Genomic DNA, 55906 nt, shown 5'->3' on the forward strand with positions numbered 1-55906 from the left:
CCCCGCCCGGCGACGCGGAGGGCGAGGTGCCGGACACCGCCGTCGCAGCCGGCGAGCCGGCACTCGCGCCCGGTCCCGGGAGCGGGTGAACGGCCCCGGGAGCAGGTGAGCCGGAAACCGCCGGGGTCGTCGCACGGCCGGAGGCGGCACGCGTCCGGTCGCCCCGGCCCTGTCCGCCGGCCCGGTCGATCGCCTCGCGGTAGCGGGACACCGTCCCCTCCGCGGCCCGGGCCCAGGTGAAGTGCCGCAGGACCCGTTCGCGTCCGGCCGCGCCGAGCCGTGCGCGCAGGTCCGGGTCGCCCAGCAGGCGGCCCAGCCCCGCGGCCAGGGCCTCGGAGTCGCCCGGGGGCACCGCCAGGCACGTCTCGCCGTCCCGCCCGGCGACCTCGGGGATCGCGCCCCCGGTCGTGGCGAGCAGCGGCGTCCCCGTCGCCATGGCCTCCGCGGCCGGCAGCGAGAAGCCCTCGTAGAGGGACGGCACGCACGCGACCTGCGCCGAGCGCACCAGGTCGACGAGTTCCGCGTCGGAGATGCCCTTGACGAACTCCACGGCGCCTGCCAGCCCGTAGCGCTCCACGGCCTGGGCGACCGGCCCCTCGGCCGGGCGCTTGCCGACCACGACGAGATGCGCCCCGGGGTGCTCCGCGCGCACCTTCGCCAGCGCCTCGACCAGATGGACCAGGCCCTTGAGCGGCACGTCCGCGCTGGACGTCGTCACGATCCGGCCGGGGACGACGGGCACGGACGGGTCCGGCGAGAACAGGTCGGTGTCGGCGCCGATGTGGACCACGTGGATCCGGTCCGGCCGGACGCCGAGGTGGTCGACGATCTCCTGGCGGGACGTGCCGGAGACGGTGAGCACGGACGGCAGCCGCCGCGCCACCCGCTTCTGCATGCGGGTGAAGGCGTACCACCGCCGCACCGAGCAGCGCCGCTGCCAGCCGTCCGCCGCGTCCAGCTCCAACTGGCGGTCCACGGTGATGGGGTGGTGGATCGTGGTCACCAGGGGCGCGCCGACGTCACCCAGCAGGCCGTAGCCGAGGGTCTGGTTGTCGTGGATCACGTCGAACTCGCCGCGCCGGGCGCGCAGATGGCGGCGGGCGCGCAGCGAGAAGGTCAGGGGCTCGGGGAAGCCGCCGGTCCACATCGTCGCGACTTCCAGCGCGTCGATCCAGTCGCGGTACTCGCCGCGCCCGGGCGTGCGGAAGGGGTCCGGCTGGCGGTACAGGTCGAGGCTGGGCAGCTCGGTGAGGCGCAGGCCGTCGTAGCCCTCGTCGAGCACCGGGTACGGCTGGGCGCCGATGACCTCGACCCGGTGGCCGAGGCGGGCCAGTTCACGGGAGAGGTGCCGGACGTAGACGCCCTGACCACCGCAGAACGGGTTCCCTTTATAGGTGAGGAGCGCGATGTCGAGCGGTCGCAAGCCGTCGGCAGCGGGGTCCTCCGGGGCCCCGGCCTCCCTGGCCTCAGCGGTCACTCTGGGCCCCCTTCTCCCTGCACTGTCCCGCGAGATTACGCCGGGACGCTAATCTAGAACAAGTTTCAGACTTGATCGTTCGGAGGCTCCGAATCTACCGGCAGGTAGGGGCGCTGTGACCAGTGGATCAGGTGATTCACGCCACGGCCGCCGCCGTGCCATGCTGTCTGATCACTCGTCCTCACGGACGGTCACGGAACGGGACCGAGCCATGCCCGCGGAAGCCCAGGTGAACGCCAAGGTGAACAAGGTGGCCAAGCCGGCCAAGGTGGAAGCCGGAGCCGCAGCCGCCCCTGCGCTGACCCAGCGGCAGCAGGCCCGTCGCCGCCGCATCCTGCACGCGAGCGCGCAACTGGCCGGCCGGGGCGGTTTCGACGCCGTGCAGATGCGTGAGGTCGCGGAAGTCTCCCAGGTGGCGCTCGGCACGCTGTACCGCTATTTCCCCTCCAAGATCCATCTGCTGGTCGCCACGATGCAGGACCAGCTGGAGCACATGCACGGCACGCTCCGGAAGAAGCCGCCGCAGGGCGCCGCGGCGGCCGAGCGGGTGGCCGAGACGCTGATGCGGGCCTTCCGCGCCCTGCAGCGCGAGCCGCAGCTGGCCGACGCGATGGTCCGCGCCCTCACCTTCGCCGACCGCAGCGTGAGCCCCGAGGTCGACCAGGTCTCCCGGCAGACCACGGCGATCATCCTGGACGCGATGGGCCAGCAGGACCCGACCCCGCAGCAGTTGTCGGCGGTCCGGGTCATCGAGCACACCTGGCACTCGGCCCTGATCACCTGGCTCTCGGGCCGCGCCTCCATCGCCCAGGTCAGGATCGACATCGAGACGGTCTGCCGCCTGATCGACCTGACGGCGCCGGACGCGCGGGGATGACCTGCTCCTCGGACCCCCTGGCACCGGATCCCCCACGGTCCGAGCGCCATCGCCGTCTCGCGGGCCGAGGACCGTCCGCGCCGCCTGGTGACACCGGGCCGCGCGGAAGCGGTACCGGCCGGTACGTGGCGGTGTAGGTCAGATCCGGTGAACTGTCCGCCATCACGAGGCACTTGATGGTGTGCTGCGCCCTCTAGGATGGTCCGACGCAACGCTCGCACCGGGAGATATGCCCATGGGCACCGAAGAGGCCGCATTCGTCACGACCGGCGGCGGGGCGCTGGACGCCCGGTCGGCCGGGCCCATGGTGCCGCGGCTGGTGCTGGGCGCCCGGCTGCGGCGGCTGCGCGAGGAGCGGGGCATCGGCCGCGCGGACGCCGGAGAGGTCATCCGCTCCTCCCCGTCGAAGATCAGCCGCATGGAGGCCGGGCGCCACGGCTTCAAACTGCGGGACGTCGCCGACCTGCTCACCCTCTACGGCGTCACCGACGAGGCCGAGCGCGCCACCCTGCTGGCCCTGGCCGAGCAGGCCAACACCCCGGCCTGGTGGCGCTACTACGGCGATGTCGTGCCCACCTGGATGCAGACGTACCTCGGGGCCGAGCAGGCGGCGAGCCTCGTCCGCTGCTACCAGGTGCAGCGCGTGCCCGGCCTGCTGCAGACGCCCGACTACGCCCGCGCCTCCCTCCGCGTCGCCCATCCCGACGCCGGCCCGGCGGAGATCGAGCGCCGGGTCGCGCTGCGGATGACCCGCCAGCGGATCCTGCACCGGCAGCCGCCGACCAGGCTGTGGGCCGTGCTGGACGAGGCGGCGCTGCGCCGTCCGGTGGGCGGGATCCGGGTGATGCGCGCCCAGCTCAGGCAGCTCATCGAGGCATGCCGGCTGCCGCAGGTCACGCTGCAGATCCTGCCGTTCACCTCCGGCGGGCACGCGGCCGAGGGCGGCCCGGTGACCATCCTGCGCCTGCCCGGCGGGCAACTGCCGGACATGGTCTACCTGGAGAAGCTCACCACCGCCCTGTACCCGGACAAGCCCGGGGAGATCGAGCGCTACTGGGACGCGATGAACCGGCTGGTGGTCGAAGCCGAGTCACCGGACGAGACTCCGACCATCCTGCACCGCGTGCTCCAGGAGACCTGACGGCCGACGGGACGCCCGACGGCCGGCAGGCCGCCTGACGGCCGCACGGGCGGTGCGCCGGCTCAGGCCTTGCGGGCCACTCCGCCGTACTGGTGCACCTCGGCGGGCAGGCCCAGGGCCGCCGCGTCGGGGCGCCAGCGGGAGCAGGACGTCACGCCCGGTTCGAGCAGTTCCAGTCCGTCGAAGTGGCGCGCGATCTGCTCCGGGCTGCGCAGGATGTAGGGGATCGAGCCGCCCTCGTTGTACTGGTCGATGGCCCGGACGTAGTCCTCGCTGGTGTCGGTGGAGTCGTAACTCACGAGGAAGCTGCCGGAGGGCAGGGCGTCCACCAGCTGCCGCACGATCGAGCGGGCCTCGTCGTGGTCCTCGATGTGGCCCAGGATGCCCATGAGCATCAGCGCGACGGGCCGGTCGAAGTCCAGGGTCTTGCCGGCTTCCCGGATGATCGTCTCCGGCCGGCGCAGGTCGGCGTCGACGTAGTTGGTGACGCCTTCCGGGGTGCTGGTGAGCAGCGCGCGGGCGTGGGCGAGGACCAGGGGGTCGTTGTCGACGTAGACGATCCGGCTCTCCGGGGCGACGCGCTGGGCGATCTGGTGGGTGTTGTCCACGTTGGGCAGGCCGGTGCCGACGTCCAGGAACTGCCGGATGCCCTCCTCGGCGGCGAGGTGGCGGACGGCGCGGGCGAGGAAGTAGCGGGCGGCGCGGGCCCCGGTCTCGATCCCGGGGAAGATCTCCCGGAACGCGTCACCGGCGACGCGGTCGACCTCGTAGTTGTCCTTGCCGCCCAGCCAGTAGTTCCAGATCCGGGCCGAGTGCGGCACCGAGGTGTCGATCTTGTCGAACGGCTCCTGCTCGGAGTTCTCCACCTGGTCGGTCATGGACGCTCCTGCGTGTGATCGGGACTCCCCACGTTAGCCGGTCCACACCCTGGTGAGGATCAACTCCTCGCGGCTTCCCACGAGTTCGGCCGCCGCCTCACTCATGCCCGGATGGGCGCCACGGCGGCGCGGCGCCCCGGTCGGGGCCGGCCGCGTGAGCGCGGACCCGGCCCCCTCGGGCGGTTCCCTACGGGCGGGTACAGTAAGCGGGTCGTCATCACACCGTACGGGGGGAAGCCGGTGCAATTCCGGCGCTGACCCGCAACCGTGAGCCGCCACCAGCACGGCGGTGAGCCGGATCGCCGCGTACGGTTCGTGACCGGCTCACGTGCCCGGCGGTCCGCCGGCGCACGGCACCGTCGAGGTATACGGAGCCGAGCCGCCGGGGTGTCCCGCGCTGCCCGGCTCCCCCACAGGGAGAGGCACCCGCCGATCATGAACGTCCGCCGCAGCGCCGCGGTCCTGGCCGCCGTCGCCGTGATCGGCGCCGCCGCCCCGGCCGCCGCCGACCCGTCCCCCTCGCCGTCCCAGGCGCTCCCCTCCGCCCTGTACGGCGACGCGGACCCGAAGTACGACGGCGTCTGGCGCCAGTCGCTGGCGCTGCTCGCGCAGGACACGGCCGGGGTGAAGCCGGCCGCGAAGTCCGTCCAGTGGCTGGTGCGCCAGCAGTGCGCGGACGGCGGGTTCGCCTCCTACCGCCCCGACCCCGCCACCGCCTGCGACGCCAGGACGCCGCTCGACACCAACGCCACGTCCGCCGCCGTACAGGCCCTGACCGCGCTCGGCGGGCACGACGACGTCACCGGAAAGGCCGTCGGCTGGCTGAAGTCCGTCCAGAACAAGGACGGCGGCTGGGGTTACGCGCCCGGCGGCGCCAGCGACACCAACTCCACGTCGGTCGTCATCGGCGCGCTCGCCGCCGCCGGCGAGGAGCCGGGCCGGGTGGAGAAGGGCGGCAAGTCTCCCTACGACGCGCTGCTGAAGCTCGCGCTTCCCTGCGACGGGGACGGCGCCGGGGCGTTCGCGTTCCAGCCGGACAAGAAGGGCGACCTGGCCGCCAACGCGGACGCCACGGCGGCCGGTGTGCTCGGCGCCCTGGGCCACGGCATGGTGGTGAAGCCCGGCAAGAAGGCCGGCAAGACGTCCGGCCCGGCCTGCGCCGAGCCGCGCACGCCGGAGCGGGCGGCGGCGAACGGGGCCGCGTACCTCACCTCCGCCCTCGGCAGGGACGACGACCACCTGATGTCGGCCCTGGCCGGTGCCGAGCCCCAGCCCGACTACGGCAACACCGCCGACGCGGTCGTCGCACTGGCCGCGCGGGGCGACAGCCAGCAGGCGCAGAGGTCCGTGCGGTGGCTGGCGAAGAACTCCGCGACCTGGGCCGCGCGGAGCGGGCCGGCCGCCTACGCGCAGCTGATCTTCGCCGCCCACGCGACGGGCACGGACCCGCGCGACTTCGGCGGCGCGGACCTGGTGAAGCAGCTGAACGCGACGGGCCCGGCCCCGCAGGCCGCCGCGAAGTCCGGCGAGAAGGCCGCCGAGGAGGACAAGGACTCCGACTCCGTGTTCGGCGTCTGGTGGTACGTCGGTGTCTGCCTCGTCGCGGGGATCGGCATCGGGTTCCTGTTCACCGGCCGCCGGAAGCGGCAGCCGTGATCCGCCGGGCCGTTCTCCTCCTCCTGGCCGCGATCCTGCCGGTCGTGGGCGCGGGCCAGGCGGCCCAGGCCGCCGGGTACCGCTACTGGTCGTTCTGGGAGCGCGAGGGCGACCGCTGGGTCTACGCCACCCAGGGCCCGTCCACGGCCCGCCCCTCGGACGGTGACGTCCAGGGCTTCCGCTTCGCGGTGAGCGAGGACTCCGCCGACGCGGCCCGGCCGCGCGGCCGGGCCGGTTTCGCGGCGATCTGCGCGAGGACGCCCGCCCGGGACGGCACGAAACGCGTCGCCCTGGTCCTGGACTTCGGCACCCGCGACGACGCCCCCGAGGGCGAGAGGCCGCCCGCCGCGCGCACGGCCTGCGCCCGGGTCTCCCCGGACGCGACGACCGCTCAGGCCCTGGCCGCGGTCGCCGAGCCGCTGCGCTACGACACCAACGCCCTGCTGTGCGCGATCTCGGGCTACCCGGAGCGGGGCTGCGGCGAGCAGGTCGCGCGGAAGGAGCGGGGCCCGGCGGCGGGGAAGAAGCAACAGCCGGACGACGGCCCGTCCCTCGGCCTGGTGGCGGGCATCGGCGTGGTGGTCCTCCTGGGCGGGGCGGCGATCTGGCAGGTACGCCGGCGTGGGTAGGTCGCTCCACCCCGGCGCCTGGTGGCTGTGGGCCCTGGCCCTCGGCACCGCGGCCACCCGTACCACCAACCCCCTCCTGCTCGCCCTCCTCGTCGCCGTCTCCGCGTACGTCGTGGCGACCCGTCGCCCCGACACCCCCTGGTCCCGCTCCTACGGCGCCTTCGTGAAGCTCGCCCTCGCCGTGCTGCTGATCCGCCTGCTGTTCGCGACGCTCCTCGGCTCCCCGATCCCCGGCACGCACACCCTGTTCACCCTCCCCGAAGTCGCCCTGCCCGCCTGGGCGCAGGGCATCCGCCTCGGTGGCGAGGTCACGGCGGAGGCCCTCACGTTCGCGCTGTACGACGGCCTGAAGCTGGCCACGCTGCTGATCTGCGTGGGCGCCGCGAACGCCCTGGCCAACCCCTCCCGGCTGCTGAAGTCCCTCCCGGGCGCGCTGTACGAGACGGGCGTCGCGGTGGTGGTGGCCCTCACCTTCGCCCCGAACCTCATCGCCGACGTCCAGCGCCTGCGCGCCGCCCGCCGTCTGCGCGGCCGCCCCGACAAGGGCGTCCGGGGCCTGCTGCAGGTGGGCCTGCCCGTACTGGAGGGCGCCCTGGAGCGCTCCGTCTCCCTCGCCGCGGCGATGGACGCCCGCGGTTACGGCCGTACGGCCCAGGTGCCCGCCGCGGTACGCCGGACCACCGCCGCCCTCACCCTCGGCGGCCTGCTCGGCGTCTGCGCCGGAACGTACGGGCTCCTCACGGCCGAGGGCGGCACCTACGGCGTGCCCGTGCTCCTGGCCGGTGTCACCGCCGCCCTCGCGGGCCTCAAGCTCGGCGGCCGCCGCTGTCTGCGCACCCGCTACCGCCCGGACCGCTGGGACGTGCGCGCCTGGCTGGTCGTCGCCTCGGGCGTGGCGGTGGCGGCCCTGGTCACCCTCGCCTCCGTGCGCGACCCCGCCGCCCTGCACCCGGGTGTGGTCCCGCTCGTCGCCCCGACTCTGCCCGTCTGGCCGGCGGCGGCCGTCCTGCTCGGCCTGCTGCCCGCGTTCGCCGCCCCCGATCCCGAGGAGCCGTCGTGATCCGCTTCGAGGACGTGTCCGTCACCTACGACGGGGCCGCCGGACCGACCGTCCAGGGCATCGACTTCGAGGTCCCCGAGGGCGAACTCGTCCTGCTGGCGGGCCCGTCCGGGGTCGGCAAGTCGACCGTCCTGGGCGCGGTCAGCGGTCTCGTCCCGCACTTCACCGGCGGCACGCTGCGCGGCCGGGTCACGGTCGCCGGCCGCGACACCCGCACCCACAAGCCGCGGGAACTGGCCGACGTGGTGGGCACGGTGGGCCAGGACCCGCTGGCCCACTTCGTCACCGACACCGTCGAGGACGAACTGGCCTACGGCATGGAGTCGCTGGGGCTCGCGCCGGACGTGATGCGCCGCCGCGTGGAGGAGACGCTCGACCTGCTCGGCCTCGCCGACCTGCGCCACCGGCCGATCGCCACGCTCTCCGGCGGCCAGCGGCAGCGGGTCGCGATCGGCTCGGTCCTCACCCCGCACCCGGGCGTCCTGGTCCTGGACGAGCCGACCTCCGCGCTCGACCCGGCGGCGGCCGAGGAGGTTTTGGCGGTCCTCCAGCGGCTGGTGCACGACCTGGGCACGACGGTGCTCATGGCCGAGCACCGCCTGGAGCGCGTCATCCAGTACGCCGACCGGGTCGTCCTGCTGCCGGCCCCGGGTGCCGCCCCCGTGCTCGGCCCGCCGGCCGAGGTGATGGCCGTCTCGCCGGTGTACCCCCCGGTGGTGGCCCTGGGCCGCCTGGCGGGCTGGAACCCCCTGCCGATGACGGTCCGCGACGCCAGGCGCAGGGCGGCAGACCTCAGACGCCGACTGGAGAACGACGCCCCTCAGGGGCGCGGGGAACTGCGCGACAAGCCACAGCCCACCCGCACCCGCGAACGCTCGGCAGCTCCCACCCCGGTAGGCGCACTCCACGCCCTCTCCGTCACCCGCGCCCGCGTCCGGGCCCTCCGCGACATCGACCTCACCATCACCCCCGGCGAGACGATCGCCCTCATGGGCCGCAACGGCGCCGGAAAGTCCACCCTGCTCAACTCCCTGGTCGGCCTGGTCACCCCCAGCTCGGGAACCGTCCGCCTCGGCGAAGCCGTTCCGCACCGCACCGCCCCGAAGGACCTCGTCCGCAGGGTCGGCCTGGTCCCGCAGGAGCCGCGCGACCTGCTCTACGCCGACACCGTCGCCGCCGAGTGCGCCGCGGCCGACAAGGACGCGGGCGCGGCCCCCGGCACCTGCCGGGCCCTGGTCACGGAACTGCTCCCGGGCGTCGCCGACGACACGCACCCGCGGGATTTGTCGGAGGGGCAGCGGCTCGCACTGGCCCTGGCCGTCGTGCTGACGGCCCGGCCGCCGCTGCTCCTGCTGGACGAGCCGACCCGGGGTCTGGACTACGCGGCGAAGGCCCGTCTGGTCGCGGTGCTGCGCGGCCTGGCCGCCGAGGGCCACGCCATCGTGCTGGCGACGCACGACGTGGAACTGGCGGCGGAGCTCGCCCACCGGGTGGTGCTGCTCGCCGAGGGCGAGGTGATCGCGGACGGCCCGACGGCGGAGGTCGTGGTCTCCTCCCCGTCCTTCGCGCCGCAGGTCACCAAGATCCTGGCCCCGCAGCAGTGGCTCACGGTCTCCCAGGTCCGCGCGGCCCTCGGTACCGGGGGCGCCTCGTGAGGACGCAGCGGCAGGCGCGGGCCGTCCGCCTCGGCCCCCGCTCCCTCGCCGCCCTGGTCCTGGTCAGCGCCGTCGGGGTGGCCGGCTTCGGCTGGCCCTTCCTCGCGCCGCCGGACTCGCGGATCAGTGCGCACGCGCAGGACGCGCCCTGGCTCTTCGCGGGTCTGCTGGTGCTGCTGGTGGCGGTCGTGGCCGCGGCGATCTCGGAGTCGGGGCTGGGCCCGAAGGCGGTGGCGATGCTCGGCGTGCTGGCCGCGGTGGGGGCGGCCCTGCGGCCGATCGGCGCCGGGACCGCCGGGATCGAGCCGATGTTCTTCCTGATGGTGCTGAGCGGCCGGGTGCTCGGCCCCGGTTTCGGTTTCGTCCTCGGCTCGGTGACGATGTTCGCGTCCGCGCTGCTCACGGGCGGGGTCGGACCCTGGCTGCCGTTCCAGATGCTGGCGATGGGCTGGTTCGCGATGGCGGCGGGCCTGCTGCCGGGCCCGGACCGGCTGCGCGGCCGGGCGGAGCTCGCGCTGCTCGCGGCGTACGGCTTCCTCGCGGCGTTCGTCTACGGCACGGTGATGAACCTGGCGGGCTGGCCCTTCATGAGCGCGCTCGCCTCGAACGTCGCCTTCGACCCGCACGCGCCGGTCCCCACGAACCTGGCCCGTTTCCTCGCCTACTGCCTGGCCACGTCGCTCGGCTGGGACCTGGGCCGGGCGGTCGTCACGGCCGTCCTGACCCTCACCCTCGGCCCGGCGGTCCTGCGGGCGCTGCGCCGGGCCACGCGGCGGGCGGCCTTCGAGACGCCCGTCACGTTCGACGCGCCCCCGGGGGAGCCCGGGAGTGAAGCCCCCCACATGACCCGCGTCACGTACGAGGCGGGGCCGTAGACACAACGCCCGGTCACATGGACCGGGCGCCCCGGCCATGCGGCCATCCCTAGTACAAGGGTTCATTGCGGGCATCGGGCGGGGCCTGTTTCTCTGGACGACCGCCCACCCGTGGCGCAGACCGAAGGCGGCGGCCCCCTGATCCCCGGGGCCGTCGCCTTCGATCATTCAGCGGTTGCGGCCGCCCAGTCGACGAAGCTGGTGAACACGGCGGGGTCGAGGGTGAGGACCGGTCCCGCTGGGTTCTTGGAGTCGCGTATCGCGACGGTGGTGTGGGGCGTTTCGGCGACTTCGAGGCACTGGCCGCCTTGGTCACCGCTGTAGGACGACCTACGCCACTGCATCTCCATAGCGTTCCTCCATTACGCGCCGGATGAGCTCCGCCGAGTCGTTGAGGGAAAGCGCGGCAGCCCGCAGGTGATCGTAACGGAGCGAACACTCCCTGGCGGTGTCCGGGTTCGCGGTCGGATACCCGCTGCCGTACCCCTCCGTGTAGACGATGGTGGGGTCGCTGGAAAACCGGTAGAGGTCGAACGAGCCTTGCAGCCCGGCGTGCGCACCCACCGAGAACGGCAACACCTGGACGTTGATCCGAGGATTGCCTTCGAACGACAACAGGTGGGCGAGTTGCTCCCGCATGACCTCCGGACCGCCGATCTCCAGGTGCAGAGCGGCTTCGCTGAGGACCGCCCAGAAGACAGGCGGCTCAGCCCTCTCGAAGACCCGCTGGCGAGCGAGCCGCACCGCCGTGCGGTCGTCGAGGTCGCTCCGGTCCAACGCGCCCAGCACGGCCCGCGCGTACCCCGGGGTCTGAAGCAACCCGAGGACCATGTGCGTCTGGAAGGAGCAGACCTCCGTGGCCCGCACTTCCAGCTCCGCCACCTGCTGGAACCAGGCCGGAAGCCGACTGCGCAGCACCAGGTCCACGAGCCGGGAGAACAGGCCGTCCGTGCCCAGCGCCGCATCCGCCCGTTCACTGAACTCCGGCGTGGGCACCTTGCGGGCCGTCTCGATCTGCCCAACGAGCGAGCCGGTGTAGTTGACGATGTCCCCCAACTGCCGCTGCGTCAGCCCGGCCGCCTCCCTGTGCCGGCGCAGCTCGTAGCCGTAGTAGTCGAGCGGGGAGGCCCCCGGGTCGAGCGCGTTGATGTTGGTCACGCAGAGCCCCTCTCACGCAACACCGCCCACCACGGGACGGGTTGTATCCGTTCCGTAGCCGAGGGTAGTCACCGCACGTCAGCCTCGTCCCGTGAACGAATACATTCCCGCCCAGTACACGATGCGCCTCATCGTCGGCTCGCACGCTCCCCGGCACATCCGCCGTATCGCCCGCTCGCTCCTGGCCGAGTGGGGCATGCCCGAGCTGTCCGACCCCGTGGAGCTGGGCGTGACCGAGCTGCTCGCCAACGTCGTACGGCACGTCCCGGACCGGCGCTGCGTGCTGCTGTTGCTGCGGCAGCGGACCGGCGTACGGGTGGAGGTCACGGACGGCAGTGACGAACTGCCGCGCACCCCGGCCGCTTCGGACGAGGAGTCGGAGGGCGGCCGGGGCCTGCTTCTGCTCGACGCCGTGGTCGGCAAGTGGGGCGTGTCGCTGGAGTCCGGCGGCGGAAAGACCGTCTGGTTCGAGTGCGGGGCGGACGCCCCCACCGTCCGCTCCAGCGAGCCGGGCGCTACGCCCCGGCGAACTGCGTGGTGAGCGTGTGGCGGTAGCGGCGGGCGACGAGTCGGTCGGCCTCCGGGGTGCGCTGGTAGTAGACCCGGCTGCCTTCCCGCACCCGGTTGAGCAGCCCCACCCGGTGCAGCCGCAGCAGGTGGTACGACACCGTCGACGCGCTCATCCGGTGCCGCTCGGCGAGTTCCGTGGTCGTGCGGGAGCTGCCCAGGTCGGACAGGAGGAGCAGCCGGGCCTCGCCGATCACCTTGCCCAGCTCGCCCTCCGCCGCGGGCCCCGCCGCCGGGGCGCCGTCGGACGCGCCGCTCGCGCCCACCGGGTAGACCAGGTGGGTCCCTCCGTCACCCCAGGGGTCGTCGCGCAGCAGCCAGGTGGAGGCGAGGGGCGAGGGGTGGAGCACCATCCTGCTCCCCTCGAACACCTTCCAGGAGCGATCGTCACGGATGTGCAGCACACCGGAGTCGTAGGAGACCGCCGGATGCAGCGAGTTGAGGGTGGCGCTCAGGCCGCGGCTCGCCATGGAGGCGCCCCGGTGCCGGATGTCCGCCTCCATCCGGCACCGCAGGACCTCCCACCGCTCCGCCATGAACCCGCGCCAGAAATGACCCAGTTCGGAGGCCACCCGCTGGACGAACGACTGCTCCCCGGCGTCCAGCGCGGCGGCGATCGTGGTGACGCCAGCGGACGGCTTCGCCTGCCCGGCCCGGGCGAGCGTGAGGACCCTGTCCACCTGTTGGGCCACCACGCCGTCGGGCGTCGTGGCCAGTTGGTGAAGTTCCCCGTCCAGCGCGCCGTGCGACTCGCACTGCGGGAGCAGGAACCCCGGCGCGTAGCCGCGGATCTCCCCGCGCAGCGCCGCCAGCAGGCGTAGATCCTTCCGGAAGAGGATCTCCCGCACCCCGGGTCGCTCCCGTGGCTGTTCCGTACCCGCAACCGTTCCGCCGAGGCCCAGAAGGAACACCATCTGCGCCAGCGGAGACAGCGCAAAGGTCGCATCCGTCAGCGCATCGGCACCCAAACGCACAGAAATCACTCGATCCCCCTGCTGTCGTTGGGCGGCAGCCGCCGGTCCGGTCACGATCGGCGGCATCCCCCCTCAGGACCGAGATATTCACAGATGCACCAGCCGAACCGCCAGATATTTTCCTTCACATTCGGGACATTTCATCAGCCTCGAAAGTTCGTTCCCGTGTCGCACAGTGTCCCGGCCGGGCGTACACGATGACCTGTGCGCCGCGTACCGCCGTGCGGGCGCAGACCTGGAAGGACCTGCGCAGGACCCGCCGTTTCACCACCTCCTGGGGTACGGCGTCGAGCGGCTGGCCCACCGGGTCGGCCAGGGCGATGACACGGTCGGCGGTGAGGAGACGGTGCCGGAGGACGCCGGCGGGGACCTCGGTGCCCTGGAGCGTGTTCGACGCGCCGGGCGACTCGGCCAGGGCCAGGTCGTGCAGGCGGGCGTAGACCCCGGGGAACGACAGCAGCCACTCGCGGCGCCGCGACGGCAGGAACAGGACCGCGTCCCCGGAGCGCGCCACCTGCTCGACGGCGTGCGCGACGGCGACCACGTCGTCCTTGCGGCTCTCCGGCGAGCGGAGCAGGAGCGACCAGGGCAGCAGCACGGCCAGGGCGGCGCCGGCGAGCAGTCCGGCTGTCAACACCCGGGCGGCGGGGGCGAGCCGATGCCTACGGGCCACCGCGCGGTCCAGCCCGGCCCCGGCCAGCAGGGCCAGACCGGTCATGCCGTACAGCACGTACCGTTCGACGTACCACGGCTCGACGAGCGAGATGGTCAGCAGCACTCCGGCGGGGACGGTCAGCATCGGCAGGGCGAGGGCCACCAGGCGCCGGTCCCCGTCCCGGACCGCGCCCCCGGAGCGGCGCAGCAGCCACGCCACCAGCGCCCCGGCCGCCGCGAGCGCCAGGAACTGCAGCCACATGCCCAGCCCGGGCCGTCCCAGCCAGCCCAGTTGCCGCTGCGACTGCCCCGCGCTGACCAGCGCCAGCGGCAGCACGCTCAACACCACCCCGGCCGCCGCCGCGCACCAGGGCCGCCGGACCGTGCGCGGCGCCCGCAGCAGCACCAGGGTGAGGCCGTGGGCGAGCAGGGCCAGTCCGGCGAACTCGTGCAGCCAGCAGGTCACCGCCAGCAGCAGCCCGTACGCGGTCCACCAGCGGGCCCCTCGCGCGTCGAGGGCGCGGAGGAAGGCGTAGGTCGCCCAGGTGACCCCGGCGCAGACCAGGGCGTAGGAACGGCCCTCCTGCGCGAACTCCTGCACCACCGGCAGCACGGCGAAAACGAGCCCCGCCGCGAGCCCCGCGCGCGGCCCGGCCAGCCGGCGGCCGACCGCCGAGACACCGGCGGCGGCCAGGGCCGTCGCCGCCACCGACGGCAGCCGTAGCGCGACCAGCCCGCCGTCCCACAGCGCGAACACCCCGTGCATCAGAAGGTAGTACAGGCCGTGCACGGCGTCGATGTGCTCCAGCAGCGCCCCCAGCTCGCCGAGCGGGCGATGCGCCACCTGGTAGGTGACCGACTCGTCCCGCCACATGCTGTTCTGCCGCTCGATCCCCCACAACCCCAGGGCCACGGCGACGAGCGCCGGGACCAGGACGGTGACGAAGGGGGCGACCGGCCGGGACCGGGCGGGCGGGCCCTCGCCGTGCCGGTTCGCGCAGTCCGCCGGGTCCCGCGTGGTCGCTGCGGCTTCCGCTTGCGAAGTGATGGTCGCCTCCTGGGAGTTGGGGACCTTCGGGTCGGGTCCGGTGCCGGGGCCGCACCGGTGCCGGGTGCTCAGCACCGGCTGCCGCGCTCGTAGACGACGATCCGGGCCACGCCCACCGTCCGTTCGCCACACGGGGTGAAGTGCGCGCGCAGCGTCGCCCTCTTCGTCCGCTCCCGCCCGTCGGCCTCCCGCCGGTCCCGCGCCGGATCGTGCACCACGACGATCCGTGAGACGCGCAGCATCCGTGTACGGATGCCCGGGGCGGGCAGTTCGGTGCCGTACAGCGTGTGCCCGGCGCGCGGCGAGGCCGCCAGCGCCAGGTCGACCGCACCGTACGAGGCGGGTTCCCGGGACAGGGCCCACACCCGTCGGCTGGCCGGCACGAAGAGCACCCCGTCCCCCGGCCGGGACACCTGCGCGACGGCCCGGCCGATGGCCCGGGTGTCGTCGGTGCGGCTGTGCGGGTCGCGCAGCTGCGTCCCCACGGGCCACAGCGCCGGCACCGCCGCGGCCACCAGCACCGGCGCGAGCAGCCTCCGCGCGCGGGCCGGCCGGGACAGGCGGTCCAGGGCGGCGCCCACCAGCAGGGCCAGGCCCGCCTGGGAGTAGAGCACGTAGCGGTCCACGTACAGGGGCCGGACCGCGGACGCCAGCAGCAGGAGCGCTGGGGGGACCAGGAGCAGCGGCAGGGCCCAGGTGTGCAACCGGGGGCCGGGTGCCGGGGCCATGGACCCGCGCCGGACGACTGCCGCCGCGGCCGCGCCGACAACGGCCAGAAGCAGGAACCCCGCGACGTCCCGGGCCAGTGACACGGAGATCCAGGCCACCTGCCCGCTCTGGCGCAGGCTCAGCAGAACCAGCGGCGTCACGGTGACCGCCGCGCCGCACGCCGCACGGGCCCATGCCCGGCCCACGGCCCGTGGCGCCCGGGAGGCCAGGAGCGCGATCCCGTGCGCGGGGAGCGCGAGCAGCGCGAACTCGTGCAACAGCCCCGACAGTGTGGTCAGCAGGGCGTAACCGGCCCACCGGACGCGGCGCCGCCGCCCGCCCGGCTCGGTGCAGGCCCGCAGCAGCAGCCACGTCTGCGCCACCACCAGCGCGGTCACCAGGGCGTAGGAGCGGCCTTCCTGCGCGTAGCGCTGGACCGCGGGCAGCAGCGGGAACAGCACACCGGCCGCCAGCCCGGCCCGGGGTCCGGCGAGCCCGCGCCCCAGGGCGGCGACGCCCGCCGCGGCGCCGGCCGTGGCCAGGACCGAGGGCAGCCGCAGCGCGACCGGACCGCCGTCCCACAGCGCGAACACCCCGTGCATGAGCAGGTAGTACAGCCCGTGGACGGCGTCGGCCCCGCCCAGGGTGGCCCACAGGCCGGGCAGCGCGCGGTGGGCCATCTCGTAGGTCACCGCCTCGTCCTGCCACAGGGCTCCGTCGCGGCGGATGCCCCACAGCCCGGTCGCCAGGGCGAGGAGCGGGGGCAGCAGCAGACCGAGGCGGTGGGCGGGGCCGGGCGCCGCCGGGGTCGGGGCTGCCGGGACGGTTCGGGGGCGGTCCGCCGCCGGGTGACTCAGCCGTGTCGTGTCGATGTCCGTACTCGCCTCTCGTGGTGGGTGGCCCGGTGGACGGTGCCGACTCCACCAGCGCGCGCGTTGATGGGCAGCCCCCGTCGGGGGCGCCTATCAATCCGGCGAGCGGTTAGCGTGACGTGCGCGTACGCCGCACCGGCTGTACGTGGTGCTGACGCGGGCGGCACTCGGCGAAGGGGAGGCACGTGGGACGCCGCGAGAAGGAACTGGATCCGGCCCAGGGGCCGGTGCAGCGCCTCGCGCACGAGTTGCGCCTGCTGCGTGAGGAGGCGGGTGGCCCGTCGTACCGCGAACTCGCCGTCACGGCGGGCTACTCGGCACCGACGCTCTCCGAGGCGGCGGCCGGCCGGCGGCTGCCCTCCCTGCCGGTCACCCTGGCGTACGTCCGCGCGTGCGGAGGGGACGAGAGCGACTGGGAGCGGCGCTGGCACGAGGCCGCGGCCGACACGGCCCGCGCGACGGCGCCTCCCGACGACGCACGGTCCCCCTACCGCGGCCTGGCCCGCTACGGGACCGCCGACCGGGAGCTGTTCTTCGGCCGGGGACCCGAGGTGGAGCGGCTGCTGAGACTGACGGCCGAGCACCGGTTCGCGGCCCTGGTCGGCGCCTCGGGCAGCGGGAAGTCGTCGCTGCTGCGCGCCGGACTCGTGCCCGCGCTGCGCGAGGGCGGCGTGGCGGGGGTACGGCCCGCCGCGGTGCGGATCTGCACCCCGGGCCCGGATCCGGCCCGGGAGCGGCGGGACGTGCTGGCACCGGCCGGGGACGCACCGGGCGACACAGTCGTCCTGGTCGACCAGTTCGAGGAGGCGTTCACGCTGTGCCGGGACCCGGGCCGGCGGCGGGAGTTCATCGAAATGCTGCTGGCGGCGCGCGAGCCGGACAGCCGGTTACGGGTGCTGATCGCCGTGCGGGCCGACTTCTTCGGGCACTGCGCGGATCACCGGGAGCTCGCGGCGGCCCTCGACGACGCGCACGTCCTGGTCCCGGGCATGTCCGTCGAGCGGCTGCGCGAGGCGATCGTGCGGCCGGCTGCGGCCGCCGGTCTGGTGGTGGAGCGCGCGGTGACGGACCGCATCCTCGCCGAGGTGGCCGACGAGCCGGGCGGTCTGCCGCTGATGTCCCACACGCTGCTGGAGCTCTGGCGGCGCAGCAGCGGCAAGCGGCTCACCCTGACCGCTTACGAGGCCGTCGGAGGCGTCCGGGGAGCGGTCGCCCACACGGCGGAGGAAGTGTTCGGCCGGTTCGGGGCGGCCGAGGCGGACGCGGCCCGGGCGCTGCTGCTGCGGCTGATCTCGCCCGGTGAGGGCGGCCCCGACACCCGGCGTCCCGTGCCGCTGTCCGAGCTGCGGGCCACCGGCGCCGCGGGCCAGGTTCTGGAACGGCTGGTCACCGCCCGGCTGCTGACCCTGGACGGGGACCGGGCGGAGCTGGCGCACGAGGCCCTGATCACCGCCTGGCCGCGGCTGCGCGGATGGGTGGAGGAGGAACGCGACCGGCTCCGGCTGCACCGGCGGCTGACGGAGGCGGCCCGGGTGTGGGAGAGCCTGGACCGGGATCCGGGGGCGCTGTACCGGGGAGTGCTGCTGCGCGCCGCGCGGGAGGAGTTCTGCACCGCCGAGGGGCTGCCGGTAACCCAACTGACCGCGTCGGAGAGCGCGTTCGTCGCCGCGAGCCTGGCGGAGGAGGAGCGGGTGGCGCGGGAGGCGGCGCGCTCGGAGCGGCGGGTGCGGCTGCTGACGCTGCTGCTGGTGGTGGTGGTCGCCAGTGCGCTGACCGCGTGGGTGGTGTGGTTCGTGAACCGGGAGCATCCATGAGGGTTTTCGGCCAACCATGAAACGGAGCGGCGAAATCCCCCTTTCGATGTCACTCCAAACCCTCACGTCCAGCACTCCGTGTCGAAGGGCGGCCGGGAGAAATACCTGATTTCCCGTTCCGGCCAGGCTGCGGAACCGCATTGACGGGGTCATGCCTGCCGCGTTGGAATTACAGCGTCACAGGCACCCCATCCACAGGAGAAAACAAATGCGTCGCAGCATTGCCGCCGCCGTCGGTTCCGTCGCGCTCCTCGGCGCGACCGCTTTCGGTTTCGCCCAGACGGCCACCGCCGCCGAAACGTCCAGCGCTGCCGGCACCGGCGTCCAGGCCACGTACTTCTGGCTTTTCCAGCACGACAACTACGGCGGCAGCAGCAAGAACTTCTCGGGTGACGACCGCGCCCTGAGCGACACCTACTGGAACGGCACGACCAGCCCGGTCAACGACGGCGCCAGTTCGATGAAGAACCAGACCGGCCGTGACGTGGCGCTGTACCAGAACGCCGGCTGCACGGGTGACAACTACCTCGCCCGGGCCAACTCCGTCGACAGCGACTTCAGCAACAACTCGTTCGACAACAAGGCCAGCTGCGTGGACTTCCGCTAGACACGTCGAGGGCGGTGCAGAGATGTTTCCCACCACGGCACACCCCCGCGCCGCCCTCGTCACGGCGCTCGCCGTACTGGCGACCGGCTGTGCGGCGAGCGCCGCTCCCCGGACCGACGGCGCCGCGCGACCGGTCGCGCCCACCGCCGAGGTACGGAGCCTGATCCTGCCGTTCGACGCCTACGAGCTCTCCCACCAGGAGTCGTTCGAGGTCGCCGAGGCGCGCGATCTGCTGATGCGGGCCTGCATGCGAAAGCGCGGCCACGACTGGCAGGTCCTCGATTACCCCGCACATGTCGACGACCTGAAGAACCGGCGCCGGTACGGGGTCATCGAAAAAGCAGTGGCCCGTGAATTTGGATACCACGCGAACGCGGGAGTACTGTCAGCGGGCACCGGAATAACCGAGCTGCGCAAAAAGCGCGACGAAAGCCTCGGCTCGGCCGGAGTACGCGCGGCCTACGACGAGCAGAACGGCTGCGGATACCAGGCGAACGACCGCCTCGAACGGGACGGCGCCCTGGCCGACTACGACCGGTTCAACCGCCTGAGCTCGGAGCTGCTGAAAAAGACGAAGAAACAGCCGGAGGCGGTCGCGGCGCTGAACCGCTGGGAGACGTGCATGCGCCGACGGGGTTTCGACTACCGCACGCCCGACGAGGCCGTCTCCGACGCGCGCTGGTGGTCCCGGGAATCCGCTCCGGCGTCGGACGAGGAGATCGCCACCGCCTCCGCGGACGTCCGGTGCAAGCAGCGGGCGCGGCTCGTCGGGGTCCTGCTCCGCGTCGAGTCCGCGTTGCAGCGGCAGGCCGTCGCCGACAACCGGGCCTACTTCTCCCGGCTCGCCGAGGCGAAGGCCCGTCACCTGGAGCACGCGCGGCAGGTCATCGGCCGGCACTGACCGAACGGCCGGTCTCCTCGGACACCGCCGCCCCGCCGCGGTCCGCCACGGCAGGCCGCGGCCCCGTCAGCAGGTACCCGAGCCCGAAGCCGACCCCCACCACCACCGCCCCGCCCACCGCGTCCAGCACCCAGTGGTTGCCCGTCACGACGATCGCGACGGCCGTGAGCAGCGGATGGACCGCGCCGAGGGCCTTCACCCACCGTCCGCGGGCCACCACCGCGATCACCACCCCGCACCACAGCGACCAGCCGAAGTGCAGGGACGGCATGGCCGCGTACTGGTTGGTGAGGGCCGTGAGCGTGCCGTAGTCCGGCTGGGAGAAGTCCTGGACGCCGTGGACCGTGTCGATGAAGCCGAGGGCCGGCATCAGGCGGGGCGGCGCCAGGGGGTAGAGCCAGAAGCCGGCCAGGGCGAGCAGGGTGGTGATGCCCAGGGCGGAGCGGGCCCAGCGGTAGTCGGCGGGGCGGCGCCAGTACAGCACCGCGAGGACGGCCAGCGGCACGGCGAAGTGGAAGGACGTGTAGTAGTAGTCGAAGAACTCGCGCAGCCAGTCGATCCCGGCGGCCGTGTGGTTGGCCCAGTGCTCGATGTCGATGCGCAGGGCCCGTTCCAGGGCGTGGATCTGCGCGCCGTGCTCCTCCGCCTCCGCCCGCCCGGCCGAGTTGCTGCCCCCGGTGGCCGCGAGGCGGACCTGGGAGTAGGCGGCGTAGGTGACCCGGATGAGGAGCAGTTCGAGCAGCAGGTTCGGCCGGGTGAGGACCCGCCGCAGGAACGGCAGCACAGGCACGTGCCGGAAGCGGGACGGGACGGCGGGCGCGTACTGCGCCGGCAGGGGCGAGCGGTAGTACGGCGAGGTGCGGGACAGGAACGGCACGGCGGTGGCGGCGGCGAGGGCGGCCAGCAGGACGACGTTGTCACGCAGCGGCGCGAGAGTCGTCATGTTCGGCAGGAGCATCTTCGCCGGGAGGGTCATGACCATCACGACCGTCGCCGGCCACACGTACCGGTCGGAGGCGCGCCGGCCGGCCCGGCCGACGACCGTGAGCAGCACCCACAGCAGCTGGTGCTGCCAGGCCGTGGGCGAGACGACGATCGCCGCGCAGCCGGTGACCGCGACGGCGAGGAGCAGCTGGCCGTCGCGGAAGTGGCGCACGGCCCGGCGCAGGGCCAGTACGGCGACGGCGGCGCCGAGCACGAGGAAGAGCGCGACCTCCGGCGGGCCGTTCAGGCCGAGCCGCAGCAGGGCGCCGTGCAGGGACTGGTTGCCGAGGTCGTCGGCCGGGCCGCCGAGGCCGGCGCCCGCCATGTGGTGGACCCAGTAGCGGTGGGAGTCGTGCGGCATCACCGCCCAGGCGATGCCCGTGCCGGCGGCGAAGGTGGCACCGGCGGCGAGGGCGGCGCGTCTGCGGCCGGTGAACCACAGCAGGGGCGCGAACAGCAGCAGTGTGGGCTGGAGCGCCGCCGCGACGCCGATGAGCAGACCGCTGAGCCGCTGGCCGTGGGCGACGAAGCAGCCCAGCAGGACGAGCAGGACCGGCATGATGCTGGTCTGGCCGAGCCACAGGGTGTTGCGCACCGGCAGGGACAGCATGAGCAGGCTGACGGCGACGGGGGCGGCCAGCAGCGCCGTGCGGCGGCCGACGGGCTGGGGCAGGGCGCGGGCGGCGATCAGGCCGAGGGCCACGACCAGCAGCAGCGTGCCGAAGGTCCAGCCCCAGCCGAGGGCCTGCTCGGCCGCACGGGTCAGGGGCTTGAGGACGAGGCCGCCGAAGGGCGTGCCGGTGAAGCGGGTCGAGTCGTAGAGCGAGCCGGTCACGTGCAGGACGCCGTCCGCCCCGAGCCAGGTCTCCAGGTCGGTGAGCCGCTCGCCGCGCGGGGTGGCGAGGACGACGGCGACCTGCCGGGCCGCGAGGACGGCGGCGATCAGCCACAGGGCCAGCCGGGCGGCTCTCAGGCGCGGGTGGGCTCCACCGACGGCTGTCGCTCCGAGCTCTTCCGCCGGTCGTCCGCCGTGATCCGCACTCATCACGCCTCGTCGGCCTCCCGCCCCAGTTCATCCCGCATGTCCGAGATGCGGGAATTACCTCCGCGAACTTTAGGGGGCGCGCGGCGCCCCCGGGGGAAAGACGCGAGCCACCCCGGGTCCACCTGACGTATTTCCGCCTATTTCCGGACGACGATAGTCCGCGCGATGCGCGGTCACCTCTCGCGGACGCGAGAAGGGTCACACCAAGATCTCGTGGGAACCGCGCACGACCGGGCAGACGTACCAGCGCAACCACGTTTTACGTGCAGTCTGCAACGATCGGCATACCGCCCGTGACCGGCGCAAACAGGCCTATCGTCGCTTTTCGGCCCGTACGACAGCGCCGCCGCGCGGGACCGTGCCCCTGTCCCCGTCGAAAGGTAGGCGAGCGAGTCTTGTCGACTGCCTCAGTCGTCACCCCCGCGTCCGCCCTCACGTCCCGTACCGCGAAGAACCCCGACGCCACCGTCACCGACCCCGCGCTCGTCAAGCGCGCCGTGAAGGCGGCCGCGCTGGGCAACGCGATGGAATGGTTCGACTTCGGTGTCTACAGCTACATCGCGGTCACCCTGGGCAAGGTCTTCTTCCCCTCGGGCAACCCCACGGCCCAGCTGCTCTCCACGTTCGGCGCGTTCGCCGCGGCCTTCCTGGTCCGCCCCCTCGGCGGCATGGTCTTCGGCCCGCTCGGCGACCGCGTGGGCCGCCAGAAGGTCCTCGCCCTCACCATGATCATGATGGCGGCGGGCACCTTCGCGATCGGCCTGATCCCGTCGTACGCGACGATCGGTGTCGGCGCGCCCGTCCTGCTCCTCGCCGCCCGCCTCGTGCAGGGCTTCTCCACCGGAGGCGAGTACGCCGGCGCCTCGACCTTCATCGCCGAGTACGCCCCCGACAAGCGACGCGGTTTCCTCGGCAGCTGGCTGGAGTTCGGCACGCTCGCCGGCTACATCGGCGGCGCGGGCCTGGTCACCGTCATGACCGCCCTGCTCTCCGCCGACGACCTGACCTCCTGGGGCTGGCGCATCCCCTTCCTGATCGCGGGCCCGATGGGCCTCATCGGCCTCTACCTGCGGATGCGTCTGGAGGAGACCCCGGCGTTCGCCGCCGAGGTCGAGAAGGCCGAGAAGGACCGGCCCAAGGTGCCACTGCGCGAGATGGTCACCGGCCAGTGGCGCGCGCTGCTGCTCTGCGTCGGCCTGGTGCTGGTCTTCAACGTCACCGACTACATGCTGCTGTCGTACATGCCGAGCTACCTGACCAGCGAGCTCCACTACGACGAGACGCACGGCCTGCTCGTCGTCCTCGGCGTGATGACGCTGATGATGATCGTCCAGCCGTTCGCCGGCGCCCTCACCGACCGCGTCGGCCGCCGCCCGGTGATCGCCGCCGGCTGCGCGGGCTTCCTGCTGCTGTCCGCCCCCGCCCTGCTGCTGATCCGCGAGGGCAGCCTGCTCGCGGTCGCGCTCGGCATGGGCGCCCTGGGCCTGCTGCTGGTCTGCTTCACGGCCGCGATGCCCTCCGCGCTGCCGGCGCTGTTCCCGACGAGGGTCCGCTACGGCTCGCTGTCCATCGGTTTCAACGTCTCCGTGTCCCTGTTCGGCGGCACGACCCCGCTGGTGGTCACGGCTCTGATCGGCGCGACCGGGAACCTGATGATGCCCGCGTACTACATGATGGCCGCGGCCGTGATCGGCGGTTTCGCGGTGTGGCGCATGGCGGAGTCGGCGGGACGTCCGCTGCCCGGCTCGGCGCCCGCGGTGGCCGGTCGACACGCCGGGTGAGAGGCCACTGACAGCGACCGGCGCACCAACTATCGTCGTCAGCGCCAGTAGTTAGACACGCTAACCATGCGCGGACGCACGAAAGGCAGGGGTGCATGAGCGAGTCGCACGTCTGGGACGAGGTCGACACCTACTTCACCGAACGGCTCGCCCCCGACGACGAAGCCCTGGCGGCCGCCCTGCGCGACAGCGACGCAGCCGGGCTTCCGCACATCAACGTGGCGGGCAACCAGGGCAAGCTCCTCCAGCTCCTCGCCCAGATCCAGGGCGCCCGGCACATCCTGGAGATCGGTACGCTCGGCGGGTACAGCACGATCTGGCTGGCCCGCGCCCTGCCCGCAGACGGGCGGCTGGTCTCCCTGGAGTACGACCCCCGGCACGCCGAGGTCGCCGTCCGCAACATCGCCCGCGCCGGGCTGGACCAGCTGGTCGAGGTGCGGGTCGGCCCGGCCCTGGAGTCGCTGCCCCAGCTGGCCGACGAGAACCCGCCGCCGTTCGACCTGGTCTTCATCGACGCCGACAAGGTCAACAACCCGCACTACGTGGAGTGGGCCGTCAAGCTCACCAGCACGGGCAGCCTGATCGTCCTGGACAACGTGGTGCGGGGCGGCCGGGTCGTCGACATCGACAGCACCGCTGCGGACGTGACGGGCACCCGCGCCGCGATCGACCTGATCGCCGGACACCCGCGGCTGAGCGGCACGGCGGTCCAGACGGTCGGCATGAAGGGCTACGACGGTTTCGCGCTGGCCCGGGTGGTGTGAGCCCCGGTCGTCACGCCTCGTGGTAGAAGCCCACGTTGACGCTGCGCGGGGCGGTGCGGTCCTGCACGACGAGTTCGCCGCTGCCGCCCCGGGGCAGCGGGACGGTGCCGCCGTAGGCGAGGGGCTGGGTGTACTCCCCGACCGTCAGGCGGACTTCCGAGGACGGGTCGGGCTGGGAGCCGCGCAGCCAGGTGACCTGCCAGGTGCCGTCCGGGCCGCACAGGAACTCCAGGTGGACGCGCGAGACGAACAGCCAGTCGTCCGGGGTGCCGAGCCGGCACACCGACTTGTCGCGGCCCACCCGCAGCACGGCACCCGGCTCGCTGGGCGCGTCGGCCATGAGCATGCCGGCCGTGGCACCCTCCTCCGCCGCGGACACGGCGGCCATGGTGAGTTCGAGCACGTGCGCTCCTCTGAGACGTCCCGGTGGGTCTGCAAGCCCGCCGAATGATAGAACGCCCAGTTGCGCCGTGTCCGGCACAATGGCCTCATGACCGAGCGAAAGCCACCCGGCGTGGACTTCGGGTCCTGGGTCGACCGGCAGATCCGCGAGGCCGAGGCGCGCGGGGAGTTCGACCGGCTGCCGGGAGCGGGCCGCCCACTCCCGCCCGACGTGGAGAGCACCTACGACGAACTGTGGTGGGTGAAGCGGAAGATGGCCCGCGAGGGTCTTTCCGTGCTCCCCCCGGCGCTGGCGCTGCGCAAGGAGGCGGAGGACGCGCTGGAGGCCGCGCTCGCGGCGCCCTCCGAGCGGATCGTCCGGAAGATCATCGGCGAGATCAACGACAGGATCCGCGAGATGATGTTCAAGCCGCCGCCCGGCCCCCCGCTCGGAAAGAAGCCGTACGACGTCGAGGACGTCGTACGGCAGTGGCGGGAGCGCCGGGCGGATCGTTAGCCGGGCTGTTCACCGGGGTCACACGTGCAACAGCCGTTCCGCCAGCTCCCGGTAGTCCTTCAGGGCCAGCCGGAGCTGTTCGGTGTCGGTGGACGACACGGACCTGCCCTCGCCGCCCTCCACCGACTGCCAGGAGTGGCGCAGGGTGCGGCGGCGCTCGGCCACGGCCTCGGTGAACCGGGCCGCGATCTCCTCCAGCACCTGGTCGGCCTCCTCGACGGCGGCCCGGGGCCCGTCGACGAACCCCGCGACGGCGTGCTGCAGGCGCGCGCCGAGCTTGTCGGAGTGGTCGTGCGGGAAGAGCCGGTCGCGCGCGTCGGGGCCGGGCCGGTGCGCCGGGGTGCCGGTGCGGCCGACGCCGTGGGCCTCGCCGTGGGCCGCGTCCGTGCCGGGCGTGCCGGTGGCCGGGGAGTCGCCGCGGGGCGTCTCCCCGCCGGGCGTGCCGGTGCCGTACTCGTCGCCGTGAGGCGCCCCGGTGCCGGGCGTGCCCGTGCCGGGTGCCGCCGCGCGGTCCGCGTCCGTGCCGGGTGCCGCCGCGCGGTCCGCGTCGGTCCTGCCGCGGCCGGTGCCCAGGGCGCTCTCGCCGCGGGCGTCGGGCGCGGTCGGCGTGTGGTCGCCGGGCGGTCGGGTCATGTCGGTCATCGCCTCAGCTCTCCTTCGCCTGACGCCGGTTCATCGCCCACGGCATGTGGCCGCCGCGACCCGGATCCTTGCGGCCGCCGTTCAGCCCGGCACGGCCGTGTCCCTCGTGCCGGTCCTCCTCGTGCCGGCCACCGTCGTGGCGGCCGGGCCGCACCAGTTCCTCGAACAGCGCGCGGGCCGCCACCATGGCCTCGCGCATGTCTTCCGTACCCTGGCCGCCGTCGCGGGCGTCCTCCGCGCGCAGGTGCGCCGCACGGTGCACGCGCCGGTAGCCGTCCACGTGATGGGCGTGGTGCACGGACAGCGCGGCGAGCTGCTCCTCGTACTGCCCGCCGTCCGGGAAGCCCCGGGCGCCGGCCAGCTCGGCGATCAGCCGGTCCGCCTCGGCGACCGCCTCGCGCGGCGAGTCGACGAACCGCTCCTGGGCGGCCGTCCAGCGCGCCTCGTACTGCTCGCGCTGCGCCGGCTCCAGCGGCCGCTCGCGCAGGTCGCCGTGGCGCTGCAGACGCTCGGTCAGCTCGCGCTCGGCGGCCTTGGTGTCACCGTCGTGCCGGGCGAGGACCCGCTCGTACTCGGGTCCGAAGCGCCGCTTCAGGCTCGGGCCGCGCCGGGGCCCGCGCCGGGCGCGCAGGGTCATGACGGCCGCGATGATGACGACGACCGCCGCGATCACGATCAGAGCAATGATCAGGCCAGTGGACATGAATGCCTTCCGGGTTCTCGGCCCAACCGGCTCTCCTCGCGAGCCGGTTCCCCGTCCGGGTTGCCGCAAAGCCCGCCGCCAAACGGCGCCCGCACCGAGCGCGGATGCCCGGGCCGCCCCGGGATATCCGGTTGCGTGACAGGAGGGGCACCTGTCGAGGATGCGGGTCATGACCTGGACCGTGATCCCGGAACCGTACGACTCCCCCGTCGCCGCCGCGCTCTGGCGGGCGTACTACACCGAGGTCAGCGACCGCTGGTACCTGCTGCACGAGGGGCGCCGCACCGACCCGGACGAGCTGGAGCGGGAGATCGCGAAGGACACCGGCGCGGATCTCGCGCCGCCGGGCGGGCAGTTCCTGGTCGCCCGGCACGGCGGCGAGCCGGCCGGCAGCGCGGGCGTCCGGCTGCTGGACGCCACGACCGCCGAGCTCACGCGGGTCTTCGTGCACGAGCCGATGCGCGGCAAGGGCGGGGCGGCGCTGCTGGTCCGGGCCGCCGAGGGCGCCGCCCGCGCGCTCGGCGCCGCACGCATGGTCCTCGACACCCGCGGCGACCTCGTGGAGGCCCGGGCCCTCTACGCCCGGCTCGGCTACCGCGAGACCGCCCCGTACAACGACGACCCGTACGCGGAGCACTGGTTCGCCAAACAGCTCGCCTGAGGTCAGACCGCCCGCTGCACCGCCCGCGGGGCGTCCGGCCGTTCGCGCCGCGCCCCGCACAGCTCGCCGTTCAGCTCCCGCACGAGCCGTTGCAGGTCGGTCGGCCGGTCGGGCCCCCACCAGTCGCCGAGCAGCTCGGCGAGGGACTCCTCACGCGCCTGGGCCAACCGTTCGGCGACCTCGCGCCCCTGGTCGGTCAGGACGAGGTCGAGGCCCTCGCGCAGGGCGAGCCGCTGTTCCTCCACCTGCCGGGCGGCCTCCATGATCACGGTCAGCTGCACGGGCCCGCGTTCGGCCAGCACGCCCGGCTCCACCGAGCCGTACCGGCGGATCCGCAGCAGCAGCCAGCTCGCGGCGGGCAGCAGGTCGTAGCCCGCCCGGGCGGTGATCTCCCGGTAGACCTCACGCCGGCCCTCGCGGGTGCCGAGCACCGACAGGGCCCGGCACACCTCGTCGTAGGAGGACCGTTCGACGGGGTTGCTGGCGAGGGTCTGGGTGGCGTCGGGCGCGGTGACCGAGCCGCGCAGCCGGTCCTCCTTGAGGAACCAGGCCAGGACGAAGCCCAGGAGGGCGACGGGGGCGGCGTAGAGGAAGACGTCCGTGATGGCGGTGGCGTAGGCGTGCAGGGCGGGCGGGCGCAGGTCGGGCGGCAGGGCGGCGATGCCGCGCGGGTCGGCCTCCAGCGCGTCCACCGAGGCGCCGGGCGGCAGCGGCGCTCCCCGGAAGGCGTCCGTGAGCTGGTCGCCGAGCCGGCCCGCGAAGACCGTGCCGAAGACGGCGACGCCGAACGAGGCGCCGATGGAGCGGAAGAAGGTCGCGCCGGAGGTGGCCACGCCCAGGTCCTCGTAGGGGACGGCGTTCTGCACGATGAGCACGAGGACCTGCATCACCAGGCCGAGTCCGAGCCCGAAGACGAAGAAGAAGCCGCTCAGTTCGGCGGTGGAGCTGTTCTCGTCGAGCTGGTGCAGCAGGAGCAGCCCGAGCGTGGTGATCCCGGTGCCGGCGATCGGGAACACCTTCCAACGGCCGGTGCGGCTGACGATCTGCCCGGAGGCGGTCGAGGCCAGCAGCAGCCCCAGCACCATCGGGAGCATGTGCACACCGGACATGGTGGGGCTGATGCCCTGGACGACCTGGAGGAAGGTCGGCAGGTAGGTCATCGCGCCGAACATCGCGAAACCGACGACGAAGCTGATCACGGCGGAGAGCGTGAAGGTCCGCACACGGAAGAGCCGCAGCGGCAGCACCGGTTCGGCGGCCCGCCGCTCGACGGCCACGAAGACGACGGCGAGGACGACGCCCAGGACCGCGAGGCCGACGATCTGCACGGACCCCCACCCCCAGGTCGTGCCGCCGAGGGAGGCGACCAGCACCAGGCAGGTGGCGACGGCTGCGATGAGGAACGTGCCGAGGTAGTCGATGACGTGCCGCTGGTCCTTGCGCGGGATGCGCAGCACGGCGGCGATCACGGCGAGCGCGACGATGCCGACGGGCAGGTTGACGTAGAACACCCAGCGCCAGCTCAGGTGCTGGGTGAACAGCCCGCCGAGCAACGGCCCGAGCACGCTGGTCGCGCCGAAGACGGCCCCGAACAGGCCCTGGTAGCGGCCGCGTTCGCGCGGGGGCACGAGGTCGCCGACGATCGCCATCGACAGCACGATCAGCCCGCCGCCGCCGAGCCCCTGCACGGCCCGGAAGGCGATCAGCTGCGCCATGTCCTGCGCCACCCCGCACAGCGCGGACCCGAGAAGGAAGATCACGATCGCGGTCTGGAACAGCCGCTTGCGCCCGTACTGGTCGCCGAGTTTGCCCCACAGCGGGGTAGCGGCGGTCGCGGCCAGCAGATACGCCGTGACCACCCAGGACAGGTGATCCAGACCGCCGAGATCGCTGACGATCGTCGGCAGCGCGGTCGAGACGATGGTCTGGTCGAGGGCGGCGAGCAGCATGCCGAGCAGCAGGGCTCCGATGGAGACCAGCACGTTTCCGGGCACCTGCTCCCCGGCCGCGGCGCCCGCGGACGACGGTTTCGTGGCGTGGGTGTCCCCGGCCATGAGACCTCCCGAGGTCCTGTGACTTTTTCCATCGTGACCGGTGTGCGGGGGTATGGCCCGCCGAGCCCCTTCGGAAGGCCTGATTCCGGGGGCTGGCCCGCCGCGCTGTGGAGAAGATCTGGATAATCTCTGGAGTTCGCGAGGGGAGGGAGGAACGCGTGGAACAGCCCAACGGCCACCCGTGCCCGGAGTGCGGCGCGCCCAGACAGCGGGACAACACCCCTTCCTGCGTGTGCACCCACCGCGCCGCCGAGGCCCTCCGCGACGCCCGTACGGCCGAGGCGGCGGCGGCGGAGGACTTCGACCCCCTGCGGATCCGCCCGTACGTGGAGATCGACAACGCCCCGGGTCCCGGCCCGGACGCCCCGGCGGGAGAAGGAGAACACGGCAACGCCGACGGCCGGCCGCCCCGGGAGGCGGGCGGCAGGCCCGCGAGCACCTCGACGCTCCCGCCCACGACCCCCGGCGGGCAGCCGCCGCAGGCCTCGGAAGGCACGCCGGCACGCACCACGCCCTCCCCGCAGGGGCCCACGCCCGGCACCGACGGCCAGCCGCCCCGGGCGACGGGCGACAGGCCCGCCAGCACCTCGGCACTCCCGCGAAACCCGGTGGCGACCCCCGGCGCGCAGCCGCCGCTGGCCGCGGGCGGGGGGCTCGCGGGCCCTGTGACGCCCTCACAGCCCTCGACGCCCGACTCGCCCTCTGCCCCGCAGCCGGATCCTGCCGCGCAGACCGTCCCGGCACCGCAGGGGGGCTCCGCGCAGTCCGGGCGGACCGCCAAAGCTGCCGGCACGCCAAGCCGCGCGCAGGCCCCGGACGCCGAGGGAGCCGGCCGGACGCCCTCCCCCGTCCCGCCCACCGGCGCCACCACCCCCTTGCGCCCCGTCGACCAGGACGCGACCACCGTGCTGCCCGCCGCCGCGGACACCACCGTCCTGCCCGCCCCCCTCGTGCCGGGCACGAGTGAGCCCAGCGTCACCGACCTGCGTCTTTTCGACGGGCCGGGTCCGGAGGTCGGGGACGCGGCCGGGCCGGGGGCCGCGTACCGGACCCGGCGCCGGCGCCGTGCGGCCCTGGTCGCCGCTGCCGCCGCCTGCGTCGGCCTGGTGGCCGCGGCCGGGTACGCGACCGGGCTGTTCACCTACGAGAGCCCCTCCCGGAACACGGCGCTGCCGGACGACATCCGGGCGAGCGTGCCGGACGCCCCGTCGAGCAGCGCGGCGTCCGTGTCCCCGGAGGGCACGCCGTCGGCCGGCCCGTCGTCGCCCTCGGCGTCACCTGCGTCGCCGTCCCGCAGCGCGAGCGCGTCGCCCTCCCCGTCGCCGTCCACGGCCGGTGCCTCGCCGAGCCCTGCGCGGTCGTCGTCCGAGCCGTCGGCCGCGCCGGCGTCCGCCGCGCCGACCGGCCCGGGCGCACCGGAGAACGCCGGCCAGAACGGCGGCGCCACCGTCCTGCGCCGCGGCGACAGCGGCCCGGAGGTCACCGAACTCCAGCTGCGGCTGCGGCAGTTGTACCTCTACAACGACGACGCCGACGGCACCTTCGACCAGCGTCTCGAGGACGCCGTCCGCACCTACCAGTGGTCCCGCGGCGTCCAGACCGACGACCTGGGCGTCTACGACCGGCAGACCCGGGAGAGGCTGGAGGCGGAAACCCGGGAGCCGTGACCGCCCCCGTCGCCGTACGGTGAGGCGGTGACCACTCGGGTGATCGTTCTCAACGGCGGTTCCAGTTCCGGCACGTCACACATCGCACGGGTCATCGCCACCCACGTGGTCGGCTGAGCGGGGCCGGCCCTCCGGGACCAGGGGTTCCGGCCGCTCCGGCGACCTGGCCGATCGGCGTTCGCGCCGGTCAGGACGACACCGGCGGACACAGCGAGAGCGGCAGCGGCGAGGCCGCCGCGCGTGCCGCGGCCACAGCGTCCGGGGCCGGCGGTGAGGCACCTGCCGCCGGTGCCCGCGTCTCACCGGCCGCCCTGGCCGGGCGCACTGCCCGGCCCTGCCGGCATGGCCTCAGCCGATGTGCAGCCGGATCGTCCCGTCCGTCTCCGCCTGGACGCGTACCCGCCTGAGGTCCTCCACCACCACGTCCGGCTCGTGGAACGCGGCCCGGGGCCCGACCCCGACGACCGTCATCCCGGCGGCGCGTCCGGCCGCGATCCCGGCTCCTGAGTCCTCGAAGACGACACAGTCCGCGGGCGCGACGCCCAGCTCGGCGGCGCCCTTGAGGAAGCCCTCAGGGTCGGGCTTGCTCGCCCCGACGGACTCCGCGGTGACCCGCACCTCGGGCAGGTCGAGACCGGCCGCGGCCATCCGCGCCGTGGACAGCGGCACGTCGGCGGAGGTCACCAGCGCGTGCGGCAGCCCGCGCAGGGAGGCCAGGAACTCCGGCGCCCCCGGGACCGGGACGACACCGTCCGTGTCGGCCGTCTCCTCGGCGAGCATCCGGGCGTTGTCGGCGTGGTTCTGCTCCATCGGCCGGCCGGGCAGCAGCAGCGCCATCGAGGCGTAGCCCTGCCGCCCGTGGACGACCTTCATGACCTCGTCCCCGTCGAGCCCGTGCCGCTCGGCCCAGCGCCGCCAGACGCGTTCGACGGCGGCGTCGGAGTTGACCAGGGTGCCGTCCATGTCCAGCAGGAGGGCGCGGGCGGTGAGCACGGCGGTGGCCGTCATCGGCAGCTCCAAGGCTCGGGGCGCGTTCCAGCGCGGCAGGGGGCGGACGGCGGCTCGCGTCCGTCGTACCGGGGGACAAGGCGGCCCCGCCCGCCGGTCAGGGAAAACGGGCGGAGGCCACTTTGTTCCCCCACGGTACAAAACAAGTCCCGGTTCGCGCCAGGGGCCCCCTGCGGACGTTCACCCACTGTTCAGCTCAGCCGGCCACGGCCTCCCACAGGCTCCACACCCCGAGACCCAGCATCAGCAGCGCCGCGATCTGCGTGATCAGCCGCAGCGGCACCTTCTTCATCAGCGCCTTCCCGCCGACGATGCCGAGCCCGGCCACCGCCCACAGCGCCAGCACGGCGCCCAGGCCGACGGAGAGCGGGTCGTCGTAGCGGGCGGCCAGGTTCGCGGTCATGATCTGGGTGAGATCGCCGAACTCGGCGACCAGGATGAGCATGAAGCCCGCCCCCGAGACCTTCCAGAAGGACTGGTTCTCCGGCTTGCGGACCTCCTCCTCGTCCTCGCCCTTCTTCAGCAGCAGCACCGCGGCGCCACCCAGGAAGAGCACACCGGTCAGCGCGTGCACGATCTGCTGCGGCAGCAGGGTCAGCACACTGCCGGCCGCCACGGCGAGCGCGACGTGCAGCGCGAAGGCGGCGGCCACCCCGACGAAGACGTAGGAGGCGCGGTACCGGGTGCCGAGGACGAGGCCGGCGAGGGCGGTCTTGTCCGGCAGTTCGGCGAGGAAGACGACGCCGAAGACGACGGCCGTCACGGTCAGGCTGATCAAGGTTCCTCAATCGGTCGGGGCTGCCCCACCGAGAGCGCTGATCCTGTCGGAGACATTCGACGCGACACCTCGGCACGGCAGCGCACTCGGGGCCCGTGCCGTAGGGCACGGGCGCGCACTGCTTGCCGAAGGTCTCGCTGGCCGGTCCGGGAAAGGACCTGCCTCCGGGCGCCGGCTCAGGCGGGCTGAGCAGTATGTCGACGGTCCGGCGAAGAGCTACTCCCCTTCTGCGCCGTCCATGGTACGCGACGACCCCGGAGTGAAAAGTTCCGTCTTGAATCTTGTCATGTCATGCACGCGTCACTAACTTCTCACCGGGCGCACACCTGTGCGCAACACGGCACCGCGAGCATTCCCACGCTCGCACGCCAACACCCCCCTCTCCCCAGGGAGTTCGCATGCCCAGGTTCTACGCGCGTCGACGGCTGAGCGTGGCCGCGGCGTTCACCGCCCTCATATCCTCCGTGGCCCTCTTCAGCGCCCCCACGGCCTCCGCCGCCCTCCCCACCCCGGTCAGCGGCGCCACCGCCCGCTCCTACCTCGCCACCCTCACCGTGGCCACCGAGGACCGCACCGGCTACAACCGCGACCTCTTCCCGCACTGGATCACCCAGTCGGGCGCCTGCAACACCCGCGAGGTCGTCCTCAAGCGCGACGGCACCAACGTCGTCCAGGACTCCGCCTGCGCCGCGACCAGCGGCAGCTGGTACTCCCCCTACGACGGCGCCACCTGGTCGGCCGCCTCCGACGTCGACATCGACCACCTGGTCCCGCTCGCCGAGGCGTGGGACTCCGGCGCCGACTCCTGGACGACCTCCCGCCGCCAGGCCTTCGCCAACGACCTGACCCGCCCGCAGCTCATCGCGGTCACCGACGACGTCAACCAGGCCAAGGGCGACCAGGACCCCGCCACCTGGATGCCCTCCCGGACGACGTACCGCTGCACCTACGTCCGCGCCTGGGTCCAGGTGAAGTACTACTACGGCCTCTCGGTCGACTCCGCCGAGAAGTCCGCCCTGACGAACTACCTCGCGAGCTGCTGACACGCGCGAGGAATTCGTGTCGGAACCTCCCCGCTGACCTCCGTCGTTCCGTACCGTACGGGGCGACGGAGAGGGGAACGCCATGGCCGGACTGCGCCTCGGACCGCTGCTGAGGTACACCGACGGCTCGTCCGCGACCGTCTGGGTCGAGACGAGCCGCCCGTGCACGGCCGAGGTGCGCTGCGCCGACGGCGCCGGCGGCACGGCCCGCACCTTCCAGATCGCGGGGCACCACTACGCGCTCGTGCCGGTGACCGGCCTCACGGCCGGGACGACCACGACGTACGAGGTGCTCCTCGACGACACCCGGGTGTGGCCGCCGCCCGGCTCGCCCTTCCCGCCCTCCGCGATCCACGCGCCGGGCCCGGACGGCGCCCTCCAGGTCGCCTTCGGCTCCTGCCGCTGGGCCTCCCCGCCGGCCGGCGGGGACGACCCCGTCGGCCCGGACGCCCTGGACGCGCTCGCCACCCGCCTCGCGGCCGACCCGGAGGGCGAGCGGCCGCACGTGCTGCTGCTGCTCGGCGACCAGGTGTACGCCGACGAGACCTCCGACGCCACGCAGCAGTGGCTGGCCGAGCGTCGCGACCTGAAGGAGCCGCCGGGCAGCGGGGTCGCGGACTACGAGGAGTACACGCACCTCTACTACGAGTCCTGGCTCGACCCGCGCATCCGCTGGCTGCTGTCCACGGTGCCGAGTTTCATGATCTTCGACGACCACGACGTCATCGACGACTGGAACACCTCCGCCGCCTGGCTCGCCGACATGCGCTCCACCGGCTGGTGGCAGGAGCGGCTGCTGAGCGGCCTGATGTCGTACTGGGTCCACCAGCACCTGGGCAACCTCTCCCCGGAGGAACTGGCGGCCGACCCGGTCTACGAGCGGGTCCGCTCCCTGCCCGACGGCACCGACGTGCTGCGCGCCTTCACCGCCCGGGCCGACGCCGACCCGGCCACGGCCCGCTGGAGCTACCGGCGCGACTTCGGGCGCGTACGGCTGGTCATGGTGGACAGCCGGGCGGCCCGCGTCCTCGACGAGGAGGACCGCGCGATGCTCGACCCGGGCGAGGAGGCCTGGCTGCGCGAGCAGGTCCTGGACTCCCCCGGGGCCTACGACCACCTGCTGATCGGCACCTCCCTGCCCTGGCTGCTGCCCCACCTGGTGCACGACGCGGAGGGGTGGAACGCGGCGCTGTGCCGGGGCGAGCGCGGCCCCCGCTGGGCCCGGCTGAGCGAGAAGGTGCGGCGGGCCGCCGACCTGGAGCACTGGGCGGCGTTCCCCGACTCCTTCGCCGGGCTGGCGGAGCTGATCGCCGAGGCGGGGTCGGGGGCGGACGCGCCGGCGACGGTGTGCGTGCTGTCCGGGGACGTCCACCACGCCTACATCGCCGAGCCCTCGTGGCGTTCCGGGCCGGGGCCGGACGCGCGGGTGGTGCAGCTGGTCTGCTCCCCCGTCCACAACTCGGTGCCGCTGTCGATGCGGCTGGCCTTCCGGGCCGGCTGGAGCGCGGCGGCGCGCGGCTTCGGCCGTTTCCTCGCCCGGCACGGCCGGCTGTCCCGTCCGCCGGTCGGCTGGCGCAAGACGGGCGGGCCCTGGTTCGGCAACCAGCTCATGACCCTGACCCTGCGCGGCCGTTCGGCCCGGCTCCGGCTGGAGCACGCCAAGGCGCGGCAGGGGACGGGCCCTCGGCTGACGACCCTCCTGGACACCGAGCTTGCCCCGTAACTCGCCTCTTTCGCCCGCTTGTTACCGCTGCGTCCCACACTGCCGGTGACGCATGTCACAGTGCGGGCCCGCCTCCCCCGCGGGCCTCGATCAACGCTCCCGACGACGGCATGATGAGGCGGATCGTCCGCTTCCCCTCCGGCGGTCCGCCCGCTTCCCTTCGAGCGGGCCCCGCCGCACGCACCCCCACGCCCTGGAGCCCCACCCTTGTCTGCGTCGCCCGAGGAATCCGCACCGGCAGAGGCATCCGTACCGCTCGGGACGGCGGGGCCGCTCTCCGTCGCCCTCGTCGGGGCCGGGCCCCGGGGCACCAGCGTCCTTGAACGCCTGTGCGCCTCCGCCCCGGAACTCCTCCCGCCCGGAACCCGGCTGACGGTCCACGTGATCGACCCCGACCCGCCCGGTCCGGGCCGCGTCTGGCGCACCGCCCAGTCGCCCGAGCTGCTGATGAACACCGTGGCCTGCCAGGTCACCCTGTTCACCGACGACAGCGTGGACTGCTCGGGCCCGATCCGCCCGGGCCCGAGCCTGTACGAGTGGGCGGACGGCGCTCTGGGGCCGGACGAGTACCCGGCCCGGGCCGACTACGGCCGTTACCTGGAGTGGGTGTTCGCCGAGGTCGTGCGCCTGGCGCCACCCACCGTCCGCATCGAGACGCACCGGGCCCGCGCGATCCGGCTCGACGACGCCCCCGACGGCCGGCAGACCCTCGCCCTGGACGACGGCCGCACCCTGACCGGCCTGTCCGCGGTGGTCCTGGCCCAGGGCCACCTGCCGGTGACCGCCGGCCCGGACCAGGCACGCCTCGCGGCCCACGCCGCCCGTCACGGACTGCGCCACGTCCCGCCCGCCAATCCGGCCGACGTCGACCTGTCCGGCATCGCCCCGGGCGAACCCGTCCTGCTGCGCGGCCTCGGCCTCAACTTCTTCGACCACACGGCCCTGTTGACGACCGGCCGCGGCGGCCGTTTCGTACGGGACGGCGGGGGTCTGCGTTACCTCCCCTCCGGGCGGGAGCCGCGGCTGTACGCCGGTTCGCGGCGCGGCGTCCCGTACCAGGCGCGCGGCGACAACGCCAAGGGCCCGTACGGCCGGCACGTCCCGCTCGTCCTCACGCCCGAGGTGATCGCGGGCTTCCGCAAGCGCGCGGACTCCGGGGAGGCGCCCGACTTCCTGGCGGAGATATGGCCGCTGGTGGCGAAGGAGGTGGAGACGGTCTACTACCGCGCCCTGCTGCGCAGGACGGGCAACGCGCGACAGGACTTCGTTGACCGCTTCCTCGCCGTCCCGCACGGGGACCCGCAAGAGGCGCTGGTGCTCGACGAGTTCGGCGTGGCGGATGCGAGCCGCTGGTCCTGGGAGCGGATCTCCCGGCCGTACGCCGGGCGGGACTTCGACCGTCCGGGCGCCTGGCGCGACTGGCTGCTGTCGTACCTGCGCGAGGACGCCGCGCAGGCCGCCCTGGGCAATGTGCACGGCCCGCTGAAGGCGGCCCTCGACGTCCTGCGCGATCTGCGCAACGAACTCCGGCTGGTCGTCGACCACGGCGGGCTCGCCGGCGCCTCCCGCCGGGACCACCTCGACCGCTGGTACACGCCGCTCAACGCCTTCCTCTCCATCGGCCCGCCCCGGCGCCGCATAGAGGAACTCGCCGCCCTGGTGGAGGCGGGGGTGGTGGAGGTGCTCGGGCCGCGCCTGCGGGTGGCGGAGGAGGCGGGGGGCTGGACGGCGCACTCACCCGACGTGCCCGGTTCGGCCGTCTCTGTGAGAACCCTCGTAGAGGCCCGGCTGCCGGAACCCGACCTGCGCCACACGGCCGACGCGCTCCTCGCCGGACTGCTCCGAACGGGGCAGTGCCGCCCGCACACCGTCGACGGTTACGAGACAGGGGGGTTGGATGTGACGCCACGCCCTTACCATCTGATAGATCGTCAGAATCTCGCTCACACACGACGGTTCGCGTTCGGCGTGCCGACGGAGGGCGTGCACTGGGTGACGGCGGCGGGCGCCCGCCCGGGGGTGGATTCGGTCACTCTTTCGGACGCGGACGCGGTGGCGAGAGGGGCCCTACGTGCGGCGGGGGCCGACACTGGGCTGCGGCCAGAGGTAAAGCAGTGGCCAAATGTTGAACTTGCAAGCACCTGTTAGGCCACCTAACGTGGGGCGATCGGTTCTGTCCCCCGACCGGCCTCCCCCGGGCCGGCCGACCGAAGGAGCCCCCCCCCATGACCGCTCGTCTCAACGGGGCGCAGCCATACGCCCTCGCGTTGTTCCGGATCGTCATCGGCCTGCTGTTCGCCTGCCACGGCGCCGTCGCGCTCTTCGGCGTCCTCGGCGGCGCGGACGGCAAGGGCGGCACGGCCGCGACCGGCGCCTGGCCGAACTGGTACGCCGCCGTCATCGAACTGGTCGGCGGCACCCTGGTCCTGCTGGGCCTCGGCACGCGGGTCGCGGCTTTCGTCTCCTCCGGCGCGATGGCGTACGCGTACTTCAAGGTCCACCAGCCGGAGGCGCTGTGGCCGATCCAGAACAACGGCGAAGGCGCGGCCATGTACTGCTGGGCCATGTTCCTGCTGATCTTCACCGGCTCCGGGGCGTTCGGCCTGGACCGGCTGCTGCGGCGGAGCGCGTCCGAGCAGGGGCCGCGGACGGCGGACCAGGCGCCGGTGGCCGTCTGATTCCCTCCGCGTCCGGCGGACGACAACGGCGCCTTCCCGCATCCGGGAGGCGCCGTTTCCTTCGGCCGGGTAAGTCCCCGGTGCCCCGCTCGCCCGGCCCGCTACCGGCTCCCGGCCGCCCAGCCGAACGGCACCGTGAAGCAGGCCACCCGCGCTCCCGCGCCGCCCGGCACGTCGTGGATCACCACCGAGGACGCCTCCCCCCGCCGGAAGCCCCACGGGTGCCGGGCGCTCGCCGCGCCCCTGCCGTGCCGGTCGGCTCGGAAGTCCAGCCAGACCTCGTTGTGCGGAGCGACATGGTGCGGATCGCCCGACGGCCGGTGCTGGTAGTGCCCGCCGGCGGCCTGCGGGTCGGCGCCGCAGGGTTCGCGGTGCACATGGACGCCGTAGGCGTGCCCGGGCTTCATCCCGGTCACCCGCAGCCGGACGGTCGTGGCACCGTCCCGTGCCGTGCGCTGGCCGACCTCGATCCACGAGGCCACCGGCACGAGCTCACGGTCGTAGGTGAGCGCCGGTGACCGCCCGGCGTCGCCCGGCGGGGCGAACCGGGCGTCCGTCCGCATCGCGTAGACCCCGGCGCCGTCCGGACCGCCCGCGAACAGGGCGGCCGCGACTGCGCCCGCGCATATCCCAGCCAGCATCGTCTCCACCGTTCCTCACCGGTGCGGGCCTTCGGGGACCGCGCGTCTTCTCCGTTGCTACGGGACGTCCGCCCGCACCGCCCTCCGGGACGCGGCAGCCGGGTGACAAGGTGACGACCCGGGACGAGGTGAACACTCCGTACCGAACACACGAGCCCCCCGTGAACCGCCCGTCACACCCCCGCGTACGCTGTATGGCTGTCATCGGCCACCCCCTGCCGCTCCCCCCGCGTCACCGCGGCACGGTCTGGCCCACGGGGGAACACGGGGAGTCGCGGTGCTGGAGCAGGTGGGGTCGCTGATCGGCAGCCCATGGATCTACGCGGTGGTCACCCTCTCCGTGCTGCTGGACGTGTTCCTGCCGGTGCTGCCCAGCGGCATCCTGGTGATCACGGCCGCCACGGCGGCGGCAGCGGGCACGGCGACCGACGTGCCCGACGTCCTCGTCCTGACGCTGTGCGCGGCCACCGCCTCCGTCCTCGGTGACCTGGTCGCCTACCGGCTCGCCTGGCGGGGCGGTGCCCGGCTGGACCGGGCGATCTCGCGTTCCCGGCGGCTGACCACCGCGCAGGAACGTCTCGGCGCCGCCCTCGCACGGGGCGGCGGCGCGCTCGTCGTCCTCGCCCGGTTCGCCCCCGCCGGCCGCTCGGTCGTCTCCCTGGGCGCGGGTGCCGCGCAGCGCCGCGCCCGCGACTTCCTCCCCTGGTCCGCCCTGGCCGGCCTGACCTGGGCCTGCTACAGCGTCTCCCTCGGGTACATCGGCGCCCACTGGCTGGGCGCGAGCTGGCTGGGGACGGCGGTGTCGGTGGGGGCGCTGTTCGGGGCCGGGGCAGGGGCGGCGTATCTGATGCGGCGCGAGCCGAGGACGACGTAGCCCGGGCTCCGGGCCCTCACCACGATCGAACCGACACCTGGAAGCGGCTGGGACATTGACGACAACGGCGTCGCGGAAGGCCTCGGAGAGCACGCGCGCGGCACGGGGGGCGCCCGTCGCGCCACAGCGCCGTCGGGCGGTGCTGTGGGCCACGGCGGGCGTGATCACCCTGGGTTTCCTCGTCGCGCTCCAGATCGTCGCGCACCACCTCGGGATACCCGGGCCGATCACCCAGCAGGCGCGCGAGGTGATCCACGCCCCCAAGTCCGGATTCCTGCTCTACGCCAGCATGGCGCTGACCATGGTGGTGCTCACCTGGCGGCAGCGGCTGATCTCCCTCGGGGCGGCGCTCGGCATCGACCTGGTCTTCCTGACGGTGCGGTGGGCGATCGGCGCCGGTCTGCCGGAGGACGGCCACCCCTTCGGCAACGGCGCGCTGTGGGTCGTCCTGGGCCTCGCCGCCATCGCCCTCACCCGCCGTACCGGACCGGATCGCGTCCTGCTGCTGAAGGGCGTGGGGCTCGGCCTGCTGCTGGTGACCGGCCGCAAGACCGGCGACACCTGGCTGCTGATCACCTCGCAGACCCTCCCGGTCACGCTCGACCCGTACATCGCCATGGCCGATCACGCCCTGGGCAACCCGTCGTGGCTGGCGGGCCGGCTGCTGGAGGCCGGCGGCCCGGTCGCGGAGCACACCCTCGACGCCGTCTACGCCCAGCTCGCGGTCGCGGCGGTCGTCGTCGCGTTGTACCAGCTGCGCGACGTGGCCGCCGAGCGGCGCTTCCCGCGCCACCACCTGGTGCGCACCTTCCTGGTGATCGGTCTCGTCGGACCGGCCGTCTACATGGTCTACCCCGTGGTCGGCCCGATGTTCGCCTACGGCCCCGACGGCGGGACCTGGGCGGCGGCCGACCTGTGGCCGAACACGCTGCCGCCGATCAGCACGCCCTACCACCTGCCCTTCGACGAGATCACTCCGCGCAACTGCATGCCGAGCCTGCACACGGCGTGGGCGACCGCGATCTTCCTCCACACCCGCAGGGGGCCACGCGGTCTGCGGGTCGCGGGCACGTTCTGGCTGGTCGCCACCCTCGCGGCGACGCTGGGGTTCGGCTGGCACTACGGCGTGGACCTCGTCGCCGGCGTGGTGTTCGCGTACACGATCGAGGCCGGGCTGCGCACGTTCGACCGCGGCTGGGACCGGGCGGGGCTCCTGCTGGTCGGCTACGGCACAACCGTCTTCGTCGCGCTCCTGGCGGCGTACCGCTTCGCTCCGCTGGAGATGGCCCGGTACCCGTGGCTCGCCGGACCGCTGCTCCTGCTGGTCATGGCCTCGGTGGTCTACGCCTACCAGCGCCTCATCAAGCTGTGGCAGGGCGTCACCGTCCCGGCACCGCGAACGGAGCCACAGCCGGAGCCGGCGTGAGGCGTCGCGGCGTCCGGGCCGGGCGTCAGCCCGCCCGGCGTCCGGCCCCGGCGCCCCTGACCTCCAGCCCGTCGAGCAGTTCGGCCGTGGCCTGCGCGACGGCCTCCACGGCGCGGTCGAACACCTCCTGGTTGTGAGCGGCGGGGGCGCGGAAGCCCGAAACCTTCCGCACGTACTGCAACGCGGCAGCGCGGATGTCCGCCTCCGTGGCCTCTTCGGGCAGCGCGGGCGGACGAAGCGTCTTGATACTCCGGCACATGCCCCCAGTCTCACCCTTTCGCCACTCCCGCGACAGCGTTTCCTGCCATGATCACGTCCAGGCGGCCACCCTTCCGGGGCCGACCGACGAGAGGAACCTCCGTGACGAACCCTGCGAACGCACTCACCGTGGCCGTCCTGGGCCCCGGCGGCGTGGGCGGCCTGCTCGCCGCCCTGCTCTCCCGCGCGGGCCACCGCGTGATCTGCCTGTCCGGGGAGGAGACGGCGAAGACCCTGCGCACCGACGGCATCCGGGTCCGCAGCGCCCGCTTCGGCGGCTTCACAGCCCGCGTCGAGGCCGACACCGAGCTGCGCGAACCGGTCGACGCCTGTCTGGTGACCGTCAAGCACACCGCCCTCGACGCGGCCCTGCGGCGCGTTGCGGCCTCCGCCCCGGGCGACGGCCTCCTCGTGCCGTTCCTCAACGGCGTCGAACACCCGGCCGCCCTGCGCGCCCGCTACCGCCCCGACCGGGTCGCCCCCGCCGTCATCCGCGTCGAGTCGACCCGGGTCGCCCCGGGCGTCATCGAACACACCAGCCCCTTCGCGGAGATCGACCTGACCGGTACGGACGTACCTCGCGCCCGCCTCGACGCCCTCGCCGAGGCCCTCGGCGCCGCCGGTCCCGACACCCGCGTCCAGGACGACGAGACGGCGACCCTGTGGGCGAAGATGTCGTTCCTGGCCCCCTTCGCCCTGCTGACCACCCGCCACGGCCTGCCCATCGGGGACATCGGCACCCACCACCGCGACGAACTGACGGCCCTGGTCACGGAGACGGCCGCGATCAGCAGCGCGTGCGGCGGGCCGTCGGACCCGGCCCGGGCCCTCGCCCGCTACGACGCGTTCCCGCCCGCGATGAAGTCGTCGATGCAGCGCGACGCGGAGGCGGGCCGGCCGCTCGAACTGGACGCCATCGGGGGCGCGTTGCTCCGCGCCGCCGAGCGCCACGGGATCCCGGCACCGGTGACGGAGCGGATCGTCGGCGAGCTCCGGCTGGTACACCCGTTCGCATGAACCACAGGAAGGAACTCGCTCCACGAATTCGAACAGGCGTATCATTGGGCCGTGGCTACGACCTATGACTTTCCGAGTGACCTCCTCGCCGGTCAGGAGGAACTCCATCAGGTCCGGGCCGAGCTGTCGGCCCTTCTGAAGCGACTTCCCTGGTCGGTGGAGCCGCTGGACGGCTTCAGCGACGACAACGGCTGGCGCAAGGTGGAACGCCCCGCCTCCCCGGGCTGGACCGCCGACGAACAGGCCGAGGTGGAGAAACTCCGGCGGCGCGAACACGAGCTCGCGGTGTTCGTCAGCACGCACCGCTACTGGTCCGAACTGACCGGCCCCGACCGGGTGGCGGCCCGCTCGGAACTGAAACACGCCCACGAGACCCCTCCGGGGGAAGCGGACGGAACGCCGTGACGGAAGAGGCCCCCAGGGAACTCCCCGGGGGCCTCTGACTGCTCGGTGTCCGTGGGCGCGGACGGTTTCGAACCGCCGACATCCTGCTTGTAAGGCAGGCGCTCTACCCCTGAGCTACGCACCCGGCTCCCGGGTCGTGCGCCCAGGACGAGTCGACAGCCTACATGGCCCGGGGCACGGTCCCGCAAACCCGTATCGCGGGTCCCGCCGGGGGTTATCCCCACCCCGGATCCGGGAGCCGCCCGGATCCCCCGGCGGGCCTGGGATCCATACGGTCGTAGAGCGCCCGAGAGCGCCCGTCGTCCGTCCAGGGGGAGATCACCATGGCCCGCGCCACACGCGCCACCGGCACCACCACCGGCAGCGCCGGCACCACCACCAGCAGCGCCACTCGCACCACCCGCACCGCCCTCGCCCGAACGGCCGCCGCCGGTGCCGTCGTCGTCCTCGTCGCCGGGCTCAGCGCCTGCGGTGCCTCCGCGGGGGACGACAAGGAGCCCGAGCGCAGGTCCTTCGCGCTCCAGGGCCGCACCCTCACCGTCGACTCCGACGACTCGGCCCTGGAGATCGTCGCCGCGGACGGCAACCCGCGGGGGAAGATCCAGGTCACCCGCTGGTTCCAGGGCTCGGTCGTCCTCGGCAAGGATCCCGACGTCACCTGGACCATGAAGGACGACCGGCTGGTCCTGCGGCTGGAGTGCTCCGGCTTCGTCGCCGACTGCTCCGCCAAGCACCGCATCGAGGTGCCCCGCGGCATCACCGTGAACGTCCGGGACGGCGACGGCAGCGTCCGCGCCCGCGGCTTCCGCGACCCGCTGGCCATCCGCACGGGCGACGGCTCCGTCCGCGTCAGCGACAGCACCGGTCCCGTGGAGCTGCGCACCGGCGACGGGTCGATCCGCGTCTCCGGTGCCACCGGCCCGCTGCGGATGCGCACCGGCGACGGTTCCATCCGGGCGGACGTCTCCTCCCGGGACGTGCGCACCCACACCGGCGACGGCTCCGTCCGCCTCGAACTGGGCGTCGTGCCCGACCGCGTGGACTCCCGCAGCGGAGACGGCTCCGTGACCATCGACCTGCCCCGCGCCACCTACCGCGTGACCACCGAGACCGGTGACGGCGGCGTCGATGTGTCCGTGCCCCGCGACGAGAGCAGCGCGCATGTGGTGTCCGCCCGCACCGGCGACGGCAAAGTGACGGTCCGAACGGCGAACTAACCGGCCCGTGTGTTCGTCCTTAACCGGTGGGAGAATGACACCGGGCAGGGTGGACCACAGCACGGGAGAGGGATGTGACGGCGACACCAGCGCAGCCGTACTCGCCGTCGGTGTCGCGCGCACGCCGTCCGCGCCACCGCCCCACCCGCGGACCCGGACCGCTCGGCGACACGTTCGCCCTGGTCACCCTGCCGCTGCTGGCGGCGCTGGTCCTGCCCGCCGCCTTCGCGGGCGGCGGCACCCGCCGCTGGTTCGGCGGCCGGGCCGAGAACCAGCGGGCCGAGGCACAGGCCGCGAAGGACGCCGCCGCCGCCGCCTTCTACGAACTCGACACCGCCCAGCGCGACCTGCGCATCTCCATCGAGACGATCACCGCCGTCGACGACTCCCCGGCCGCCCGGCGCGCCGTCGGCGACTTCGACGCCCTCGGCCGGCGCATCGACGAGGCCAGCCACCGCTACATCGAGGCCGTCGACGCCCATGACCTCGACCGCGACGACCTGGAGGCGTCGGCCGCCGCCCGCGCTCGTGGCGAGCTGACGGCGGCCAAGGAGGAGCTCGGCCGCGTCAAGCAGGAGCTGGACCGGTTCGCCGACGGCCTCGGCCCCCTGCTCGGCAAGGCCGAGACGCAGCTGGCCCGCCTGGCCCCCGCGGTCGAGCGCGCCCGCCAGGCCCTGCTCGCCGCCGCCACCGCCCTCGACTCGGTGCGCGCCACCGGCCTGAAGGCGGACGACCTCGCCGCCCGTCTCGCCGCGCTCTCCCCCGAGCTCACGAAGCTGAACCAGGGCGCCGGGAAACACGGCGTGCCGCAGACCCTGGAGCGGGCCGAGCGGGTCACCCGTGAGGCCGAGGCGGTCCGGGTCGAGGCCGAGCGGCTGCCGGAGCGCGCCGCCGAGATCGACCACCGGCTCGTCTCCCTGCGCACCCGCGCCCAGGCCCTCACCACCCGCTCCGAGCAGGTCGACCCGATCCTCAGCGAGCTGCGCCGCCGCTTCACCGCCGCCTGCTGGCAGGACCTGCAGAGCGTCCCCGACACGGCCGCCGAGAACGTCCGCCGGGCCGAGGCGAAACTCGCCGAGGCCCGCACCGCCCGCGACGAACAGCGCTGGGCCGACGCGACCGCCCTCCTGTCGACCGTACGGGCCCTGCTGAACACCACCGACGAGGCCGTCTCGGCCGCCGGCGACCGCCTGCACCGGCTGAACGCCGTGCAGAAGGACCCCGAGCAGGAGATCGAGCGCACCCGCTTCGCCATCCGCGACGCCCAGCGCCTCGCGATGGCCGGCCGCAACACCCCCGACCCGCGCCACGCCCGCCCCCTGGACGACGCGGTGGCCCGCCTGGACCGCGCCGTCGCCACGCTGGAGGGCCGCCACCCCGACTACTGGCACTTCCTCACGGAGACGGAGGCGGTACGCCGGGCCGTGGCCCACGTGGTCGCCCTGATCCGCGAGGAACGGGGAGCGGCGGGCCACTGACCGGGCCGGTTAACCTGTGCCCATGCCTCGCTACGAGTACCGCTGCCGTACCTGCGGCGACACCTTCGAACTCAGCCGTCCCATGGCGGAGTCCTCCGCCCCCGCGGCCTGTCCCTCCGGACACGACGACACGGTGAAGCTCCTGTCCACCGTCGCGGTGGGCGGCTCCACCTCCGCCCCGGCCCCGGCCCCCCGCGCGGGCGGCGGGGGCGGCTGCTGCGGTGGCGGCTGCTGCGGCTGACGTCCCCCCGGGGCCCTTCCTCACGTTCCGTGGGGCCTCTTCCTCACGTTCTCCGGGTCCCTTCCTCAGGTTCCCTTCAGGTCCGGTTTCCTAGCGTGGCGGCATGACAGCCATCGCCGCGGAAGCCGGACCGCAGTGGGTCAACGACCTCATGGACGCGCTGGGCGCGCCGGGTGCCGGTCTCGCCATCGCCCTGGAGAACCTGTTCCCGCCGCTGCCCAGCGAGGTGATCCTGCCCATGGCCGGGTTCGCCGCGAGCAGCGGGCGGATGAGCCTGCTCGCCGTGCTGCTGTGGACGACGGCCGGCTCGGTGATGGGCGCCCTCGCGCTGTACGGGGTGGGCGCGCTGCTCGGCCGTGACCGGACGGTGGCGATCGCGGAGCGGCTGCCGCTGGTGAAGGTCTCGGACATCGAGAAGACCGAGGCGTGGTTCCTCAAGCACGGCACCAAGGCCGTGTTCTTCGGCCGGATGATCCCGATCTTCCGCAGTCTGATCTCCGTGCCGGCGGGTGTGGAGCGCATGCGCCTGCCGGTGTTCCTGGGGCTGACCACCCTGGGCAGCGCGATCTGGAACACGGTGTTCGTGCTCGCGGGCTACTTCCTCGGCGCGAACTGGCACACGGTGTCCGACATCGTCTCCACCTACTCCAAGGTGGTCCTGGCCGTGGCGGCGCTGGCAGTGGTGGCGTTCATCGCGGTACGGCTGCGACGGCGCCCCGAAGGGGCGCGGGGAACTGCGCGAACGGCCACGACGGCGCCGCCCCCGCACGACGACCAGGACACCCGAGTTCTCAGGCGCCCCGCACTGCCCCCAGAAACTCCCGCAGGATCCGCTCCCCGGCGAGCACGCCCCGGTCGGGAAGCACGCTGATCGAGGGAGCCGTGAAGCCCGTGTCGGCCAGCTCCCCGTGGCCGGGCCGCCAGCCCTGGTCCGCCGCGAGGAGCAGGTCGGTGTCGAGCAGGGAGTCCCCGGCGGCGAGCGTGAGACCGGCGCCGGTCCGCCGGGCGACCTCCCGCATGGCCGCGCTCTTGGTGAGCGGCTTGGGCACCGCGTAGATCTTGCGGCCCTGGAGGGACACGGTCCAGCCGCGGTTCTCCGCCCACACCGCCAGTTCCTTCACCCAGTCCTCGTGCAGCAGTTCGCGCTCCACGACGAGGTAGGCGAACAGGTCGTCGGCGACGCGGTGCTTGCGCACCCACACCGGGTCGGCGGCCCTGAGCAGGTGCTCCTGCACCTCGGCCAGGGGCGCGCACTGGTCGGCCAGCCGTGCGGTCACCTGCGCGTGCCAGTCGGGGTCGGAGACGCCGTCGACCAGGAGGTGGCCGCCGTTCGCGCAGATCGCGTACGTGGGCGCGGGGCCGGGCAGGTTGATGCGCTGGTACTGCTTGCGCGTCCGGGTCGTCGTCGGCACGAACACGGCCGCGTCGCCCAGTTCGGCCAGCAGCTCCGCCGCCGTCTCGGTCATGTACGACAGCGGCTTGCTCTCGTGCACCTCCACGCACAGCAGCCGGGGTGCCCGCGCGTCCGGCATGGTCAGCGCCAGGGCCGCGGCCGAGTAGATCAGGGTGCGGTCGAGGTCGCTCGCGACGAGGACGGGCATCAGAGCGTCACCGCCTTTCCGTCGGCGCCGGTCGCGCCCCGGGTGTACTTGGGGTGGATCAGGCCGACGCAGGTGTAGGGCAGGTCGGCCACCTCCTCGACGGGCACGCCGCGCTGCTCGGCGAGCAGGCGGACGTGGTCGAGGTCGCTGCCCGCCCCGGCGCGTGCCAGCACCTTCCAGGGCACGCGGCGCAGCATCACGCGGGTGGTCTCGCCGACGCCGGGCTTGACGAGGTTGACGTCGTGGATGCCGTACTCCTCGCTGATGCGCTCGACCGCGGCCCAGCCCTCCCAGGTGGGCGTGCGGTCGGCGGCGAGCAGTTCCTTGGCCTGGGCGCAGGCCGCGTCCGTGACCTCGGGGAAGCGGGCGGAGACGGCGTCCAGGAAGGCCACCGAGACGTCGGTGGCGGCGAGTTCGCGGTAGAACTTCGCCCCGTGGAAGTCGTGCGGGCCGACCAGGTCCGCGCGCAGCACGGTCCGTGAGATCAGGCCGGAGACGGTCGAGTTGAGGCAGGCGGAGGGGATGAGGAAGTCCTCGCGGGTGCCGTAGGTCCGTACGCAGGAGCCGGGGTCGGCCAGGACGGCGATCTCCGGGTCGAAGCCGGTGATGCCGTCGGACGTCTCGAACTCCGTCAGCGCCTGGGCGAGTTCGCGGGTGATGGCGCCCTTGCCGGTCCAGCCGTCGACGAAGACGACGTCCCGGGGGTCGTGGTGTGCCGCGAGCCAGCGCAGCGCGTTGGCGTCGATGCCGCGGCCGCGGACGATCGACACGGCGTAGTGCGGCAGGTCGAGGCCGTGCCGGTGCTGCGCCCAGCGGCGCATGAGGATGCCGACGGGGGTGCCCGCCCGGGCCAGGGAGACCAGGACCGGGCGCGGGGACCGCTCGGCCAGGACCGTCTCGGTGACGACACCGACCGCCCGGGCGATACGGGCCGCCGACTCCTGCAGCGCGGCGTGGAACAGCTCCTGGTACTGCTCGGTCGGCTGGTACTCCACGGGCAGCGACTCGGCGTAGTGCGCGCCGCCGCTCTGGATCGCCTCCTCGCGCTCCTCGGTCGGCGCCTCCAGCGTCACGTCCGAGAGGTCCTGGAGCAGCCAGCCGACCTCCTCGGGCGCGTACGAGGAGAAGGCGGGGCCGCGGAGGGGCTCGGGCAGCATGGAGGGCCTTTCGGGGGCGTGCGGGGGCTCGGGGACGTACGACGGTACGACGGCGAGGAGGACCCGCGGGGTGTGCGCGGCGAGCCCGGCCAGCAGCCCGTCGGGGGCGTGCAGCGCGGGCGTGTCCGCCACGGAGTCGACGACGGCGACGACCGCGTCGAAGCCGGCACCGGCGACGTTGTAGGCGTACCGCTCCCCGGGGCCGTCGGCGGGGTCGTCGTGGGCGGGGAAGGCCAGGCGGGTGCGTATCGCGTAACCGGGGTCGTCCACGGCGAGGACGGGCGAGCGGGTGGTGGTGGAGTAGCGCACCTCGGCGTCCGTGATGCGCTCCAGGGATTCGGCGAGCCGCAGGGGGGCGTACATGAGCTCCTCGAAGCCGAGGACGTGCACGCGCCGGGCCCCGGCGGGCAGTGCCTCGGCGATCCGGGCCGCCATGGCGGGCAGGGCGGCCTCCAGGCGCTCCCGGTGGGCGGGGGTGAACCCGTGCCGCCCGCCGTCCGGCAGGCCGGAGGGCCAGCGCAGGTCCACGCGGGTGGCGTGGGGGCCGGTGCCTCCGTGGTCCGGGTGCGGGCCGGTGGGGGCCGGTCGCGCGGTTCCCCGCGCCCCTGGGGCGACCGGCTCCGGCGCGGCAGACGACACGCGCCCCGTCGCCGCACTCTCCTCGTACCGCGCCACCAGCTCGCGCCCCTTCTCCAGCACCCCCTCGGGCAGCCGCACCGTCCCCGAGGCCGCTGCCACGAGATCCACCCGCGCGCCGATCTCGCGGGCGAAGTCCTCCAGCCGGCCGGAGTCCGCCGCCGAGCGCATGTCGACCAGCGCCACCACGACGTACCGCCGCCGCGGATACCGCTCGTGCAGGTTTCGGACGGTGTTCAGCACGGTGTTCCCGGTGGAGAACTCGTCGTCGACCAGGACCAGCGGCCCGTCGCCGGCGAGCAGCGCGGGGTTCTCGGGCAGCAGCAGGTGCGACGTCGCGTGCGAGTGGGCCTCCTCGAAGCCGCCGGCCGGGGCGAGCCCGGCCACCGGGCGGCGGGTGGAGTGCAGGTAGGGAGCGAGGCCCAGGCCGTCGGCGACACTGTGCCCCAGGCCGGTCGCGGTCTCCGCGTAGCCGAGGACGACCGCGCGGCGGGCCTCGTCGTCGCCCAGCAGCTCCCGCACCCGGCGGCCGAGCGCCACGCCCTGGCCGTGGACCACGGACGGCGACTGCGGCACGTGCTTGCCCAGCACGTTCGACACCAGCAGGTGGGCCCGCTTGGGGTTGCGGCGCAGCGCCAGTCCCAGCAGATCGGTCAGCCGGTCGTCACCGGCGAGTTCGACGCCGAGCCGCTCGGCGACCCAGCTGCCGGACCAGACCCCGTCGCGCACCTCGTGGTGCGGCCCCTCGTTCACTGCCTTCTCCATGGATCGTCCGCGTCGCGTTCACCGGTGTACCTGGTTCGGGGACTCAGCTCGGCAAGCCCGCCGCGAGCAGTTCCACGAAGCCGATGTCCTCGTTGGCCACGCCGAAAACCTCGGCGCGCAGCAGCGTCCGCTCGGCCCAGGCCCGGTGCGGCTTCACCTCGTTCATCTTGTTCGTGTACGCCGATCTCAGCACACCCCCGCCGCCGCGTTCGGGGCGCAGGATGTCCTGGGCGTCCGAGAACTCCTCGTGGCTGACGACCGACAGGGCGTGCACCGGCAGCACGTGGGAGGGGTGGATGCAGGTCTTGCCCAGCAGGCCGTTGGCCTGGTCCAGGGTGATCTCCCTGAGCAGCCCGTCCATGGCGTGCTCGATCAGCTTCTCGCGCAGCTCGGCGGCCTGCACCTCCAGGAAGGGGCTCTGCCGCAGCAGCGGCTTGAACATGCGCTCCTGGACCCGGAAGTACTCCCACACCGGCCCGGTCACGGTGAAGCCGGTGCCGTCGGCGCGGCCCAGCATGTTCACCACGTCGGCGATCACGGAGGCGACGATCTGCACGTCGTAGGCGGTCACGTCGGGGCCTCTGCGCAGCCCGTAGGAGGAGCAGAAGTCCGTCACGCCGAGGCGCACGGCGAGGACGCGGTCGCGGTACTTGTCGATGGCGCGGGAGATGCCCTCCAGGGTCTCGACCCGCGACTCGCGGTAGAGCAGCTCGGGGGACTCCAGCACCGGCATGGCGAAAAGGCGGCGGCCGCTTTCGGCCTCGGCGGTCGCCAGGGCCTCCAGGAACGGAATGCCGCGCTCCGCGGTGAACTTCGGCAGCACGAACCCCGACAGCAGGCGCACGGCGGGGCCGAGGCGCCGCACCAGGTCGGGTATCTGCCCGGGGGTGCGGACGCGGATGAACAGCAGCGGCAGGTCCGGGTCCGGGAGGCCGGCGAGCGCGGTGAACTGACGTACCAGGTTCTCCTCGCCCGGGCCCACGTCCGCGTCGTCGATGGAGTCCTCCAGGCACAGCACCATCGAGACCACGCCGCGACCGGCCTGCTTGAGGATGTCGTCGGCGAGGCGGGGCCGCGTGGCCGGGCTGTAGAGCGTGGCGCCCAGGGCCGCCGAGAGCAGCCGGGCCGGGGAGTCGGCGGTGAACACGCACGGCTCCCGGTGGAAGAGACGCTTCCGCACCTCAGGGGCGATGTGCCCGAAATGACGCATGGAACTCCCCCGTGGTGGCGACGCGACCTGCGAATCGATGAAAGGTGGCCGGTAATAGTACGTAGAAGTCCATGTCGCAGGTTCCCGTCAGGCATGAATTTCAGGTAACGAGGGCAAGCACAGCCCAGCCCGGCCATGTCGACGGTAGTCCCTGGCGGCCGTCCGCGCCGCTCGGCCCCCCGCGTTGTCGTGAGCAGGACCGAGAAGGCAGGATGACCGCATGACGCACGCGATGCTGAAGGGGTCGAACGTCCCGCTGGAAGCCACCACGGTGCGCGCCGTGCTGCGCTGGACGCCCGGGCAGGGCGTTCCGGACGTCGACGCCTCCGCGCTGCTCCTCGGCCCCGACGGACGTGTGCGCTCCGACGAGGACTTCGTCTTCTACAACCAGCCCCGGCACCCGTCCGGGAAGGTGTGGCGGCTCGGCAAGAAGCGGGTCGCCGAGGGCCTGACCGACACGATCCAGACAGAGCTCACCGGTGTCGAGCCGGAAGTGGGCCGGATTCTGCTGGTCGCTTCGGCGGACGGCGTGACCTTCGACCGCGTGCGGGAGCTGCGCATCCTGCTGTACGACGCGGCGGACGCCGGCACGGAGGCGCTGGCGTACTTCGACGTCAAGCCGGAGACGGGCGAGGAGACCGCGCTGATCTGCGGCGAGCTGTACCGGCGCGGCGAGGGCTGGAAGTTCCGGGCGCTGGGCGAGGGCTATTCGAACGGGCTGAAGGGGCTCGCGACCGACTTCGGCATCTCCGTGGACGAGTCGGAGGCGGCACAGGAGCCGACCACGACCGTGCCCGCGCCGCCCACGACGGCCGGTTCCGCCCCGCAGCAGCCCGCGGCCTCGTCGCAGTCCTCCGCGGAGGTGTCCCGGCCGCTGCCGCCGGAGCAGCCGACCGCGGTGCCCGCGCAGTCCGGGTACGGCTACCCGCCCCAGCAGCCCCCGGCGACGCAGCCGGCGTACGGCTACCCGCAGCCCGCCGGCCGGCCCGCGTACGGCTACCCGCCGGCTCCGGCGACGGCGGGCGCGGCGGGCGCGCAGTCCGGCTACGGCTACCCGCAGCCGGTCACCGCCGCCCCCGACCCGGACTTCCGGCTGCCCCCGCAGGGCCCGCAGTTCATCGGCCGCTGAGGCGCCCCGGCCGCGGCGGGCCCGGCGCCTCCGGCGGCCTCGCCGGGCTCAGCGGCCGACCTTCGTCTTGTAGCCCCGCCCCCACTGCAGCCCCCACCCGTACAGCCGGTCCAGTTCCGCCTGGAAGCCGTAGACGAACTTGGCCTCGCGGCGGACGACGATCTCGTTCTTGACCTTCTCGATCATGACGACGGCGCAGGAGCGGGCCTGCGGCTGGCGTTCGTCGAGGTGGATCTCGATGCGGGGGCCGTTGCTCGGGTAGAGCGTCACGATGGCCTGGGCACGGTCGAAGGCGGGCGTCTGGTCGTAGATGTAGACGAAGACCAGGAGCCGCTTGATGCTGTCGCGGTGGTCGAGGTTGATGTACATCGTCTCGCCGGACCCGGAGCCGAACCGGTCGTCACCGCTGAGCTTGACGTACGGCGGGGCGTTGACGTCGCCGAAGTACCCGCCGAGCGGCTGCACGACGCCCTTGGTGCCGTCCTGGAGCTCGTAGAGGCAGCCCAGGTCGAGGTCGACGTTGACCATGCTCTGGCTGTGGCCGATGACCTCCGGTGGCTTCAGGGCCCGGAAGGGGTGCCGCAGCAGGCTCTCGCGCTGGGAGCCGCCGATGTCGGAGGTGCGCATCCGCCAGCTGAGGTTGACCCGCAGGTGGCCGGTGGCCGCGTCCTGCTTGGTGAGTGATATCTGTGCGCGCCGCTTGGTCAGTTCGATCGCGTTGCTCGACGCGTCGCCCGAGTCGAACTGCACGGTGCCCCGCCTGAGTCCGTCGAACAGGCCCATTCCGCCCCCCACGTTCACTTGGAGACCGCGGGACGTCGCCCTGCCCGCGGCCCTTGACGACCGGCGGGGCGGCCGCCGAGGAGTCGCCTCGGTGGCCGCCCCGTCGAGAGCGTTCCTCACCCGGAGGGGTGTCACACCCCGGACGAGACCTCAGTCTTGTCGTCCGAGCCGGCCTTTCCCTCGGCCGCCGCGATGGCGCGGTTGCGGCGGACGGAGGACCAGAAGGAGGCGCCGATGAGGACGACGCCGATGAGGCCGGTGATGATCTCGTTGATCTCGTACTGGATGGTGACGAGCAGGATCATGGCGAGCGCGCCGATGGCGTAGTGCGCGCCGTGCTCCAGGTAGACGTAGTCGTCGAGGGTGCCCTGGCGGACCAGGTAGACCGTGAGCGACCGGACGTACATGGCGCCGATGCCCAGGCCGAGGGCCATCAGGACGATGTCGTTGGTGATGGCGAAGGCGCCGATGACACCGTCGAAGGAGAAGGACGCGTCCAGGACCTCCAGGTAGAGGAACATGAAGAACGCGGCCTTGCCGGCCAGCCTCACCGCGGACTTGGGCTTGCCCTCGCGTTCGGCCTGTTCCTCGGCCTCGTGCTCGCGCTCCTCCCCCTCTTCGAGCTTGTCCTCGAAGTAGCCGGAGAGACCGCCGACGATCATGTACGTGATCAGACCGGCGATGCCGGAGAGCAGGACCGTCTCCGCCTTGTCGGCGTGGGTGCCGCCGTGCTGGTGGGCGTGGGCGCCGAAGGTGATCGAGGAGATCAGCAGCACGATCAGGGCGATGCAGACCGACAGCATGTCGACCTTGCCGAGCTTGGCCAGCGGCCGCTCCAGCCAGCCGAGCCACTTGATGTCCCGGTCCTCGAAGATGAAGTCCAGGAAGATCATCAGCAGGAACATGCCGCCGAAGGCCGCGATCGACGGGTGCGCGTCGGTCACCAGCTCCTGGTAGCGGTCCTTGTCGGTGAGCGCGAGGTCGACGGCCTCGATCGGGCCCAGCTGGGCGCTGACGGCCACGATCACGACGGGGAAGACCAGTCGCATGCCGAAGACGGCGATCAGAATGCCGATGGTGAGGAAGATCTTCTGCCAGAAGGCATTCATCTTCTTCAGGATCCCGGCGTTGACCACCGCGTTGTCGAAGGACAGTGAGATCTCGAGGATGGACAGGATCGCTACGACACCGAACGCGGTCCACCCTCCGTAGAAGACCGCTGCGACCAGGCCGAGCGCGGTGACCGCGAACGACCACCCGAAGGTTTTCAGAACCACTGGCTACCCAATCGTGTGTTGGGGGTCCCCCCAGACGGAATCTGAGGGAGGGGTTCCCCCCCGCCGTACCCGGCTTTACGAACTTTTGAAGCCGAAGTCTAGTCGGGCCCCCTCCGCACCCCGGGGGGCCCCGCGTTTTGCTCATATCGCGTTATGACACGTTGACCCCGAAGTCCAGGGCGATGCCCCGCAGACCGGACGCGTACCCCTGACCCACGGCCCTGAACTTCCACTCGCCCTGGTAGCGGTAGACCTCACCGAAGATCATCGCGGTCTCCGTGGAGGCGTCCTCGCTGAGGTCGTAGCGGGCCAGTTCCTGGCCGTCGGCCTGGTTCACGACCCGGATGAACGCGTTGCTGACCTGGCCGAAGGTCTGGCCGCGTTCGTCGGCCATGTGGATGGAGACGGGGAACACGATCTTGTCGCACTGCGGCGGCACCTTGGAGAGGTCGATCAGCAGCGACTCGTCGTCGCCGTCGCCCTCGCCGGTGAGGTTGTCCCCCGTGTGCTCGACCGAACCGTCGGGGCTCTTGAGCTGGTTGTAGAAGACGAACCACTCGTCCCCGAGCACCCGCCCGCCGCTGCACATCAGCGCGCTGGCGTCGAGGTCGAACGGGGCTCCGGTGGTGGAGCGCGCGTCCCAGCCGAGCCCGATCAGCACCTGAGTGAGATTCGGTGCGGCCTTGGACAGGGAGACGTTCCCCCCTTTGGCAAGCGTGACGCCCATCTGATGTCCCTCCCCGGGTGGTGTTACTGAGGTGGTCTTGCACGTCCGGCGCCGCACGTAAACCGTGCGGCGCCGGACAGAAAGACCCGAAAGCCCCGTCGCCGGGGCCCGTCAGGTGGCTCAGACGTTCACGCCGAAGTCCTGCGCGATGCCGCGCAGGCCGGAGGCGTAGCCCTGGCCGATGGCGCGGAACTTCCACTCCGCGCCGTGCCGGTAGAGCTCGCCGAAGACCATGGCGGTCTCGGTGGAGGCGTCCTCCGACAGGTCGTACCGGGCGATCTCGGCACCGCCGGCCTGGTTGACGACGCGGATGAACGCGTTGCGCACCTGGCCGAAGGACTGCTGGCGGGTCTCGGCGTCGTAGATGGAGACCGGGAAGACGATCTTCTCGACGTCGGCCGGGACGCCGGCCAGGTTGACCTTGATCTGCTCGTCGTCGCCCTCGCCCTCACCGGTGGTGTTGTCACCGGTGTGCTCGACGGAGCCGTCCGGGCTCTTGAGGTTGTTGAAGAAGATGAAGTGCGCGTCGCTGGCGACCTTGCCGGAGCTGTTCAGCAGCAGCGCGCTGGCGTCCAGGTCGAAGTCGGTGCCGGTCGTGGTGCGGACGTCCCACCCCAGACCGATGATGACCGCGGTCAGGCCCGGCGCCTCCTTGGTCAGCGATACGTTGCCGCCCTTGCTGAGGCTGACTCCCACGAGTCCTCCATTGGTGTCCGGGGGCGGGGTGCCCCGTTGTGCTCGGATGTCGGATCAACGAGTCGATCCTAGTGACGGGTTCCCGCCCCTCGCAGGCCCTGGAGCCGACAATTCAGCGGGTGTCGAGCGCATGACGCCCGACCGGCGTCACAGGGAGTCGAGCGCCTTGAGGTAGTCGTTCGGGTCGCGCGCGTCCGGCAGGCCGTTGACGACGGTCCACCGCACGACGCCCTCCTTGTCGATGACGAAGGTGCCGCGCACCGCGCAGCCCTTGCCCTCGTCGAAGACGCCGTAGGCCCGCGAGACGTTGCCGTGCGGCCAGAAGTCGGACAGCAGCGGGTACTCCAGGCCCTCCTGCTCGGCGAAGACGCGCAGGGTGTGGATGGAG

Annotated in this window: 54 protein-coding genes, 1 tRNA gene and 1 riboswitch (1 of these 56 running past the window's edge); of the genes, 30 read left to right on the forward strand and 25 right to left on the reverse strand. The window is 73.2% G+C overall.

All coding sequences use genetic code 11. From position 1 onward, the window contains the following. A partial coding sequence (locus RIN80_RS03955) for a glycosyltransferase family 4 protein (protein WP_309094057.1) occupies nucleotides 1-1477 on the reverse strand: 1477 nt, incomplete at its 3' end. Between the two features lie 211 nt (nucleotides 1478-1688). Between RIN80_RS03955 and RIN80_RS03960 the strand changes: the two genes are divergently transcribed. Further along, complete coding sequence (locus tag RIN80_RS03960; RefSeq protein ID WP_309094058.1) at nucleotides 1689-2354, forward strand: TetR family transcriptional regulator; 666 nt, start codon at nucleotides 1689-1691, stop codon at nucleotides 2352-2354. 235 nt (nucleotides 2355-2589) lie between these two features. Further along, entirely contained in the window at nucleotides 2590-3495 is a 906-nt protein-coding gene (locus tag RIN80_RS03965) for a helix-turn-helix domain-containing protein (protein ID WP_375141603.1), read from the forward strand. Nucleotides 3496-3557: 62 nt separating this feature from the next. Here RIN80_RS03965 and RIN80_RS03970 read toward each other — a convergent pair whose 3' ends face one another. After that, a complete protein-coding gene (locus RIN80_RS03970) occupies nucleotides 3558-4373 on the reverse strand; it encodes an SAM-dependent methyltransferase (protein WP_309094059.1) in 816 nt (271 codons plus the stop codon). Nucleotides 4374-4560: 187 nt separating this feature from the next. Beyond that, nucleotides 4561-4698, forward strand: a riboswitch (cobalamin riboswitch). 110 nt (nucleotides 4699-4808) lie between these two features. Between RIN80_RS03970 and RIN80_RS03975 the strand changes: the two genes are divergently transcribed. From RIN80_RS03975 to RIN80_RS03995, 5 genes are read left to right on the forward strand one after another with little or no spacing between them, the layout of a single operon-like run. After that, the gene (locus RIN80_RS03975) at nucleotides 4809-6029 is read left to right on the forward strand and encodes a terpene cyclase/mutase family protein (protein WP_309094060.1); all 1221 of its coding nucleotides are present in this window, start codon (nucleotides 4809-4811) and stop codon (nucleotides 6027-6029) included. Then, a complete protein-coding gene (locus RIN80_RS03980; protein WP_309094061.1) occupies nucleotides 6026-6658 on the forward strand; it encodes an SCO2322 family protein in 633 nt (210 codons plus the stop codon). Before RIN80_RS03975 ends, RIN80_RS03980 begins: the two co-directional genes overlap by 4 nt. Beyond that, complete coding sequence (locus tag RIN80_RS03985; RefSeq protein ID WP_309094062.1) at nucleotides 6651-7718, forward strand: CbiQ family ECF transporter T component; 1068 nt, start codon at nucleotides 6651-6653, stop codon at nucleotides 7716-7718. The genes RIN80_RS03980 and RIN80_RS03985 overlap by 8 nt, the downstream gene beginning before the upstream one ends. Beyond that, nucleotides 7715-9373, forward strand: a complete 1659-nt coding sequence (locus RIN80_RS03990; RefSeq protein ID WP_309094063.1) for an ATP-binding cassette domain-containing protein — start codon at nucleotides 7715-7717, stop codon at nucleotides 9371-9373. Before RIN80_RS03985 ends, RIN80_RS03990 begins: the two co-directional genes overlap by 4 nt. After that, on the forward strand, nucleotides 9370-10248 hold the full coding sequence (locus tag RIN80_RS03995; protein ID WP_309094064.1) for an ECF transporter S component: 879 nt from the start codon (nucleotides 9370-9372) through the stop codon (nucleotides 10246-10248). The genes RIN80_RS03990 and RIN80_RS03995 overlap by 4 nt, the downstream gene beginning before the upstream one ends. A gap of 164 nt (nucleotides 10249-10412) precedes the next feature. Here RIN80_RS03995 and RIN80_RS04000 read toward each other — a convergent pair whose 3' ends face one another. Together RIN80_RS04000 and RIN80_RS04005 are read right to left on the reverse strand one after the other, a co-directional pair. Continuing rightward, nucleotides 10413-10592 (reverse strand): DUF397 domain-containing protein, encoded by a 180-nt coding sequence (locus RIN80_RS04000; RefSeq protein WP_309094065.1) that lies wholly within the window; start codon nucleotides 10590-10592, stop codon nucleotides 10413-10415. Beyond that, on the reverse strand, nucleotides 10579-11406 hold the full coding sequence (locus tag RIN80_RS04005; RefSeq protein ID WP_309094066.1) for a helix-turn-helix transcriptional regulator: 828 nt from the start codon (nucleotides 11404-11406) through the stop codon (nucleotides 10579-10581). Before RIN80_RS04005 ends, RIN80_RS04000 begins: the two co-directional genes overlap by 14 nt. Nucleotides 11407-11497: 91 nt before the next feature. On the opposite strand from RIN80_RS04005, the gene RIN80_RS04010 reads away from it, so the two are divergent. Then, nucleotides 11498-11947 carry an ATP-binding protein gene (locus RIN80_RS04010; RefSeq protein WP_309094067.1) on the forward strand — a complete coding sequence of 150 codons (450 nt, stop codon included), beginning with the start codon at nucleotides 11498-11500 and terminating at the stop codon, nucleotides 11945-11947. Here RIN80_RS04010 and RIN80_RS04015 read toward each other — a convergent pair. The 3 genes from RIN80_RS04015 to RIN80_RS04025 all read right to left on the reverse strand — a co-directional run bounded on the left by RIN80_RS04015 (nucleotide 11922) and on the right by RIN80_RS04025 (nucleotide 16049). Further along, nucleotides 11922-12821 carry an ArsR family transcriptional regulator gene (locus tag RIN80_RS04015; RefSeq protein ID WP_309094068.1) on the reverse strand — a complete coding sequence of 300 codons (900 nt, stop codon included), beginning with the start codon at nucleotides 12819-12821 and terminating at the stop codon, nucleotides 11922-11924. The two genes, RIN80_RS04010 and RIN80_RS04015, sit on opposite strands and share 26 nt — an antisense overlap. A gap of 250 nt (nucleotides 12822-13071) precedes the next feature. Next, nucleotides 13072-14724: a glycosyltransferase family 39 protein gene (locus RIN80_RS04020; protein ID WP_309094069.1), complete on the reverse strand. Its 1653-nt coding sequence runs from the start codon at nucleotides 14722-14724 to the stop codon at nucleotides 13072-13074. After that, the gene (locus tag RIN80_RS04025; RefSeq protein WP_309094070.1) at nucleotides 14718-16049 is read right to left on the reverse strand and encodes a glycosyltransferase family 39 protein; all 1332 of its coding nucleotides are present in this window, start codon (nucleotides 16047-16049) and stop codon (nucleotides 14718-14720) included. The genes RIN80_RS04020 and RIN80_RS04025 overlap by 7 nt, the downstream gene beginning before the upstream one ends. A 365-nt stretch (nucleotides 16050-16414) precedes the next feature. Here RIN80_RS04025 and RIN80_RS04030 point away from each other — a divergent pair, with 365 nt between their 5' ends. The 3 genes from RIN80_RS04030 to RIN80_RS04040 all read left to right on the forward strand — a co-directional run bounded on the left by RIN80_RS04030 (nucleotide 16415) and on the right by RIN80_RS04040 (nucleotide 19551). Further along, nucleotides 16415-18043, forward strand: a complete 1629-nt coding sequence (locus RIN80_RS04030; protein WP_309094071.1) for a hypothetical protein — start codon at nucleotides 16415-16417, stop codon at nucleotides 18041-18043. Nucleotides 18044-18251: 208 nt separating this feature from the next. After that, a complete protein-coding gene (locus RIN80_RS04035) occupies nucleotides 18252-18650 on the forward strand; it encodes a peptidase inhibitor family I36 protein (RefSeq protein WP_309094072.1) in 399 nt (132 codons plus the stop codon). A gap of 22 nt (nucleotides 18651-18672) precedes the next feature. Then, nucleotides 18673-19551 carry a hypothetical protein gene (locus RIN80_RS04040; protein ID WP_309094073.1) on the forward strand — a complete coding sequence of 293 codons (879 nt, stop codon included), beginning with the start codon at nucleotides 18673-18675 and terminating at the stop codon, nucleotides 19549-19551. Here the strand turns inward: RIN80_RS04040 and RIN80_RS04045 are convergent. Continuing rightward, a complete protein-coding gene (locus tag RIN80_RS04045) occupies nucleotides 19535-21580 on the reverse strand; it encodes a phosphatase PAP2 family protein (RefSeq protein ID WP_375141606.1) in 2046 nt (681 codons plus the stop codon). The two genes, RIN80_RS04040 and RIN80_RS04045, sit on opposite strands and share 17 nt — an antisense overlap. Before the next feature lie 395 nt (nucleotides 21581-21975). Here RIN80_RS04045 and proP point away from each other — a divergent pair, with 395 nt between their 5' ends. Then, entirely contained in the window at nucleotides 21976-23361 is a 1386-nt protein-coding gene (proP, locus tag RIN80_RS04050; protein WP_309094075.1) for a glycine betaine/L-proline transporter ProP, read from the forward strand. A 95-nt stretch (nucleotides 23362-23456) separates the two neighbouring features. Beyond that, nucleotides 23457-24125, forward strand: coding sequence for an O-methyltransferase (locus RIN80_RS04055; protein ID WP_309094076.1), 669 nt, complete (start codon nucleotides 23457-23459; stop codon nucleotides 24123-24125). Nucleotides 24126-24135: 10 nt separating this feature from the next. On the opposite strand, the gene RIN80_RS04060 is transcribed toward RIN80_RS04055, so the two are convergent. Next, nucleotides 24136-24528, reverse strand: coding sequence for a hypothetical protein (locus RIN80_RS04060; RefSeq protein ID WP_309094077.1), 393 nt, complete (start codon nucleotides 24526-24528; stop codon nucleotides 24136-24138). A gap of 87 nt (nucleotides 24529-24615) precedes the next feature. On the opposite strand from RIN80_RS04060, the gene RIN80_RS04065 reads away from it, so the two are divergent. Continuing rightward, a complete protein-coding gene (locus RIN80_RS04065; RefSeq protein WP_309094078.1) occupies nucleotides 24616-25023 on the forward strand; it encodes a DUF1992 domain-containing protein in 408 nt (135 codons plus the stop codon). An 18-nt stretch (nucleotides 25024-25041) separates the two neighbouring features. On the opposite strand, the gene RIN80_RS04070 is transcribed toward RIN80_RS04065, so the two are convergent. Together RIN80_RS04070 and RIN80_RS04075 are read right to left on the reverse strand one after the other, a co-directional pair. After that, nucleotides 25042-25665: a hypothetical protein gene (locus tag RIN80_RS04070; RefSeq protein WP_309094079.1), complete on the reverse strand. Its 624-nt coding sequence runs from the start codon at nucleotides 25663-25665 to the stop codon at nucleotides 25042-25044. A 4-nt stretch (nucleotides 25666-25669) separates the two neighbouring features. After that, nucleotides 25670-26368 (reverse strand): hypothetical protein, encoded by a 699-nt coding sequence (locus RIN80_RS04075; protein WP_309094080.1) that lies wholly within the window; start codon nucleotides 26366-26368, stop codon nucleotides 25670-25672. Between the two features lie 169 nt (nucleotides 26369-26537). Between RIN80_RS04075 and RIN80_RS04080 the strand changes: the two genes are divergently transcribed. After that, nucleotides 26538-27029 (forward strand): GNAT family N-acetyltransferase, encoded by a 492-nt coding sequence (locus tag RIN80_RS04080; RefSeq protein WP_309094081.1) that lies wholly within the window; start codon nucleotides 26538-26540, stop codon nucleotides 27027-27029. A 2-nt stretch (nucleotides 27030-27031) separates the two neighbouring features. Here RIN80_RS04080 and RIN80_RS04085 read toward each other — a convergent pair whose 3' ends face one another. Beyond that, nucleotides 27032-29083, reverse strand: coding sequence for an MDR family MFS transporter (locus tag RIN80_RS04085; protein WP_309094082.1), 2052 nt, complete (start codon nucleotides 29081-29083; stop codon nucleotides 27032-27034). Nucleotides 29084-29241: 158 nt separating this feature from the next. Between RIN80_RS04085 and RIN80_RS04090 the strand changes: the two genes are divergently transcribed. Then, the gene (locus RIN80_RS04090; RefSeq protein WP_309094083.1) at nucleotides 29242-30750 is read left to right on the forward strand and encodes a peptidoglycan-binding protein; all 1509 of its coding nucleotides are present in this window, start codon (nucleotides 29242-29244) and stop codon (nucleotides 30748-30750) included. A gap of 39 nt (nucleotides 30751-30789) precedes the next feature. After that, nucleotides 30790-30867, forward strand: a complete 78-nt coding sequence (locus RIN80_RS26530) for a hypothetical protein (protein WP_375141607.1) — start codon at nucleotides 30790-30792, stop codon at nucleotides 30865-30867. A gap of 231 nt (nucleotides 30868-31098) precedes the next feature. Here the strand turns inward: RIN80_RS26530 and RIN80_RS04095 are convergent, their stop codons facing one another. Together RIN80_RS04095 and RIN80_RS04100 are read right to left on the reverse strand one after the other, a co-directional pair. Continuing rightward, nucleotides 31099-31758 carry an HAD-IA family hydrolase gene (locus RIN80_RS04095; RefSeq protein WP_309094084.1) on the reverse strand — a complete coding sequence of 220 codons (660 nt, stop codon included), beginning with the start codon at nucleotides 31756-31758 and terminating at the stop codon, nucleotides 31099-31101. 196 nt (nucleotides 31759-31954) lie between these two features. Further along, nucleotides 31955-32536, reverse strand: a complete 582-nt coding sequence (locus tag RIN80_RS04100; RefSeq protein WP_309094085.1) for a TMEM165/GDT1 family protein — start codon at nucleotides 32534-32536, stop codon at nucleotides 31955-31957. Nucleotides 32537-32934: 398 nt separating this feature from the next. Here RIN80_RS04100 and RIN80_RS04105 point away from each other — a divergent pair, with 398 nt between their 5' ends. From RIN80_RS04105 to RIN80_RS04120, 4 genes are all read left to right on the forward strand, one after another. Continuing rightward, entirely contained in the window at nucleotides 32935-33579 is a 645-nt protein-coding gene (locus tag RIN80_RS04105; RefSeq protein ID WP_309094086.1) for an HNH endonuclease family protein, read from the forward strand. 82 nt (nucleotides 33580-33661) lie between these two features. Beyond that, nucleotides 33662-35302 (forward strand): alkaline phosphatase D family protein, encoded by a 1641-nt coding sequence (locus tag RIN80_RS04110; protein WP_309094087.1) that lies wholly within the window; start codon nucleotides 33662-33664, stop codon nucleotides 35300-35302. Nucleotides 35303-35509: 207 nt separating this feature from the next. Continuing rightward, complete coding sequence (locus RIN80_RS04115) at nucleotides 35510-37450, forward strand: FAD/NAD(P)-binding protein (RefSeq protein ID WP_309094088.1); 1941 nt, start codon at nucleotides 35510-35512, stop codon at nucleotides 37448-37450. 77 nt (nucleotides 37451-37527) lie between these two features. Then, nucleotides 37528-37980, forward strand: a complete 453-nt coding sequence (locus RIN80_RS04120; RefSeq protein WP_309094089.1) for a DoxX family protein — start codon at nucleotides 37528-37530, stop codon at nucleotides 37978-37980. Between the two features lie 101 nt (nucleotides 37981-38081). Here the strand turns inward: RIN80_RS04120 and RIN80_RS04125 are convergent, their stop codons facing one another. Beyond that, the gene (locus RIN80_RS04125; RefSeq protein ID WP_309094090.1) at nucleotides 38082-38621 is read right to left on the reverse strand and encodes a superoxide dismutase family protein; all 540 of its coding nucleotides are present in this window, start codon (nucleotides 38619-38621) and stop codon (nucleotides 38082-38084) included. Nucleotides 38622-38898: 277 nt separating this feature from the next. On the opposite strand from RIN80_RS04125, the gene RIN80_RS04130 reads away from it, so the two are divergent. Both RIN80_RS04130 and RIN80_RS04135 read left to right on the forward strand, forming a co-directional pair. Continuing rightward, the gene (locus RIN80_RS04130) at nucleotides 38899-39495 is read left to right on the forward strand and encodes a VTT domain-containing protein (protein WP_309094091.1); all 597 of its coding nucleotides are present in this window, start codon (nucleotides 38899-38901) and stop codon (nucleotides 39493-39495) included. Between the two features lie 139 nt (nucleotides 39496-39634). Continuing rightward, on the forward strand, nucleotides 39635-40921 hold the full coding sequence (locus tag RIN80_RS04135; RefSeq protein WP_309094092.1) for a phosphatase PAP2 family protein: 1287 nt from the start codon (nucleotides 39635-39637) through the stop codon (nucleotides 40919-40921). A 25-nt stretch (nucleotides 40922-40946) separates the two neighbouring features. Here the strand turns inward: RIN80_RS04135 and RIN80_RS04140 are convergent, their stop codons facing one another. After that, nucleotides 40947-41180: a DUF2277 domain-containing protein gene (locus tag RIN80_RS04140; protein WP_309094093.1), complete on the reverse strand. Its 234-nt coding sequence runs from the start codon at nucleotides 41178-41180 to the stop codon at nucleotides 40947-40949. A gap of 101 nt (nucleotides 41181-41281) precedes the next feature. Here RIN80_RS04140 and RIN80_RS04145 point away from each other — a divergent pair, with 101 nt between their 5' ends. Both RIN80_RS04145 and RIN80_RS04150 read left to right on the forward strand, forming a co-directional pair. Then, a complete protein-coding gene (locus RIN80_RS04145; protein WP_309094094.1) occupies nucleotides 41282-42196 on the forward strand; it encodes a 2-dehydropantoate 2-reductase in 915 nt (304 codons plus the stop codon). 51 nt (nucleotides 42197-42247) lie between these two features. Beyond that, nucleotides 42248-42601, forward strand: coding sequence for a hypothetical protein (locus RIN80_RS04150; protein ID WP_309094095.1), 354 nt, complete (start codon nucleotides 42248-42250; stop codon nucleotides 42599-42601). 52 nt (nucleotides 42602-42653) lie between these two features. Here the strand turns inward: RIN80_RS04150 and RIN80_RS04155 are convergent. Then, nucleotides 42654-42725, reverse strand: a tRNA-Val gene (locus RIN80_RS04155). A gap of 199 nt (nucleotides 42726-42924) precedes the next feature. Between RIN80_RS04155 and RIN80_RS04160 the strand changes: the two genes are divergently transcribed. From RIN80_RS04160 to RIN80_RS04175, 4 genes are all read left to right on the forward strand, one after another. Then, entirely contained in the window at nucleotides 42925-43818 is an 894-nt protein-coding gene (locus RIN80_RS04160) for a DUF4097 family beta strand repeat-containing protein (protein WP_309094096.1), read from the forward strand. A 74-nt stretch (nucleotides 43819-43892) separates the two neighbouring features. Then, nucleotides 43893-45296, forward strand: a complete 1404-nt coding sequence (locus RIN80_RS04165) for a hypothetical protein (protein ID WP_309094097.1) — start codon at nucleotides 43893-43895, stop codon at nucleotides 45294-45296. 22 nt (nucleotides 45297-45318) lie between these two features. Further along, entirely contained in the window at nucleotides 45319-45537 is a 219-nt protein-coding gene (locus tag RIN80_RS04170) for a zinc ribbon domain-containing protein (protein ID WP_309094098.1), read from the forward strand. Nucleotides 45538-45640: 103 nt separating this feature from the next. Beyond that, the gene (locus RIN80_RS04175; protein WP_309094099.1) at nucleotides 45641-46408 is read left to right on the forward strand and encodes a DedA family protein; all 768 of its coding nucleotides are present in this window, start codon (nucleotides 45641-45643) and stop codon (nucleotides 46406-46408) included. On the opposite strand, the gene RIN80_RS04180 is transcribed toward RIN80_RS04175, so the two are convergent. From RIN80_RS04180 to RIN80_RS04190, 3 genes are read right to left on the reverse strand one after another with little or no spacing between them, the layout of a single operon-like run. Next, nucleotides 46329-47138, reverse strand: a complete 810-nt coding sequence (locus tag RIN80_RS04180; RefSeq protein WP_309094100.1) for an HAD family hydrolase — start codon at nucleotides 47136-47138, stop codon at nucleotides 46329-46331. The two genes, RIN80_RS04175 and RIN80_RS04180, sit on opposite strands and share 80 nt — an antisense overlap. Beyond that, the gene (locus RIN80_RS04185) at nucleotides 47138-49696 is read right to left on the reverse strand and encodes a phosphoribosyltransferase (protein ID WP_309094101.1); all 2559 of its coding nucleotides are present in this window, start codon (nucleotides 49694-49696) and stop codon (nucleotides 47138-47140) included. The genes RIN80_RS04180 and RIN80_RS04185 overlap by 1 nt, the downstream gene beginning before the upstream one ends. Before the next feature lie 43 nt (nucleotides 49697-49739). Next, nucleotides 49740-50906, reverse strand: a complete 1167-nt coding sequence (locus tag RIN80_RS04190) for an HpcH/HpaI aldolase/citrate lyase family protein (protein ID WP_309094102.1) — start codon at nucleotides 50904-50906, stop codon at nucleotides 49740-49742. A 220-nt stretch (nucleotides 50907-51126) separates the two neighbouring features. Here RIN80_RS04190 and RIN80_RS04195 point away from each other — a divergent pair, with 220 nt between their 5' ends. Continuing rightward, the gene (locus RIN80_RS04195; protein ID WP_309094103.1) at nucleotides 51127-52035 is read left to right on the forward strand and encodes a TerD family protein; all 909 of its coding nucleotides are present in this window, start codon (nucleotides 51127-51129) and stop codon (nucleotides 52033-52035) included. Nucleotides 52036-52083: 48 nt separating this feature from the next. Here RIN80_RS04195 and RIN80_RS04200 read toward each other — a convergent pair whose 3' ends face one another. From RIN80_RS04200 to RIN80_RS04220, 5 genes are all read right to left on the reverse strand, one after another. Further along, nucleotides 52084-52818: a Tellurium resistance gene (locus tag RIN80_RS04200; protein ID WP_309094104.1), complete on the reverse strand. Its 735-nt coding sequence runs from the start codon at nucleotides 52816-52818 to the stop codon at nucleotides 52084-52086. A 131-nt stretch (nucleotides 52819-52949) separates the two neighbouring features. After that, nucleotides 52950-54095 (reverse strand): DUF475 domain-containing protein, encoded by a 1146-nt coding sequence (locus RIN80_RS04205; protein ID WP_309094105.1) that lies wholly within the window; start codon nucleotides 54093-54095, stop codon nucleotides 52950-52952. A gap of 151 nt (nucleotides 54096-54246) precedes the next feature. Next, nucleotides 54247-54822 (reverse strand): TerD family protein, encoded by a 576-nt coding sequence (locus RIN80_RS04210; protein WP_309094106.1) that lies wholly within the window; start codon nucleotides 54820-54822, stop codon nucleotides 54247-54249. A gap of 120 nt (nucleotides 54823-54942) precedes the next feature. Next, nucleotides 54943-55518 carry a calcium homeostasis/redox stress adaptation protein gene (locus RIN80_RS04215; protein WP_309094107.1) on the reverse strand — a complete coding sequence of 192 codons (576 nt, stop codon included), beginning with the start codon at nucleotides 55516-55518 and terminating at the stop codon, nucleotides 54943-54945. 147 nt (nucleotides 55519-55665) lie between these two features. Then, nucleotides 55666-55906, reverse strand: the 3' portion of a protein-coding gene (locus RIN80_RS04220) for a peroxiredoxin (protein WP_309094108.1). 218 nt of this gene lie beyond the right edge of the window; only the last 241 of its 459 coding nucleotides appear in the window; its start codon lies beyond the right edge, outside the window; it ends in the stop codon at nucleotides 55666-55668.

Source organism: Streptomyces sp., assembly GCF_031181705.1.
Taxonomy (GTDB): Bacteria; Actinomycetota; Actinomycetes; order Streptomycetales; family Streptomycetaceae; genus Streptomyces.

What these genes read in the sequence shown, in the direction of transcription:
- RIN80_RS04210 (WP_309094106.1), bottom strand. Translation starts at nt 54,822, where the DNA reads ATGGGCGTCACGCTTGCCAAAGGGGGGAACGTCTCCCTGTCCAAGGCC.
- RIN80_RS04035 (WP_309094072.1), top strand. Translation starts at nt 18,252, where the DNA reads ATGCGTCGCAGCATTGCCGCCGCCGTCGGTTCCGTCGCGCTCCTCGGC.
- RIN80_RS04085 (WP_309094082.1), bottom strand. Translation starts at nt 29,083, where the DNA reads ATGGCCGGGGACACCCACGCCACGAAACCGTCGTCCGCGGGCGCCGCG.
- RIN80_RS04185 (WP_309094101.1), bottom strand. Translation starts at nt 49,696, where the DNA reads ATGGAGAAGGCAGTGAACGAGGGGCCGCACCACGAGGTGCGCGACGGG.
- RIN80_RS04125 (WP_309094090.1), bottom strand. Translation starts at nt 38,621, where the DNA reads ATGCTGGCTGGGATATGCGCGGGCGCAGTCGCGGCCGCCCTGTTCGCG.
- RIN80_RS04070 (WP_309094079.1), bottom strand. Translation starts at nt 25,665, where the DNA reads ATGACCGACATGACCCGACCGCCCGGCGACCACACGCCGACCGCGCCC.
- RIN80_RS03970 (WP_309094059.1), bottom strand. Translation starts at nt 4,373, where the DNA reads ATGACCGACCAGGTGGAGAACTCCGAGCAGGAGCCGTTCGACAAGATC.
- RIN80_RS04160 (WP_309094096.1), top strand. Translation starts at nt 42,925, where the DNA reads ATGGCCCGCGCCACACGCGCCACCGGCACCACCACCGGCAGCGCCGGC.
- RIN80_RS04055 (WP_309094076.1), top strand. Translation starts at nt 23,457, where the DNA reads ATGAGCGAGTCGCACGTCTGGGACGAGGTCGACACCTACTTCACCGAA.
- RIN80_RS04110 (WP_309094087.1), top strand. Translation starts at nt 33,662, where the DNA reads ATGGCCGGACTGCGCCTCGGACCGCTGCTGAGGTACACCGACGGCTCG.
- RIN80_RS03965 (WP_375141603.1), top strand. Translation starts at nt 2,590, where the DNA reads ATGGGCACCGAAGAGGCCGCATTCGTCACGACCGGCGGCGGGGCGCTG.
- RIN80_RS04140 (WP_309094093.1), bottom strand. Translation starts at nt 41,180, where the DNA reads ATGTGCCGGAGTATCAAGACGCTTCGTCCGCCCGCGCTGCCCGAAGAG.
- RIN80_RS03975 (WP_309094060.1), top strand. Translation starts at nt 4,809, where the DNA reads ATGAACGTCCGCCGCAGCGCCGCGGTCCTGGCCGCCGTCGCCGTGATC.
- RIN80_RS04120 (WP_309094089.1), top strand. Translation starts at nt 37,528, where the DNA reads ATGACCGCTCGTCTCAACGGGGCGCAGCCATACGCCCTCGCGTTGTTC.
- RIN80_RS04105 (WP_309094086.1), top strand. Translation starts at nt 32,935, where the DNA reads ATGCCCAGGTTCTACGCGCGTCGACGGCTGAGCGTGGCCGCGGCGTTC.
- RIN80_RS04000 (WP_309094065.1), bottom strand. Translation starts at nt 10,592, where the DNA reads ATGCAGTGGCGTAGGTCGTCCTACAGCGGTGACCAAGGCGGCCAGTGC.
- RIN80_RS04180 (WP_309094100.1), bottom strand. Translation starts at nt 47,138, where the DNA reads ATGCCCGTCCTCGTCGCGAGCGACCTCGACCGCACCCTGATCTACTCG.
- RIN80_RS04195 (WP_309094103.1), top strand. Translation starts at nt 51,127, where the DNA reads ATGACGCACGCGATGCTGAAGGGGTCGAACGTCCCGCTGGAAGCCACC.
- RIN80_RS04170 (WP_309094098.1), top strand. Translation starts at nt 45,319, where the DNA reads ATGCCTCGCTACGAGTACCGCTGCCGTACCTGCGGCGACACCTTCGAA.
- RIN80_RS04045 (WP_375141606.1), bottom strand. Translation starts at nt 21,580, where the DNA reads ATGAGTGCGGATCACGGCGGACGACCGGCGGAAGAGCTCGGAGCGACA.
- RIN80_RS04095 (WP_309094084.1), bottom strand. Translation starts at nt 31,758, where the DNA reads ATGACGGCCACCGCCGTGCTCACCGCCCGCGCCCTCCTGCTGGACATG.
- RIN80_RS04200 (WP_309094104.1), bottom strand. Translation starts at nt 52,818, where the DNA reads ATGGGCCTGTTCGACGGACTCAGGCGGGGCACCGTGCAGTTCGACTCG.
- RIN80_RS04175 (WP_309094099.1), top strand. Translation starts at nt 45,641, where the DNA reads ATGACAGCCATCGCCGCGGAAGCCGGACCGCAGTGGGTCAACGACCTC.
- RIN80_RS04075 (WP_309094080.1), bottom strand. Translation starts at nt 26,368, where the DNA reads ATGTCCACTGGCCTGATCATTGCTCTGATCGTGATCGCGGCGGTCGTC.
- RIN80_RS04065 (WP_309094078.1), top strand. Translation starts at nt 24,616, where the DNA reads ATGACCGAGCGAAAGCCACCCGGCGTGGACTTCGGGTCCTGGGTCGAC.
- RIN80_RS04040 (WP_309094073.1), top strand. Translation starts at nt 18,673, where the DNA reads ATGTTTCCCACCACGGCACACCCCCGCGCCGCCCTCGTCACGGCGCTC.
- RIN80_RS04080 (WP_309094081.1), top strand. Translation starts at nt 26,538, where the DNA reads ATGACCTGGACCGTGATCCCGGAACCGTACGACTCCCCCGTCGCCGCC.
- RIN80_RS03960 (WP_309094058.1), top strand. Translation starts at nt 1,689, where the DNA reads ATGCCCGCGGAAGCCCAGGTGAACGCCAAGGTGAACAAGGTGGCCAAG.
- RIN80_RS04190 (WP_309094102.1), bottom strand. Translation starts at nt 50,906, where the DNA reads ATGCGTCATTTCGGGCACATCGCCCCTGAGGTGCGGAAGCGTCTCTTC.